The sequence below is a fragment of the Cryobacterium sp. PH31-L1 genome (assembly GCF_030063145.1).
GTDB lineage: Bacteria > Actinomycetota > Actinomycetes > Actinomycetales > Microbacteriaceae > Cryobacterium.
In genome coordinates this window covers 286,149-343,819 of record NZ_JASISM010000004.1, presented here as the reverse complement: position 1 = coordinate 343,819, position 57,671 = coordinate 286,149, and the positions used below count along the sequence as shown (strand labels likewise).

Sequence of the window (57,671 nt, the reverse complement as noted above, 5' to 3'; positions counted from 1 at the left end):
TTCGGTTATCGGCCACCGCCGCGCTCGGTGCTGGTCTGGTCGGGCGTCGGCACCATGGTCGGTTCCGTATTCGGGGCGCACAACATCAACCTGGCCGCCATCACGGCGGCCCTGATGGCGAGCCCGGATGCCCACCGTGACCCGTCCAGACGCTGGATCGCGACGGTCGCGTCGGGGGTCGGGTACCTCGTGCTCGGCCTCGGTGCCGGGCTGGCGACGGCGCTCGTCGCGGCGTCACCGCCGATCCTCATCATCGCCGTCGCCGGCCTCGCCCTGCTCGGCGCCCTCGTCACGAGCATCACCGGTGCGCTGGCGGAACCGGAGCACCGCGTCAGTGCCATTGCAACGTTTTTAGTGACGGCCTCCGGCATCACCATCGTGGGTATCGGGTCGGCCTTTTGGGGCCTCGTAGTCGGGGGAGTGTTCATGCTGTGGCTGGGCTGGCGTCGGCCCCGAAACCCGTAGCTGAGGTCGTCGTCAGGCGTGGACCGGATACGGTCGGGGATGGCCCTATCAGTCGGTGTCCTGGGGCCGGTCGCGCGGCCGGCGCGCAGAGGCGAACCCGGTTCGCAGCACCAGGCCAGCCGTGGAGCGTTCGACGCTCAGGGCGAACAGTGCGGCCGCGAGAGCGAGCAGCGCGCCGGTGACCTCGAGGCCTTCTTCGACACCAACCAGCAGATGATACGACAGGCTCGCCCGCGAGAGATCGTCGAGGTGTCCGCCGACGACGATGCCGCCGAGGGCCTCGAAGCCGACGGCGCCCATCAGATAAGTGACGCCGGCCACGATGAGTCGGCGTCGAAGTCGGCGGTCGATTCCTCGGGCAATCCACAGAACGATCAGGCCAACCACGATTGCCAACGGAACACCGACCGTGAGCCAGGCGAAGGTGAACCGGTTACCCAGATCAAACCGCGCGAGTTTCTCATGCAGCTGGGCGATTTCGTCGGCCGACAGCTCGACGGCGACGGCAGCGAGAACAAAATAGGGCGCACCGCTGGCCCCCTCAGTTCGAGCGGTGAACCCGACTGAGGCCAGGGCCAGCCCGATGCCGGCCAGAAGCAGTCCGGATGCCCACGCCCACAGGTTCGCTTCACCGTCGGCGTAGAGCAGGCTCGCCGCCGAGCTGAGTGCGGGCCAGCCCGGAGTGGTGCTGTCGAGGTTCTCGCGCAGGTAGTGGGAGACGACGCCGGTCAGCAGCATGACGGCACAGACGAGGGCGACGGTCCACAGAAACCGTCGACGAGCAGTGCCCTGAACGGCGACTGTCTGGATGTCCATGGCCAAGTAGCTTAGGACGACCGACCGCCTACCGCATCCTCAATCCTGAGGGTGAAGAACGCTAGTTGAGCCCGCGGCGGTCGAGCAGCGGCTGCAGCTCGGCGTCCCGGCCGCGCCAGTGTCGGTAAGCCTCGAGGGGGTCCTTGGTACCGCCGATTCCGAGCAGGCGGTCGCGAAAACGATCACCATTGTCACGGGTGAGGCCGCCGTTCTCCTTGAACCATTCGACGGTGTCGGCGTCGAGTACTTCACTCCAGATATAGGAGTAGTACCCGGCGTCATACCCACCGGAGAAGGTGTGGGCGAAGTAGGTGCTGGCGTAGCGGGTGGGAACTGCGGGGTTGTCCAGGCCGACGGCAGCGAGGGCATCCGCTTCAAACCGGGCGACGTCCATGACGATCGTGTTCGCGTCGATCCGGTGCCAAGCCTGGTCGAGCAGCGCTGCGGCCAGGTATTCGCTGGTGAGGAAGCCCTCATTGAAAGCCGACGACGCCTGGATGCGGTCTACGAGCTGCTGCGGCATCGCCTCACCGGTCTCATAGTGGCGGGCGTAGTTAGCCAGAACCTCCGGCCAGAGCATCCACATCTCATTGACCTGGCTGGGAAACTCGACGAAGTCGCGGTATACGTTGGTGCCGGAGAACTTGGGGTAGGTCGCGCGGGCCAGCAGGCCGTGCAGCGCATGACCGAATTCGTGGAACAGGGTGGTGACCTGGTCGTAGGTGAGCAGGGTCGGCTGCCCGGCGGCAGGCTTGGAGACGTTGAGATTGTTGCAGACCACGGTCGTCTCGGTGCCGAGCAGGGTGGATTGTGAGACCAGGGGGTTCATCCAGGCTCCGCCGCGCTTGGAATCGCGGGTGTAGAAGTCGCCAATGTACAGCCCGAGCGCGGAGCCGTCCTCGGTCGTGACTTCGAACACCCGTGATTCCGGGTGCCAGCCGACCAGGTCGGGCCGGGCAGTGAAGGTGAGCCCGTAGAGCTGGTTGGCCGCGTAGAAGACCCCATCGGCCAGCACGCTCTCGAGCTCGAAATAGGGGCGCATGGCAGCGGTGTCCACGTCGTACTTCGCTTGGCGTACCTTCTCGGTGTAGAACGCCCAGTCCCAGGCGGCCAGCTGGAAACCGCCGCCCTCGGCGTCGATCACGGCCTGCAGGTCGGCCTGCTCCACGCTGGCGTTCCGCGCAGCGGCGGGCGCGAGACGCCCGAGCAGATCCCAGACGGCGCCGGGGGTCTTGGCGGTTTCGTCGGCGGTCACGTAGGCGGCGTGGCTGTCGAACCCGAGCAGGCGGGCGCGCTGGGCGCGCAGGTGGGTGATCTCGATCACGAGCGGCCGGTTGTCGTTGGCCGCTCCTGAGGCATCCGCGCGGATGCCGCGGGCCCGGCTCGCGGCCAGCAGCCGTTCGCGCACCCCGCGGTTGGTGAGGCTCGCCAGATAGGGGTGCGAGGTGGGCAGCACGAGGCTGATCAGGTACTTGCCGTCGAGCTGACGTTCCCGGGCGGCCTCCGCGGCGGCCGAGATCTCGCCATCGGTGAGCCCGTCGAGCTCGGCCACGTCGTCGATGACCAAGGCGAGGTCGTTGGTGTCGGCCAGCAGGTTCTTCTCAAACCGGGTCGTGAGGGTCGACAGCCGCGAGTTGAAATCACGCAGAGACTGCTTATCGTCGTCGCTGAGGCCCGCCCCGGCCAGTGTGAACTCGGTGAAGTACCGGTCGAGCAGGTAGAGCGACTCGGCATCGAGTTCGAGATCCGAGCGCTGGGCATGCAGGGCGGCGATGCGGGCATACAGGGCGGGGTTGAGCCTCATGGCGTCGGCGTGGGCGGCCAGCAGCGGCGCGAGTTCCTCTTCGAGATCACTGGTGAAGTCGCTGGAGTCGGAGGAGCTCTTGTTGAAGAAGACCTCGGCCACCCGCGAGAGCATCTGCCCGCTGCACTCGAGCGCGACGAGTGTGTTGTCGAAGGTGGCGGCATCCGCTGTGTGGGTGATCGTCCCGACCTCGGCGAGCTGCTCGGTCATTCCCTGCAGAAAAGCCGGCCGGTAGTGCTCGTCGCTGATGGCGGCGAACGGCGGCAGCTGGTAGGGCAGAGCGCTGCGGGCGAAAAAGGGGTTGTTCGCGGTGGAAGCCATGCCTCCACCCTAGCCAAACCAGCCGGACCGGCCCGGTCACCGGCTGCGCGTAGGATCTGACCATGACCCCCCTGACCGGCAGTTCAGAGTCCGCTCCTCGTGACGAATACACCCACGGGCACCATGAGAGCGTGCTGCGCTCGCATACCTGGCGCACGGTCGCGAACTCGGCGGCCTATCTCATTCCAGAATTGCGGGCCGGGAGCGTACTGCTGGATGTGGGCTGCGGCCCCGGCACGATCACGGTCGATCTGGCCCGCCGGCTCGCTCCGGGCCGCGTGGTCGGCATCGACGCGTCGAGCGACATCGTCGCCCGCGCGACCGGCCTGGCCGCCGATGAGCGGGTGCACAACGCGAGTTTCCAGGTCGGGGACGTCTACGCACTTGCGTGGCCAGATGCGACGTTCGATATCGTGCACGCCCACCAGGTGCTGCAGCACCTGGCCGACCCGGTCGCGGCGATGGCGGAGATTCGCCGGGTGATCAAGCCGGGCGGCGTGTTCGCCGCCCGCGACGTCGACTATGGCGGAGTGATGATTGCACCGAACATCGACGGCTTGGTCGACTGGATGCGGGTCTACCGCGAGGTGCACTACTGGAACGGCGGAGACCCCGATACCGGTAGGTCGCTGAAGGCCTGGGCCCGGCGGGCCGGATTCACCGAAGTGACCAGTAGCGCATCCGTCTGGTGCTTCGCGTCGGATGCCGAGCGCGAGTGGTGGGGCGAATCGTGGGCGGTGCGGGTGACCGAATCCAATTTCGCAGCGCACGCCATCGAGTCGGGGGTGGCCGACCTCGCCGATCTCAAACGGATGGCGGTGGCCTGGCGCGAGTGGGTACGCGACCCCAATGGCTGGTTCGGAATGCCGCACGGTGAGATTCTCGCTCGCGCCTGACGTTCGGCAGCGAATCAGGGGAAGCGTGGCCACTCCGCGCGAACCACACTGAGCGCGTCGTCGAGACTGACGCCCCGCCGCTGCAGGGCCTGCACGAAGCGTCGCGCGCTGGCCCGGGATTCGTCGTCGAGACCCTGATCGGCGCGCACCCGGGTGCCGCTGCCACGGCTGGTCGAGATGAGCCCGGCCGCTTCCAAGGCTGCGTAAGCGCGCGCGATGGTGCCGGTGGCTACCCGCAGATCGGCCGCGAGCTGGCGCACGGACGGAAGGCGCTGGTCGGCCGCGAGTGTTCCGGCCCGGATCTGATCCGCCAGCTGCGCGCGGATCTGTTCGAATGGCGGCGTGGGGTGCTCGTCGTCGAGGATGATCATGCGCGGGTGGTCATGACTGCCGCGCGGATGCCGCATCCACCGCCCTGGCATCGGCGGCGGCAACCCGGCCGAGTGGCTGCCTGGTCGCATCCAGAATAGAAAGGATGACCAGAACCCCGCCGAGCAGAGCGACCGTGAACCCGGCGATGACTTCGGCGAGTCCGATGGCGGCGGCCGGCTGCACGGAGGAGAGAGCAATCCCGCCCGGGGCGAAGGCGGTCGCGGCGTTGCCGGTGGCCCAGCCGGCGAACAGCAGAATGCCCCCGAAGTACAGAAAGAGCGCTCCGGAACTGAGTTGCATGACCACCCGTGTGGTTAGAATGCGCGCGGCACGATCGAGGTCGCTATATTGTTCTGAGCGCGCGGCCGAGGCGATACGGCCGAGCGCGAACAGCGTCGCGGCGGCGAGCAGCACGGTCAGGCCGATCAATGGCAGACCGTAGTACCAGCCCGGATACGGGCCCGCGGTGCTGGACCCGATGGTGATCGAACGAAAGGCGCCGTCCGACTGTGTGCTGGAGGCCAGGCCGGCGATGATCGCGAAGGCGACCACGGCGCCGGCAGCAGTAAGCGGCAGGAGAAAGCCCCAGGCCGGGCCGTAGCTCCACACCCGTCGCGGCACCAGGTCGGCCGAGCGGCGGCCGGACTGGTCGGTGACGATCCTGGTGGGGCAGAGCGCGAAGACCAGTAGTCCAAATGTTGCGGCGAGGCCGGGTGCCAGCATCAATGGCAGGCCGTACCAGCCGGGCTGGGCCTGGTTGACCAGGTCCAGCGCCCAGAGCACCACGCCGCCGGTCGCGAGGGCAGCGATGTTGCGCAGCATGATTGACCGGGCGAACCGGCGCGCGGTGACCGCGCCAATCTCCGGAACCGTCACAATCAGGCCCGCCAGCCGCTTGCGGCTGCCTACCCGAACAATCCCGACAACGATGAAGACGAGTAGGAAATAAATGAGAAAGAGCACGCTGGCCACCTTTCGTGTATCACTGAGATAGTACACACGACGGTAACATGTGTATGACTCAGGCGCTACACGGGAGGGCTAAATCCATTCCTCGTCGTCATCGACGGTGGTCGAGGGCTGTGTGATGGTGGCGCTGTCATCCACCGGGTTGTAGCGGATGATGGTGCCATCGTCGAGCTCGATCACCGGCTTGGACTCCAGCCAGGTCAGCGTCCAGCGCCAGGTGCTGGTGTCGACGGCGAGGGCCGTGAGGTCCTCCTCGACGGCGTGCACGGCGATTTCAACGACGTGCGGAAGCCCGGTCGGTAGGGTGCCGCCGAGGGTCCACCGGGTACCCAGTTGCATGGTCTAGACGTCGATTTCGTAGGTGACCCAGTCGGTACGCGTGCCGAGCTGGTCATAGAGCACCTGCGCGGTCGCGTTGTCGGCCGCGGTCAGCAGCTGAACCTGGGCGAGTTTGTGCTGGCGGGCGTAGTCCTTGGTGAACTCCATCAACTGGGTGCCGACGCCCTTGCCGCGAGCGTCCTCGGCGACGTAGAGGTCGTCGAGGAACAGCGCGAGGTCGCCGCTGAGCGTGCGCGGCACCGTGCGGTAGTGCGCGAACCCCACGAAGTCACCGTCGTCGTTGACCGCGACCGCTCCGTCGAGGTCGTTGTTCGCGTCGATGATCCAGCTCCAGACCTGCAGGGCTTTCTGATCGGTCAGTTCGCTCTCGTAGAACTCGCTGTAGCCCTCGAACAGGCCCAGCCAGGCGAAAAAGTCTTTATCGCCCAGCGGGCGCACGGTTACGGACATCTGGTCTCCTAGCTTTCCAACACGGTGGCGAACACGATGTCGGTCACAGCGAGTTCGCTGCCGTCGACAAAGGTTAGTTCTTGAATCCGACCGACCGCTTTGAGATCAGCGGCGGCCAGGGTGAGCAGAGCGATCTCGGCGGGCGCACCGCATATTACTGCGGAATCCACTTCGGACTTCTGCGACGCTTTCGCATCCGTCTTGGCACGACGGATGCCGGTCAGGGCTCGGCTGGCCAAATCAAGCAGGGCGATGTTGCCGGTGGCGACCTCGTCGCTGCCGAGCAGGTCGGCCGCGACCGGCCACGGAGCGGTGTGCACCGAGCCCGCGTTCGACCAGGACCACGCCTCTTCGGTCGCGAACGGAACAAACGGTGCGAACAGGCGCAGCAGGGTGGCTAGCGCGGTGCGCAGCGCAGAGACAGCAGATGCCTGTGCCGGGCCGGGCTCGCCGTAGGCGCGCTCCTTCACCAGTTCGAGGTAGTCATCGCAGAAGGTCCAGAAGAAGCTTTCCGTGGTCTCCAGGGCGCGCGCGTGGTCGTAATTCTCGAACGCGGTCGTGGCCTGGGCGACGACGGCGGTGAGACCGGCCAGCATGCTCTGGTCGACCGGCTCGGTGACCGGGGCGTCGATGCTGCCGGCAGACATGGACACGAACTTGCTCGCGTTGAGAATCTTGATGGCCAGGCGTCGGCCGATCTTGATCTGCGTCGGGTTCTGCGGGTCGAAGGCCGCGTCGGTGCCCAGGCGAGACGATGCCGCCCAGTAGCGCACCGCGTCGGAGCCGTGTTTTTCGAGCATGTCGGCCGGGGTGACCACGTTGCCCTTCGACTTCGACATCTTCTTGCGGTCGGGGTCCACGATGAAGCCGCTGAGCGCGGCGTGCTGCCACGGCGAAGTGCCGTGCTGCTGCTCGGCGCGCAGCAGGGTGGAGAACAGCCAGGTGCGGATGATGTCCTGGCCCTGCGGGCGAAGCGAGTACGGGAAGACCAGCTTGAACAGCTCCGGGTCGCGTTCCCAGCCGCCGGCGAGCTGCGGGGTGAGCGAGGAGGTGGCCCAGGTATCCATGACGTCGACCTCACCGACAAAGCCGCCGGCATGACCGCGCTGGCTTTCGGTGTAGCCGGGTGCGGCATCCGAGGACGGGTCCACCGGCAGCAGGTCGCGGGTGGCCACGATCGGCTGGTCGAAGACGGGGTTGGCGTCGGCGTCGAGCGGGTACCAGACCGGCAGCGGCACGCCAAAGAAGCGCTGGCGGGAGACGAGCCAATCGCCGGTGAGACCGTTGACCCAGTTCTCGTAGCGCACCTTCATGAATTCGGGGTGCCAGGCCAGCTCGGTGCCGTGCTCGAGCAGCCGGCCGCGCAGCTTCTCGTCGCGAGCACCGTTGCGGATATACCACTGCCGGGTGGAGACGATTTCGAGCGGCTTGTCGCCCTTTTCGAAGAACTTGACCGCGTGCACGATCGGCTTCGGTTCGCCGATCAGGTCGCCGCTGGCTCTCAACAGCTCGACCACGGCCGCTTTCGCGCCGAACACCGTCTTGCCGGCGAGCTGCGCGTAGGCGGCCCCGCCGGATTCGGAGGTGATCGCGTCGGGAATCTCGGCAATGATGCGGCCGTCGAAACCCATGATTGCGCGGTTGGGCAGGTCGAGCTCGCGCCACCAGACGACGTCGGTCACATCGCCGAAGGTACAGATCATGGCGATGCCTGACCCCTTGTCCTTCTGGGCGAGGTGGTGGGCGAGCACGGGAACCTCGACACCGAACACGGGGGTCGTCACCGTGGTACCGAACAGGTGTTTGTAGCGTTCGTCATCCGGATGCGCGACCAGGGCCACGCAGGCCGGCATCAGCTCCGGGCGGGTCGTCTCGATCTCGATCGTCGTTCCGTCGGGCTTTGCGAACGACACCCGGTGGTACGCGGCGGGCATGTCTTTGTCTTCGAGTTCGGCCTGGGCCACCGCGGTGCGAAAAGTGACGTCCCAGAGCGTGGGCGCCATGGCCTGGTAGGCCTCGCCACGTTCGACGTTGCCGAGAAAGGCGAGCTGTGAGGTGAACAGGGCCTCCGGGCCGATTGTGCGGTAGGTCTGGGTCCAGTCGACACTCAGACCGAGGGTGCGCCAGAGGGCTTCGAACTGCTTCTCATCTTCTTTGGTGAGGGTTTCGCACAGTTCGATGAAGTTGCGGCGGCTGATCGGCAGCTGGTCGGCGGCCTTGGAGCTCCTGCCGTCGCCACCCTCGAACGGCGGAACGAAGTTCTCGGTGTAGCCGAGCGACGGGTCGCAGCGTACGCCGTAGTAGTTCTGCACGCGCCGTTCGGTGGGGAGGCCGTTGTCGTCCCAGCCCATCGGGTAGAACACGTTCTTGCCGCGCATCCGCTGAAAACGGGCGACGACGTCGGTGTGGGTGTACGAGAACACGTGCCCGATGTGCAGCGAACCGGAGGCGGTCGGCGGGGGAGTGTCGATCGAGTAGATCGATTCGCGGGTGGCGTTCTCGCGGGCGAACCGGTAGGTTCCGTCGGCGTCCCAGCGGGATTCCCATTTGGCTTCGAGCCCTTCGAGGGCTGGCTTTTCCGGGACGTTGGATGCTGGGGCGCGATCGGCGTTGGTCATAGTTCTCCGGTTCGGTATTCGGCACCGTGTAGATGGTGAGGTGCCTCGTGTGCCCATCCAATCTACCTGATCGGTTCTTTTTCCCCGAACGGGGGCTTCCGGTGCGGCTCGTCGGCGTCTGCTCAGACCGACAAACGGGGCACGGCGGCGAGCAGCTGTGCCGAATACGGATGCTGCGGCTCGGCGAACACGCGCGCCGCAGGGCCGAGCTCCACGCTGCGGCCCGCCCGCATGACCGCGATCTGATCACTGACGTGCGCCACGACACCGAGGTCGTGCGAGATGAAGACGAGGCTGAGCCCGCGCTCGCGCTGCAGGTCGTCGAGCAGGTCGAGCACCTGGGCCTGCACGGTCACGTCGAGCGAGGACACCGGTTCGTCGCAAATGAGAATCTGGGGCTTCCCGGCCAGGGCACGGGCGATACCGACCCGCTGTCGCTGCCCGCCGGAGAGCTCGAGCGGACGTCGGGGCAGCACCGTGGCGGCGAGGCCGACCTCGTCGAGCAGGGTCGTCAGCCGCGCCGTCGTCTGCGGCGCGCGGCGCTGTCGGCCGAGGCCCAGGGCGTCACTGAGGATCTCGGCGACGCTCCAGCGCGGATCAAACGAGCCGAGCGCATCCTGATAGATCGCCCCAACGCCGGGGCGCAGAGCGCGCCGCGTCTTCTCGCTGGCCGTGCTCCAAGGCTGGCCGAAGACCCGAACCTCGCCGTGCTCCGGCGTGAGGAGCGCGAGCAGGAGTCGCGCCGTCGTGGTCTTGCCGGAGCCGGATTCGCCCACGATTCCGAGGGTGCTGCCGCGGGGGAGGGCGAACGAGACGGTATCAACGGCAAGCTGCCGGGTGCCGTCGGGGCGTCGAAAACTCTTGGACAGGCCGATGGCCTCGAGCACGACGGTGTTGTTGGGGGGAATCTCCGGGACAGAGTCTATTGCGGTGTCGGGACGGCGCGGTGTGCTGGGAATGCTCGGGGGATCGGGTGTGTCGGCCGCGCTCAGTCTGGTGCCGCGCGGTTTGTCGGCCGGGATCGCGGCGACCATGCGCCGGGTCTGCTGGTGCCCGGGCGACCCCAAAACCCGCTCGGTACGGCCGGTCTCCACGAGCACGCCGTCGTGCATGACGGCCACCCGGTGCGCGATGCGGCTGACCACAGCGAGATCATGACTGATCAGCAGCAAGGCAGTGCCGGCGCCCGTGATCCGCTCGAGCAGTGCCAGGATCTGGGCCTGCACGGTCACGTCGAGGGCCGTCGTCGGTTCGTCGGCAATGAGCAGCGGTGGGTTCAGCGCTATCGCCGCGGCAATCAGGGCGCGTTGGCGTTCTCCGCCGGAGAGCTGCCCGGAGAGCTTCTGCACCTGCATCTCGGGGTCTGGCAGACCGACGGCGTCGAGCAACTCGAGAACCCGCGCTGCCCGCGCGGAGGCACCGAGACCGGTGTGCAGACGGAGGGAGTCGGCGATCTCCCGGCCGATCGGTCGCAGCGGGTCGAGCGAGACCAGGGCATCCTGCAGCACCAGCCCGACGTCCTTGCCGCGGCGGGCCTGCCAGGCAGGCTCGGTCAGGCCGAGCACGCTGTGGCCGACGAGCTCGAGCCGGTCGGCGCTGACCCGTGCGTTCGAACCGGCCAGACCGAGCAGGCTGCGGGCGGTCACGCTCTTGCCCGAGCCGGATTCGCCGACGATGGCGAGGCACTCGCCCGGCGCGATCTCAAAGGACACGCCGCGCACGACCGGGTCGGCCATGCCGAAACCCACGCGCAGGTTGCGCACCCTCAGCGCGACTTCTTCGCCCATGCCGGCCTCGCTCATGCGTGCCGCATTCTGCGGTCGATGCTGCGACCGAGCACAGTGGCGGTCACGGCGGTCACGACGATGAACAGACCGGGAAAGAAACTCATCCACCAGGCCGAGGTGATGTAGGTTCGCCCGGCCGAGAGCATGGCGCCCCACTCAGCGGTCGGTGGCTCGGCGCCGAGGCCGAGGTAGCTGAGAGTGGCAGCCCAGACGATGGCCTGGCCGATGCCGAGGGTCGCGAGCACGAACAGTGGAGCGAGGGTGTTCGGCAGAATGTGGCGCAGCAGAATCTGCCAGCGGGTGCGTCCCAGCACGGTTGCGGCCTCGACGAAGGCCGCAGAGCGTACCGAGATCAGCTGGGCCCGGATGATGCGGGCGTACCCCGGCGCGGTCGACAGCCCGACGGCGATCGTGGCGGTCGCTACGCCGGGGCCGAAGATCACGATGAACAGCAGGGCCAGGAGCAGTCCGGGAAAAGCGAACAGCACCTCGAGGAATCGGTTCACGGTGAAGTCAACGACGCGGCCCAGCATTCCGGCCAGGGTGCCCAGCACGATACCGAGCCCCAATCCGATCGCTGTGGCGGCGGCACCGATCACGAGCGAGTACTGGGTGCCGTGAACGACCCTGGTGTAGATGTCCCGGCCCGATTCATCAGTGCCGAAGCCGTGCGCGCCGGAAGGCGGCTGAAAGGCCGAGAGCGGGTCGATCGCCAGCGGATCGCCGGGGGCGAGCAGCTGCGGCACCACAGCGGATGCCAGCAGGAACAGGGCGAGCACTGCGGCCCCCGTCTCGGCGACGCCGAAGCGTCGTGGTCGACCAGACTTTCCCGACCGGTCGGGCTGGGCGGCCTGCGCGGCGAGTTCTGCCTGCACCTCCAGGTCGCTCATGAGAGGCGCAATCGGGGATCGACCAGGCGACTGACGGCATCCGTCAGCAGGGTCATGAGAATGTAGGCGACCGCGACGATCATCACCACGCCGATCACCACGGGAACGTCACGCAGGGTGACCGCGTTCAGCAGGGTGCGGCCGAGGCCGGGGCGAGCGAAAATGGTTTCGACCACGACAGCGCCGCTGATCAGCGAGCCGAAGGCCCAACCGGAGAGGCTGATCGCGGGCAGCGAGGCGTGGCGCAGTGCGTGGATCCAGCGCACGCCGCGCTCGCTCTCACCGCGGGCGCGGGCCGAGAGCACGAACGGGCTTTCCAGAGCGCGCAGCAGTGATTCGCGCATGATCTGGCCGAGAAATCCGGCCAGCGGTATGGCCAGGGTGAGTACCGGCAGCACCAGGCCGAGGGCGCCGCCGGTGCTGATCGGCGGCAGCACGCCGAGCCAGATGCTGAACACGACGATGAGCGAGGTGGCCAGCCAGAAATGCGGCAGCGCTGCCGCGACGATTTCGAGGGCCGACCCCACCCGGGAGGCGATCCGGCCGCTCTGGGTCGACCAGGTGGCCAGGGCGAGGGCGAGCAGCCAGGCCAAGGCCAGGGCGAGCACGGCCAGCAGCAGGGTGCCGCCGAGCTGGCTCAGCACGAGCGGCCCGACGTTGAGGTTGAGGGAATAGGACCGTCCCAGGTCGCCGGTTGCGAGCCGGCCGAGCTGGGCGAAATACTGCACGATCACGGGCTGGTCAAAGCCGTACTCGGCGTTGACCGATGCGAGGGCCTCAGCGGAAGCCTGCGATCCTGGGCCGCCCAGCACGGCCTGGGCCGGATCACCCGGAATGAGGCGTACCGCGAAAAAGGTGACGGATGCCACGGCCCACAGCACGAAGACCGCTCCGCCCAGGCGGGCGAGCACGCGCCGCAGTGGCCGCAGCACAGGCAGTTGCAGCCTGGCCATGCGCTGCCCGGGAGCGCTTCCCGGCGCCAGACGAACCGACCCCGCCCCGGGCCGATCGGGCGGCGCTACCGGTTCAGCCACGTGTCGTAGAGCGTGGGCACGGCCACGGTCGGCAGGGTGCGCAGACCCACGACGTCACTGCGCAGCAGGTAGTGGTTCTGCTGGTCGTAGAGCGGCAGAATGTAGAAACCCTCCAAAATGCGGTTCTGGGCGTCGGCGTAGAGCGAGGCGCGCTCGGTGGCATCCGTGGTGCGCGCTGCGGTCGTCAGCAGCTCGTCGATAGCGGGGTCATTGACCTGGGCAAGGTTGGCGAAGTACCCGCTGGGTGCCGGCACGATGCTGGCGGAGTGGTACAGAATGCGCAGCACGTCAGGGCCGACCTTGGTATACGGCGCGCTCACCGCGTCGTAGTCGTTGCTGGCGAGGGCGGCGTACCAGCTCGAGAGGTCCATCGGGGCCAGCTTGACCTCGAAGCCGGTTTCCTTCGCCGTGGCCTGAATCTGCTCGAACACGCTCTGCTCGGCCGGGATCGACTGGTTGGTGCTCACCGGAAACTCCACGCTCAGCCGCACGCCGTCTTTGACGCGGTAGCCGTCGGCATCCGTTTCGCCCCAGCCGGCCGCGTCGAGCAGCGTGACGGCGGCGGCCGGGTCGTAGTCGAACAGTGCGGGGTTCGAGACGGCGGTGCTCTCTGCGCTCGACAGGGCCGAATACGACCGGGTGGCGGTGCCCTGGAACAGGCTCGAGACGGCATCGTCGACGTTGGCCGAGCGGATGAACGCCTCACGAACGCGCACATCGTTGAACGGGGCCTGACCCGAGTTCAGCTCGATGCGGTTGGAGGCGCCGGGGCGTGGAGAATCGAGCTGTTCGATGGAATCGCTCTGCTTGGCCTGCACGATCGTGTCCGGCTGGGCGTTGTCGATCACGTCGACCTCCCCGGACTGCAGGGCGGCGTAGCGGGAGGCCGAGTCGGGGATGAACCGCCAGATGACCTTGTCGAGGTAGGCGGGGCCGGTGTGGGCGGCATCCGCCGGCGGCGAGGTGTAATCGTCATTGCGCAGGAGGGTGATCGCGTTCTGCTTCACCCAGCTGTCCACGAGGAACGGGCCGGTTCCCACCGGGCTCGCGCAGTTCTCGTCCTGGCTGCGCTCGAGCGCGGTCGGCGATTCCATGGCGAGCCAGGTCTGCGAGAGCGACTCCAGCAGGGCGCTGTCCGGTTCGCTGAGGGTGAAACGCACCACGGTGGGGGAGACCGCTTCAGTGCCGGTGACCTTGCCGAGAGCGAGATAGCCGGTCGACGACAGGGTTGCCGGGTCTTGCAGGTGGGCGATATTGGCCTGCACGGCCACGGCGTCGAACACGGTGCCGTCGGTGAAGGTCACGTCAGAGCGCAGGGTGAAATCCCAGGTCAGGCCGTCGTCACTCGGGAGCCAGGACTCGGCCAGCCAGGGGATGATCTGGCCGTCGCTGTCGCGGGAGACGAGGGATTCCAGGTACTGGGCGCTGACCAGTGCCTGGGGAAAGTTGCCACCGACGTGCGGGTCGAGGCAGGTCGGTTCGGCATCGCCCGACGCATAGGTCAGGGTGCCCCCGGTCTTCGGTTCGCCGACCGGTTCGTTCGAGTCGGCCGGGGTACAGCCGGCCATGAGCAGGCCCAGGGCCACGATACCGGTGGTGGTTGCGAGCAGGCGACGGGTGCGCCACGGGTGCCGAAGGGGCATGAATAATCTCTTTTCCCGGCGGGTGCGCGCCGAGTTTGCGTTCACAGGTATGCCTTGCGGGGCACCCCTCAACGTTAGGCTACGTCGGGCCAACGGGGGACAGCCATTACGCGCATCCGTTCTTCTGGCGACATATCAGTCTCGAGCATTCATCCGGTACGATTAAAGCGAATGACAGTGACCCGGCCATCACCGGGAAGTCTTCGGAAGAACAGCTGGTAGCCCTCGGGCGGCCAGCTCAGTAGAACCGAACGAGTCGGGCCCGTTACAGCCTGTGAACAAGCGGTCATCCGGCAGTTTCGGTTGGCAAGCGAGGTGGTACCGCGGCGATTTCTCCAGAATCGTTCGTCCTCGTGGAGCAGGGCCCTCGTGACCCGTCCCGGTAGGAGAAGCATTTTGTACCCCAAGAGCCGCAATACCCACAACGGTGCCACGCCAGGCGAAGCCATCGTTCCGTCGCCGAATTTTCCGGCCCTCGAGACCGAGGTGCTGGAATTCTGGAAGAACGACGACACCTTTCGAGCCTCGATCGACCAGCGCGCCGGCGCCGAGGAATGGACCTTCTATGACGGACCGCCGTTCGCCAACGGTCTGCCGCACTACGGCCACCTGCTCACCGGCTACGCCAAGGACCTGTTCCCCCGTTTTCAGACCATGCGCGGCAAGCAGGTGCACCGCCGGTTCGGCTGGGACACCCACGGTCTTCCCGCTGAGCTGGAGGCGGAGCGCAAACTCGGTATCACGGACAAGAGCCAGATCGAAGAAATGGGCCTCGCCGCGTTCAACGCGGTCGCCCGCGAGTCGGTGCTGGAGTACACCAAAGACTGGGAAGAGTATGTCACCCGCCAGGCCCGCTGGGTTGACTTCGACAACGACTACAAGACCCTCGACATCACCTTCATGGAATCGGTGATCTGGGCGTTCAAACAGCTGCATACCAAAGGCCTCGCCTATGAGGGGTACCGGGTGCTGCCGTACTGCTGGCGCGACCAGACCCCGCTGTCCAACCACGAACTACGCATGGACGACGACGTCTACAAGATGCGCCAGGACCAGACCGTCACCGTGACCTTCCCGCTGATCGGTGCCAAGGCCGAGGCGCTCGGCCTCACCGCCGTGCGCGCCCTGGCCTGGACCACGACCCCGTGGACCCTGCCGACGAACTTCGCGCTCGCGGTGGGCCCCGAGATTGTCTACGCCGTCGTGCCGGCCGGCCCGAACGGCACGCCCGACGCTGAGGTGCTGCGCGAAGGCACCGATACCGCAGCGACTGTGCTCGGCGCCGAATATCTCATTGCCATCGATCTGGTCGGTAACTATGCCAAGGACCTGGGCTATGAGTCGGCTGCCGAAGCCGTCGCATCCGTTTCGCGTACCGTGACCGGAACGGAACTCGAGGGGGTCAGCTACGACCGCTTGTTCGATTACTACGCGGACGAGTCGGTCTGGGGCACGCAGAACGCCTGGCGTATCCTCGTGGCCGACTATGTCACCACGAGCGACGGTACCGGCATCGTGCACCAGGCGCCCGCCTACGGCGAGGAGGACCAGAAGATCGGTGAGGCCGCCGGCATCCCGGTCATCCTCTCGCTCGACGATGGCGGAAAATTTCTCAGCGACGTTCCCGATGTGGCCGGCCAACTCTGGAGCGACGCCAACAAGCCGCTCACCGCGCTGCTCAAAGCCAGCGGCCGTCTGCTGCGCCAGGCCAGCTACGAGCACTCCTACCCGCACTGCTGGCGCTGCCGCAACCCGCTCATCTATAAGGCCGTCTCGAGCTGGTTCGTGCGCGTCACCGACTTTCGCCCGCGCATGGTCGAGATCAACCAACAGGTGAACTGGGTTCCCGAGAACGTGAAGGACGGCCAATTCGGCAAGTGGATCGGCAATGCCCGCGACTGGTCGATCAGCCGCAACCGCTACTGGGGCTCGCCGATCCCGGTCTGGAAGAGCGACAACCTTGATTACCCCCGAACGGATGTCTACGGTTCCCTCGACGAGTTGGCCGCCGATTTCGGGGTGCGCCCCACCGACCTGCACCGCCCGTACATCGACGAACTGACCCGTCCGAACCCGGACGACCCCACCGGCCAGTCGACGATGCGACGCATCACCGACGTCCTCGACGTCTGGTTCGACTCCGGCTCGATGCCGTTCGCTCAGGTGCACTACCCGTTCGAGAACCGGGAATGGTTCGAAGCGCACAACCCGGCCGATTTCATCGTGGAGTACATCGGGCAGACCCGCGGCTGGTTCTACCTGCTGCACGTCCTGTCCACCGCCCTGTTCGACCGTCCGGCCTTCAAGAATGTGGTCAGCCACGGTATCGTGCTCGGCAACGACGGCCAGAAGATGTCGAAGTCGCTGCGCAACTATCCCGACGTCAATGAGGTCTTCGACCGCGACGGCGCCGACGCCATGCGTTGGTTCCTGATGAGCTCGCCGGTACTGCGCGGCGGCAACCTGGTCGTGACCGAGGAGGGCATTCGAGAGGGTGCTCGTCAGGTTATGCTGCCGCTCTGGAGCACGTACTACTTCTTCACCCTGTACGCCAACGCGTCCGGCGCGAACCACGATGGCGCGGGGTACGGGGCCACCTGGCGCACCGATTCGACCGACGTGCTCGACCGCTACCTTCTGGCCAAGACCCGGGACCTGATCGTGGGTGTCACGGCCGACCTCGAAGCCCTCGACAGCACGGTCGCCGCGGCGCGCCTGCGCGACTTCGCCGACGTGCTCACCAACTGGTATGTGCGCCGGTCGCGCGACCGGTTCTGGGGCGGAGCCGCTGAGGGGGCCACCGCCCACGAAGCCTTCGACACCCTGTACACCGTGCTCGAAACGGTTTGCCGGGTCACTGCACCGCTACTGCCGCTCGTCACCGAACGCATCTGGCAGGGCCTCACCGGAGGCCGCAGCGTGCACCTCGAAGACTGGCCGGACGCCGCCCTGTTCCCCGCCGACGAGGCGTTGGTCACCGCGATGGACCAGGTGCGCCTGATCAGCAGCACGGTGCTCTCGCTGCGCAAGCAGGCCGGACTGCGGGTGCGCCTGCCGCTGACCAACCTCACCGTCGTCACCGGCAATACCGCCGCCCTCGCGGACTTCGTCGCCATTCTTCGCGACGAACTCAACGTGAAGACGGTCACCCTGATCGAGCTCGAAGATGACAGTGCCGCCGCCTACGGCGTCACGAGCAAGCTCGTCGTCAACGCACGGGCTGCCGGTCCGCGCCTCGGCAAGCAGGTGCAGCAGGTCATTAAGGCCGCCCGAGCCGGCGACTGGAGCGAAACCGACGGCGTCGTCACGGCCGGCGGCATCGCCCTGGAACCGAGCGAGTACGAGCTGACCCTCGAGGCGAACAGTGACGCCGCCGACGGTGGAGCCGCGCTCGCGCTGCTCCCAGGCGGCGGATTCACGCTGCTCGCCACGACCACCACGCCCGAACTCGAGGCCGAGGGGTTCGCCCGCGACCTCATTCGGGGTGTGCAGGACACCCGCAAGTCGGCCGGTTTTCAGGTGAGTGACCGCATCCGTCTCGATCTGATCTTTCAGAGCGAAGCGGATGCCGACTCCTTCGACCTCGCCCTCGGCGTCGACGTCGCAGCGGAAACCCTCGCCACGAGTTTCACCACCCACCGCCCGTCAACCGGCGAATTCTCGGCCGAACTGCCGTCGGAGTGGCTGGAAGCCCGGGTCGGAACGCCCGTCGAGCACTACGTCCGTTTTGAAGCCGACCACTATGTCAATCTGGGCGCCGTCATCGTGGCCGTCGCACGCGTGAACGGAGCAATCCTTGTCTGACAACGACAATCCCACTGACGACACTGCTGACTGGAAGAACATCACCGGTCGGGGCGACGACGAGGAGCCGATGAACCAGCCGGCCCCGCTGGATGCCTTCCGCGAGGCCGGCGACGCCGTCTTTGCCGAACTGCTGCAGCGGGTGGGGGAGGCCCAGCCGCAACCGCGCCTGGCGCCCACCCGCCGTGCCCTCGACTTTCTCGGCGACCCGCAGAGCTCGTACCCGATCATTCATGTGGCCGGCACCAACGGCAAAACCAGCACGAGCCGCCTGGTGGAAAGCATCGTGCGAGCCTACGGCCTGCGCACCGGCCTGCTCACCAGCCCGCACCTGGTGCGACTGAACGAGCGCATCGTCATTGACGGCGAACCGATCAGCGACCAGATCCTCGCCGCGAACTGGGCCGACATCAAGCCCTACCTGCAACTCGTTGACACAGAACTCGAAGCTGCCGGGGACGTCCCGCTGACCTTCTTTGAAGCGCTCACCGTGCTGGCCTTCGCCTGCTTCGCCGACGCGCCGGTCGATGTGGCCGTGATCGAGGTCGGCATGGGCGGTGAGTGGGATTCCACCAACGTCGCCGACGGCCAGGTCGCAGTGTTCACCCCGATCGCGCTCGACCACACGCTTCGCCTCGGTAACACCGTCGCCGAGATCGCCCGCACCAAGAGCGGCATCATCAAGCCGACGGCATCCGTTGTTTCCGCGGCGCAAAGCGCCGACGTGCGGGCCGAGCTGGATCGTGCGGCAGAACTCAATGAATCGACCCTGGCCCACGAGAACGACGGTTTCGAACTGCTCTCCAGCACCGTCGCCGTTGGCGGCCAGGTTATCTCGGTGCGCGGTCTGGCCGGCACCTACACCGAATTGTTCCTGCCCCTCTACGGCACCCATCAGGCGCAGAACGCCGCGGTGGCCATAGCTGCCGTCGAATCGTTCCTCGGCGCCGGCAGCCAGGCCCTGGCCGCTGACCTGCTCGCCGAGGGGCTCGCCACGGCGACCTCGCCCGGCCGCCTGCAGCTCGTCGGTATCGAACCGACGGTGCTCGTGGATGCCGCGCACAACCCGCACGGGGCCACGGCACTCGCCGCCGCCCTCGAGGCCTACTTCGACTTCGACGAGATCGTGGTGGTCGTCGGCATCCTCGCCGACAAGGACGCCGAGGGCATCGTCGCGGCCCTCGCGCCGCAGGTCGACCGCTTCTACGTGACCGAGCCGCACTCGGAGCGTGCGGTACGAATGGACGACCTGGCCGACAACATCGCCGAGTGGACCAGCGATGAGGTCACCTTCCGCTTCGATGATCTGGCCGCAGCGCTGGACAGCGCCCGTGAGTGGGCCGCCGAGGCACCCAAACGTGCCGTGCTGGTCACCGGATCGATCGTGCTCGTCGGCGAAGCGATCACGATCGCCGCCGCCGGTGAGTGGATGGAGAAGTGAGCCTCGCTACCGACGGCGGTGACGAGTCTGGCGCAGGTCGGTCTCGCCGGTCGTCGGGGCCGCGCTCGGTGAAACGGTCGCTCGCCACGATTTTGCTCGGCTTCGAGACGATCGTCGTCTTTCTCGGAGCCGTGGTCACCCTGGGGCTCGTGTCGGTGGCGACGGAGCCGACACCGGTCTCGCCGCTGGCCGTCATCATCGGCGGCGTATTGCTCGTTGCGGCCTTGGTCGGCCTGATCGGACTGCTCCGCTACAGCTGGTCCTACCCGATCGGCTGGGCGCTGCAGGCGACCATCATCGCCACCGGTTTCGTGACCCCGGCCATGTTTTTTGTCGGCGCGCTCTTTGCAGCCATGTGGACCTACTGCATGATCACCGGCTCTCGAATAGATCACACGAATCCAGATCAACCCAAGGAGATTGCATGAACACCCCGATCGAAGAAACCCTCGTCCTGGTCAAGCCCGACGGCGTTGCCCGCAACCTGACCGGCGAAATTCTGCGCCGCATCGAGGCCAAGGGATACTCCCTGGTCGACATGAAGCTGGTGGAACCCGACCGCTCGCTCCTTGCCGCGCACTACGCAGAGCACGAGGGTAAGCCCTTCTACGAACCGCTCGTCGAATTCATGGAAAGCGGCCCCATCGTCGCCTTCCGCATCGCCGGCAACCGCGTTATCGAGGGCTTCCGCGCCCTGGCCGGTACCACCGACCCGACAACCGCAGCTCCCGGCACCATCCGCGGTGACCTCGGTCGTGACTGGGGTTCGAAGGTTCAGCAGAACCTCGTGCACGGCTCCGATTCGCCCGAATCGGCCGCCCGGGAACTCGCTCTCTGGTTCGACTGACCAGAATGCCACGAACGGCCCCGTCTCGATTTCGAGGCGGGGCCGTTCTGATTGTGCGACTAGAGGCGGTTGAGCACGTCCATGTTGACCTGCGCCACGATGAAGAACACGATGTAGCAGACGATCGTGATGACGAAGATCCAGGAATACGCGGCCCCGGCGAACCGGCGAACGGATGCCCCACCCGGCAGGTTGCCGACCTTGAAGTTGTACAGGGTCACTGCCAGGAAAGCCGGAATCGTCACCGCCCAGGTCACCATGCACCACGGGCACAGCACGTCGAGCACAAAAATGCTCTGGCCGATCAGCCAGATCACGAATGTGATCGCGGCGACCATGCCGATGTTGAGTCCCACCCAGAACCAGCGGGCGAACCGGGCCCCGGCCAGAATGGCCATGCCGATCGTGATGACGACACTCCAGGCGGCGAGTCCGATCAGCGGGTTCGGAAAGCCGAGAACGGCACCCTGCGGCGAGGAGAGATTGGTCGCGCAGCCGATGAGAACGCTGAAGCTGCAACTCAGTTGCGCGTTGGGATCCTCGAGCAGGTGGATCTTGTCGAGCGTGAGGGCGAAGGCCGCCGCAAACGCGATGAACCCAGCGATGATCAGGAAAAAAGCTAGGCCGGCTGGACGCTGATAACGCTCTGTGGTTGGCACTCTTGTGATTATGCCACCCACGCGGCGTGGCTTTGTGCGATTACATGCGATAATCGTTCGTAGTCGTTGAGCCGCGCTCAAGCAGACGCCACAGAGCTTAATAAGTCTTTATGAGTACAGAGCTTAATGAGTACAGAGCTTGCCTGGGCAACAGTCGCCCAGAATTAGGGTCCCACGATCCGACGTATTTGCAGCCAGAGCACAGTCCCCGAGCACAGTTTCGACCAACACCGGGGGGCAAAGCCGGTTGCCGCAGTAAAAAATTCGCGGGGTTTTCACGAAGGTGACAACCTCGCACGAGAGAGTAACCGGTGGGTGGCGCGGTCATCCACAGCGGTCAAGGAGCGCACCAGTGATGGTGGAAGACAACGAAAACAAGAAACGCAAGAGCCTGTTTGGCACTCGCAAATCAACCCGGAAGGCGCCGGTCGCCCGGTCGACCGCCGCCCCAGCGGCCGAGGTACCCGCAACGCCGGTCGTCGCCGATCCAGAGCCCGCCAAGATCACCATCGCGGAGTACAACAACGTCACCGGAGCGCAGCAGATGACCGACATCACGCCCGATCCCGCCGCCGATGACAAGCCGTCAGTACCCGTGCGCCCGTCGTTCTCCCTGCTGTTCCAGGCGCCGGAGATCCTGCCGATGCCGGCGCGCACCGGCATCCGCTCGTCACAGCAGTTGCATGAAAGCGATGACGACGACGAAGAAGAGGCGACGACGGTTCGTCGTCGTGCTCGTCGCCGCACCGGCGACGAGAACCGCTCAGGCATGGATGACCCGGCCAACACCGTCGTCAAGGTGCGTGCACCGCGCGAACCCGAACTCATCACGGAACCCCAGCGCATCAAGGGATCCACACGGCTCGAGGCAAAGAAGCAGCGTCGCCGTGACGGTCGCGATGCCGGACGTCGCCGCCCGGTCATTACCGAGGCCGAGTTTCTTGCCCGCCGCGAGTCCGTCGACCGTCTCATGGTCGTGCGCGCCAAGCACAACAAGATCCAGATCGGCGTCCTCGAAGACGGCGTGCTGGTCGAGCACTACGTGGCCAAGAATCAGGACGCCTCGCTCATCGGCAACGTCTACCTCGGCCGGGTGCAGAACGTGCTCCCGAGCATGGAAGCGGCGTTCGTCGACATCGGACGCGGCCGCAATGCCGTGCTCTACTCCGGTGAGGTCGACTGGGACGCCGCCGCCGAGAACTCTGGCAGCAGCAACCAGGCCCGCCGCATCGAGCTGGCCCTCAAGCCCGGCGACAAGGTACTCGTGCAGGTGACCAAGGATCCGATCGGTCACAAGGGCGCCCGCCTCACCAGCCAGGTGTCACTGCCTGGCCGTTACCTCGTCTACGTGCCCAACGGTTCGATGAACGGCATCAGCCGCAAGCTGCCAGACACCGAGCGGGCCCGCCTGAAGAAGATCCTCAAGGAGGTTCTGCCCGACAACGTGGGCGTCATCGTGCGCACCGCCGCCGAGGGCGCCACCGACGAGCAGCTCACCGTCGACGTCAACCGATTGCGCGAACAGTGGGCGCACATCGCCGATCAGGTCGAGTCCGCTCAGGCCCCAGCCGAACTGCACAGCGAGCCCGATCTGCTGGTCAAGATCGTGCGCGACGTGTTCAACGAGGATTTCCAGCGAATGGTCGTGGCCGGTCCCGACGTGCGCGCCACGATTGAGAGCTATCTCAGTCAGGTCGCTCCCGACCTGCTCGAGCGCGTCGAAACCTTCGAGGGCGAGGTCGACGCGTTCGACGAGTTCCGCATCTCGGAGCAGATCGAGAAGGCTCTCGACCGCAAGGTCTGGCTGCCGTCCGGCGGATCCCTCGTGATCGACCGCACCGAGGCCATGACCGTCGTCGACGTCAACACCGGCAAGTTCGTCGGCAGCGGCGGCAATCTCGAGGAGACCGTCACCAAGAACAACCTCGAAGCGGCCGAAGAGATCGTGCGCCAGCTGCGTCTGCGCGATATCGGTGGCATCATCGTGGTCGACTTCATCGATATGGTGCTCGAATCGAACCGCGACCTCGTGTCGCGTCGCCTGATCGAGTGCCTCAGCCGAGACCGCACCAAGCACCAGGTGGCTGAGGTCACCTCGCTCGGACTCGTGCAGATGACCCGCAAGAAGCTCGGCCTCGGCCTGCTGGAGTCGTTCAGCGAAAACTGTGAGGCGTGCGCCGGTCGCGGTATCATCGTGCACCACGACCCGGTGATCAAGCACCGGCAGACCGCGCAGCCGCCGCAGGAGCGCCGACCGCGCGCCAAGGCCGGCAGTTCCGCCACTAATAACAGTGGCGGCAGCAACGCCTCCAGCACTGGCGGCTCCGGCGGCAACCGGGACAACGGGCACAGCTCGGGTCAGCGCGACACTGCTTTTGACGCGCCGAAGAGCGGCCAGGGTACCCACGGCATCACCGAGGACGCCAAGCATGCCCTCGCACTGATCGCCGCCCGAACCATCACCCGCACCGGCTCAATTGCGATCATTCCGGCCGACGCCCCAGCAGCGGATGCTGACGTGGCGACCGCCGCGCCGGTCGCCACGGACCCGGCCAACACGGACCCGGCCAACACGGATTCGGCCAAAGCGGATTCGGCCAGTACCGAGCACGCCAGCACCGAACACGCTGCGATCGAACGGGCCCAGACCGAGCAGACCGCGACCGAACCGGCAGCCGTCGAGCAGACTGAGCCGGCCACTACCGAGCGTCCACGCGGTCGCCAGTCGCGTTCGCGCGGGCAGAACGGGCGCACTCAGCAGTCTCGGTCCGAACAGGCCCGCGCCCGCCAGGCCAGCACGGAACTGGCCAACACGGAGCAGGCGACCACGGAGCCGGCCGTCACCGTGCAGGCCGAGCCAGCGGCATCCGCTGCCCCGGTCAGCGAGCCGGCGGTTGTGACAAAGACAGTGGATGCCGCACCCCGCACCCGCGGCGGCCGCAGCACTCTCGCGGCCGGAGCGCCGGCCGTTTCAGCGCCGGTCGTGCAGACACCTGTGCCCGACGGGTCGGAGTCGGTCGATATTCTCAACATTCCGGTGAAGAAGTCGACGCGCACCACCCGGCGTCCCAGTAAGCAGGTCACCGACCAGCTCCTCGACTCGGTGCTCGACTCGCTGCCCGAACCGAAACTGCCCGGCCAGGGACGCGCGCGGAGCCGTCGTGTGACGACCGCCGGCGGTTCGACCGGCCAGGCCATTTTGACCGCGACCGGTTCGGCCGCCTCCGCGTCGACGCCTAGCCAGCCGCCACACGGCGACTAGGCCCCGGATAGAAGACAGACGGTAACGAAATCGGCGGGCAGCCCTCTCTGCTGCGGCGATGGCCTCTCGGCCTCACCGCAGGGGTGTTGGTGGTGCTCGCCGTTTTCGCTGTGCGCGCCCTGTCGCCCGCCTTCGTCGACGACCAGCTGAGCGGTTTCGAACTGCCCGACCGGGTGCAGGACACCCTGACCCTGGCGATCAGCGTCATCATCGAGTCGGTGCCGTTCGTTTTTCTGGGCATTCTGCTCTCTGCCGTCGTGCAGGTCTGGCTGCCGCACGGCGTTCTCGCCCGGCACCTGCCACGGAACCCGATCCTGCGGCGCGCATCGATCTCGCTGCTGGGCATGTTCTTCCCGGTCTGCGAGTGCGGCAACGTGCCGCTCGCTCGCGGATTCATGGTGGGCGGGTTCACCGTCTCCGAATCGGTCACGTTTCTGCTCGCCGCTCCAATTTTGAACCCGATCACCATCATCACCACGCACCAGGCCTTCGGGTGGGACGGCCACATCCTGGTGGCGCGCCTGGTCGGCGGATTTGTCATCGCCAACGTGGTCGGCTGGCTCTTCAGCAAACACCCCGACCCGCAGAGCCTCCTGACGACCAGATTCGCGGCGGCCTGCGCCGTCGGCTCCACGACCGGGCACGATCACGCGCACGCCCGGGAGAGCCGGTTCAGCCAGACCACCGAGATTTTCATTCGCGAGACCTCTGTCATCATGCCGGCCCTGTTCATCGGTTCCGCTGTGGCCGCCCTCACCCAGGTCTTCGTGCCCCGGTCGGTTCTCCTGGCGCTCGGCAGCAACCCGGTCTGGTCGGTGCTCGCCATGATGGCCCTGGCCTTCATCGTGGCGGTCTGCTCCAACGTCGACGCCTTCTTTGTGCTGTCGTTCGGCAGTACCTTTCTGCCCGGCGGAATCGTGGCGTTCCTGGTGTTCGGCGCCCTGATCGACGTCAAGATGCTCGCCCTGATGCGCACGACCTTCACCAGCCGAACCCTCGTGCAGATCACTGTCGTGGTGGGGCTGATGAGTGCCGCCCTCGGATTGCTGGTGAATTATGTTGCCTGACCGAAAGTTGTCCGGGGCTCTCCGGTATTGGGCCGAGCGCTGGCAGGGCGTGCTGCTCAGCCTCGTGGTCGTCGTCGCGACCCTGTGGCTGGCCTTCAGCGGCCAGCTCGGGCTATATATTCACCCCCGCTATTTCGTCTTCACCATCGCCATGGCCGTCATCGGGCTCGTGCTCGTTGGCGCCGGGTTTGCCCGTCGCCGCGGTTTCGAGGTTGAACGCACCGGCCGGGTCGCCACAACGCTGACCGGGGTCGGAGTCGCGCTGCTGGTGATCATGGGCGTCGCCATGGTCATCATTCCGCCGACCACTCTGACCAGCGCCACCGCGACCCAGCGCGAGGTGAACTCCGGCGGGCTCGGCACCGACGACGACGCCGAGCAGGCCGCTGCACTCATCGGCACCGGCGACTTCGAACAGCTCAGCGTGCGGGAGTGGGTCTCCCTGCTGGCGCAGTCGTCCGATCCAGCGTTCTACGCCGACAAGACCGCGCAGGTGATCGGGTTCGTCACGCCCGATGCCAAGGACCCAGAGAATGTGTTCTACGTGGCCCGATTCGTGGTCACCTGCTGCGCCGTCGACGCCCAGCCGATCGGAGTTCCGGTGTATCTTCCGGGCTGGCAGGCCGAGTACGAGATCGATGACTGGGTGCAGGTGACCGGCCGGTTCGACCCGAGCGTGAGCGCAGCGGCCACCGACCCACTCGCGATCACCCCCGTCGAGATTCTCCCCGTCGACCAGCCGAATGATCCCTATGTCTACTGACCTCCCGACCGATCTGCTCACCGGGCAACCGTTCCGACCGCGGTCGATGCGTCCGTTCCGCCGCACCCTCTGGATACTCGTGGGCGGCCTGGTCGCGGCCTGCCTCGCCCTCGTCGCCGTCAATCTGCTGACCGGCCCCCGGCTGACGAATGTCGACGTCGACCGTGCCGCCGTGGTCGCCTCGTCAAACTCGCGCCTGGTGCTCGAGACAAACCGTCAACTGGTCGAGGTCACGTCCGAGCAGGTCAGTATCGAACCCGCCGCTGCCTCTCAGGTGACCACGAGCACAAATTCTGTCGTCATCTCCTTTCCGCAGCCGCTCGCCTACAACACCGACTACGCCGTTTCCGTGCGGGGGATCACCGGCACGACCGTTGACCGAGAATCGACCGTCAGTGCAGCCTTCAGCACGAGCGAACCCTCGATGTACTATCTCAGTCGCGCGGCGTCGGCCGCCGAAGCGGGCACCCGCGGCACCGACCGCATTCTGCGTACCACGATTGGCAGGGCTGACACCGAGGTCGCTTTCGAGTCGGCGAACATCCAGCAGTTCGTGCCGATGGGTAGCGAACTCGCCGTGGTCACGGTCAATCCCGATCTGGCCAACGCGCTTTTTCGTGTCGACGCCGACGGTACCGCCGAAGCTCTCAACCTGCCCGGTGTCGGCCTTGTACAGGATCTGCAGGCCGCGCCCGGCCAGTCCCTGCTCGGTTTTCGTTTCACCAGCGCAGCGGATGCCGCTGGCCCACACTACGAGAACGTGCTGTTCGTGCTCGACCTGCGCACCAACAATGCCACTGCGGTCCCCGGTCTCGACGGCGACCCGCTCCAGGTCACGACCTGGGGTTTCATGGCCGGTCGCGCGGACATCGTTGCACAGCAATACGATTCGAACCTGGTGCTGATCAATCCGCTGGACCAGTCCGGCGGCAATCCGCTCGAGATTGAACCCCAATTCGACCCACCGGTTCCGCTCGGGCAATTCGCGGACCTCACCGCGTTCGCGCCCGACGGCGTGCGCATCGCCGTCTCTGACCGCGACGGCCAGTACGTGCTCGACCTGTCCCAGGGCACCGAGTCCGCCATCGTGCCGCAGAGCGTGGAAGGCACCACCCAATACACGGCCGAGCTGCGCTTCCTCGCCGGGGGAGCCGGCACGGATTCCGTCAGTTACGTGCAGCGCGTCGCCGAGTTTGACGCCGCCACCGGCTCGGTGAGGCAGCATCTCTCGCTGGTGCAGGGTGGCCAGACGCGCAGGGTATATACGCCGGTATCCGCTAACGAAACTATCGTCGGTTTCGAGCTCTCGCCGAACGACCAGTACTTGGCCGTGCAGATCGTGCCGAACCGGGAGACCGAGCTCTCTGACGGATACCCGGTCAATGCTCAGGCAACGGATGCAACGACCCTGTTCGTGAACGTGGCCACCGGCGCGGTGCGACGCAGCGTGCTCGGCTTCGACGCCACCTGGCAGTAGCCGAGGCTACAGCCCGCGCCGCTCACGGGCGGTCACGCGCAGCCCGCTGGAGCGCAGCCGCACGATCATCTCCCGAAAGCTCACCGGCACGGCCCCGCCGGCCACCAGGTCCGCGTAGCGGGCTTCAGGCACGTCGTAGTGATCGAGGTCGAAACCGCGCCGGGGAATACCGGCGGCGGCGGCGAAAGCGTGTAATTCGTCGAGATTCGAGTCGCTCACGAGGTGTGCCCACACCGTTCCGTGCGCCGGCCAGCTAGGCTCGTCGATAAGTATTGCCATGATCGAAGTCTACGAGCCGCACTGTGTTTCAGATGTGGTTCGGACACGCCGTGCCGTTGGTTTGACCACGGGTAACGGATCAGGTAAAGTCAACCCTTGGTGTGCGTTAGAAAAATAAACGCGAATACCAAGGTTTTCTGAGTGCGCTGGGCCAACCGGTTCGCGTACTGCAGTGAATACAGCAGTCAAGTCAGAGCAGTGAGTTTCCAAAATTGGAGCCTCAGGCTCCCCAGAGATTGGTACGTAAAGTGGTTTACGCAGTTGTGCGCGCCGGAGGGCGGCAGGAGAAGGTAGAGGTCGGTACCATCGTGACGATGGACCGAATCAAGGCTGATAAGGACGGCAACGTCGAGCTGGCCGCCGTGCTCCTCGTCGACGGCGACAAGATCACCTCTGACTCTACGTCGCTGGCCAAGATCAAGGTCACCGCCGAGGTTCTGAACAACCTTCGCGGTCCGAAGATCGTCATCCAGAAGTTCAAGAACAAGACCGGGTACAAGAAGCGTCAGGGGCACCGTCAGGAGCTCACTCGCGTTCAGGTTACCGGCATCGCCTAGGCCTGAGGAGATAGACAGATGGCACACAAAAAAGGTGCGAGTTCCACTCGCAACGGTCGTGACTCGAACGCTCAGCGCCTCGGCGTGAAGCGCTTCGGCGGTCAGGTTGTCGGCGCGGGCGAGATCATCGTTCGTCAGCGCGGCACGCACTTCCACCCCGGCGTCAACGTCGGCCGTGGCGGCGACGACACGCTCTTCGCCCTCGAGGCCGGCTCCGTGCAGTTCGGTGCTAGGGGTGGCCGCAAGGTCATCAATATCGTGGTTGCAGCCGAGTAGGTTTCCACCACACAGTATTTCGAACACAACGTCAGGGCGGGCTTCGGTCCGCCCTGACGTGTTTGTTCAGCAGTTTCTGTAGCACATCGTTCCACGCACGGGTTTCATAGCACCTTCGTTTTGAAGCATTTCTTGCGCCACCTGAAAGGGGCACTCCATGGCCACATTCGTTGACCACGTGACGCTGCATTTACGAGCGGGCAATGGAGGAAACGGATGCGTTTCGGTCAAGCGCGAGAAGTTCAAACCTCTCGCCGGTCCCGACGGCGGTAACGGCGGCAGCGGCGGAGACCTCGTGCTCGTGGCCGATCCCAGCACGACCACCCTGCTCGGCTTCCACCGGTCCCCGCACCGCAGCTCCGACAACGGCGGCCCCGGCATGGGCGACCATCGCAATGGCCACAACGGCGAGATGCGTGAGCTCCTGGTTCCCATCGGCACCGTGGTCAAGGATATCGAGGGCAACCAGCTCCTCGACATGGACGAACCAGGCCTGCGCCTCATCGTCGCGCCCGGCGGTCAGGGTGGGCTCGGCAACGCCGCCCTCGCCTCGACCAAACGCAAGGCCCCCGGCTTTGCCCTGCTCGGCACACTCGGCTGGGAAGGCGACGTCTACCTCGAGCTCAAGACCGTGGCGGATGTCGCGCTCGTCGGGTACCCCTCAGCTGGCAAGTCCAGCCTGATCGCCGCCATGAGTGCGGCTCGGCCCAAGATCGCCGACTACCCCTTCACCACGCTGCACCCCAACCTCGGCGTCGTCGAATCGGGCGAGTCGCGCTACACCATCGCCGACGTACCCGGCCTCATCGAGGGCGCGAGTGAGGGCAAGGGGCTCGGCCTCGAGTTCCTGCGCCACGTTGAACGCTGCACCGCCCTGCTCCACGTGCTGGACTGCGCCACCCTCGAGCCCGGCCGAGACCCGATCAGTGACCTCGACGTCATTCTCGGTGAACTCGACGCCTACCCGGTTCCCGACGGCCAGAAGCCGCTGCTGCAGCGCTCCCAGCTCATCGCCCTGAACAAGGTCGACGTGCCTGAAGGCCGCGAACTGGCCGCCTTTGTCAAGGCCGACCTCGAAGCCCGCGGCTACCGCGTGTTCGAAATCTCCAGCGTCACCCACGAGGGCCTCAAGCAACTCAACTACGCCCTCGCCGAGGTCGTCGAACAGGGCCGCGCCGAGGCTGCCGCAGCCGAAGCGAAGAAGCCGCGCATCATCATTCGCCCCAAGGCCGTTGACGAGGGCGGCTTCGTAATCAAGGTCGAGGGCGGCACTTTCGGCAACATCTACCGCATCCTCGGCACCAAGCCGGAACGCTGGATTCAGCAGACCGACTTCACCAACGACGAGGCCGTCGGATTCCTCGCCGACCGACTCGCCAAACTCGGTATCGAGAATGAGTTGTACAAGTCGGGGGCCATCGCCGGTTCGACGGTCATCATCGGCCCGGGCCACGGTGTCGTCTTTGACTGGGAGCCAACGCTCACCTCCACCGCCGAACTCATCACCGCACCCCGCGGAACCGACGCCCGCCTCGACGAGCCCAAACGTCGCACCAGCAACGAGCGCCGCGAAGAGTACTTCGGCCGAATGGACGCCAAGTCCTCCGCCCGCGCCGAACTCATTCGTGAGCGCGAGGCTGGCATGTGGCAGACCGGCGAAGAGGAACACAATGAAGACGTTCGCCTCGCCGACGTGGAATTGAATTTCTCCACGCCGACCGACGCCGCCGAGCTCGAAACCGAGCCGGACAACGGCATCGAAACGGATGTTGACTCCGACGACACTGAGACAGACCCAACGGAAGAAGTACAGAAGTGAGTGGCTTAGCCAGAGACAACGTAGCGGGCGCGAAACGCGTCGTGGTGAAGGTTGGGTCCTCATCGATCAGCGGTGAGAACTCCGACCAGATCACGCCACTCGTCGACGCCTTGGCCGAGGCCTACGGTCGCGGCACCGAAGTAGTGCTGATCTCTTCGGGCGCAGTCGCCACAGGGATGCCGTTCCTCCACCTCGACGAACGACCCAGCGATGTCGCCACCCAGCAGGCCGCCGCCGCCGTCGGGCAGAACGTGCTCATCTTTCGTTATCAGGAAAGCCTCGACCGTTACGGCATCGCGGCCGGCACCGTCCTGCTAACCGAGGGCGACGCCCTCAAAGAGCCGCACCGCAGCAACACCCGGCGTGCACTGGAACGACTGCTCGACCTGCGCATTCTGCCAGTCGTCAACGAAAACGACACCGTGGCCGTCTACGGCCTGCGGTTCGGCAGCAACGACCGCCTCGCCGCCCTGGTCGCAACGCTCATCCAGGCCGACCTGCTGATCATGCTCAGCGACGTCGACGCGCTCTACACCAAGCCGCCGCACCTGCCCGGCGCTGAGAAGCTCGACTTCATCGCAGCAGACGACCCGCTCGACGAATTTGAGTTCAGCTCGAGCGGAGCCACCGGAGTGGGCACAGGGGGAGCAAGCACCAAGGTCGTCGCCGCCCGCCTCGCCACCAAGGCCGGCACCGCCGTTCTGGTCACCTCGACCGAACTGGCCGCGGCCGCCCTGCGCGGCGAGCACGTCGGCACCTGGTTCGAGCCGGCGGCCAGCGAAGAGCGTCGCGCGCTGCTCTGACCGGGCCGGCGCACCAGCTGCGCTAAGCTGCCGGTGGTCGCACGGCGCGTCCATTCTTCTTGCCGGAGGGCCAGATTCATGTGGGGTTGCACGTCCTATTCGGGGTCAGTATGAATGGCTTCAACGTTAATGTAGCCAACCGAAATATCACCCGATGAGGGCGCACTCGCAGGCGGTTGTTCGTTCGGCCGCACGCATCGTGGTCAAGGTGGGCTCCTCGTCGATCAGTGGCGAAAACTCCGGGCAGATCGCGCCCCTCGTCGATGCCCTGGCCGAAGCGCACGCCCGGGGCACCGAGGTGGTCCTGGTGTCGTCCGGTGCCATTGCCATCGGCATGCCCTACCTCCAGCTGCAGGAACGGCCTACCGACCTGGCCACCCAGCAGGCGGCGGCGTCCGTTGGTCAGAATCTGTTGATCTTCCGGTACCAGGACAGCCTCGACCGTTACGACATCGTGGCCGGTCAGGTGTTGCTCACGGCGAGTGACCTCGACAACTCCACCCATCGCGGCAACGCCCAACGCGCGATGGAACGCCTGATGGCGCTGCGTATTCTTCCGATCGTCAACGAGAATGACACCGTAGCCACCCACGAGATTCGATTCGGCGACAACGATCGGCTGGCGGCGCTCGTTGCCACCCTGATTGGCGCCGATCTGCTCGTGCTCCTCAGCGATGTGGACGCCCTGTACACGTGCCCGCCTGACCTGCCCGGGGCCGAGCGCATCAGCCACGTGGCATCCGGTGACCCGTTGCTCGGGATGGAATTCGGCGCAACGGCGGTCAACGGGGTCGGTACGGGGGGAGCGAGCACCAAGGTGACGGCGGCGCGTATCGCCGCTCAGGCCGGAACCGCCGTGCTGGTCACGGCGACCGGGCTGGTGGCCGAGGCGCTGCGCGGTGAACCGGTGGGAACCTGGTTCGAACCGGCTCCGGCACCGTCAGCACTGCGCATTTCCTGAGAGCGGAGAATAGTCTCTGGGGGCGGCCTCCCGTAAACTGGGGGGTATGTTGCAGTCTCTGAACGACGTAGCCCAGCTCACGCCCACCCTCGAGGCCGCTCGCACCGCCTCCCTGTCGCTTGCTTCAGCGTCGACAGAGCTAAAGAACAAAGCGCTGAAAATGGTCGCGCAGTCCCTGCGCGACCACGCCACACAGATCGTGACGGCCAACCAAGCCGACCTCGCTGCCGGCGCCACCAACGGTCTCAGTGCCGGCTTACTCGATCGGCTCAAGCTCGACGCGCCGCGCATTTTGGCCCTCGCCGACTCCGTCGACCAGATCGCGCTGCTCACCGACCCGGTCGGCCAGGTCGTGCGCGGCAGCAGCCTGCCCAACGGCATCAAGATCAGTCAGGTGCGCGTTCCCTTCGGCGTCATCGGCGTCATCTACGAAGCTCGCCCCAACGTCACCGTCGACTTGGCCGCCCTCGCCCTGAAGAGCGGCAACGCCGTCGTGCTCCGTGGCGGTTCAGCCGCCGAGAACAGCAACCGAATACTCATCGACCTGGTGCAGTCGGCCATCACGGACGCCGGACTCAACCCCGATTCGGTACAGACCATCGATCCCTTCGGCCGGGCCGGCGCCACCGAGCTCATGAAGGCTCGCGGGTACGTCGACGTACTCATTCCCCGTGGCAGCGCCAACCTCATCCAGACCGTGGTTCGTGAGTCCCAGGTGCCGGTCATCGAGACCGGTGCCGGAGTGGTGCACGTCTTCCTCGATGAGACGGCCACCAAGCAGTGGGCGATCGATATCGTGCACAACTCCAAGACGCACCGTCCGAGCGTTTGCAATGCTCTGGAAACCCTGCTTGTGCACCGCAGCGCTGCTGAACGCCTGCTTCCCGATGTGTTGGACAAGCTCACGGCCTCCGGCGTCACCGTCCACGCGGATGCCCGCACCCGCGCGCTCTATCCGTCCGCCGTCCCGGCCACCGACGACGACTGGGGTACCGAGTACATGAGCCTCGACATTTCGGTGGCGATTGTCGACTCCCTCGATGAGGCTATGGACCACATTCGTCGCTATTCCACCGGGCACACCGAGTCGATCATCACCAACGACCTGCAGAACGCTGAGCGCTTTCTGAACGAGGTCGATTCGGCCTCGGTTATGGTCAACACCTCCACCCGGTTCACCGACGGCGGAGAATTCGGATTCGGTGCCGAGGTGGGTATCTCCACCCAGAAGCTGCACGCTCGTGGGCCGATGGGTTTGCCAGAGCTGACCAGCACAAAGTGGATCGTGCGCGGCACCGGCCAGGTACGCGCGTAGGTTCACACTCGGGTGCCGGTCAAGCGCGCCGGTCAAGCTAGAATGAGGCGACGGCGTGAGCCGTCAGGCGCGCGACTCGTCGCAGCCAACTGGGGCCGCGCCCGACTGCGCGGCGCGTGAATGGAGAACCGATGTCTTTTGTGAGTGCCGTGCTGACCGAGGTCGAGCACATCGCCTTGCCGTTGCCGCTTATCGTGTACCCGATGGTAGCCGCAGTGTTGTTCCTGGCCCTCGGCGTCGTGCTGTGGAGCTTTCGTGATGTATCCAACCGCCACAGCGGCAAGGCTGACGCCTACGCCGCCGCGCACGGCGGACATGGTGGTACCACCGGCACCGGTGGCCACTAGAAGCCTGATTTTAACGTGACAGTTCGTCGCCCGCGCATCGGCGTGATGGGCGGAACGTTCGACCCCATCCACCATGGGCACCTCGTCGCCGCCAGTGAGGTCGCGCAGAGTTTTGACCTCGACGAGGTTGTCTTCGTGCCCACCGGGCAGCCGTGGCAGAAAAGCGGCGTCACCCGTGGCGAACATCGCTACCTGATGACCGTGATTGCGACAGCGTCCAATCCGCGGTTCACCGTGAGCAGAGTGGATATCGACCGAGTCGGCCCGACTTACACCATTGACACGCTGCGAGATCTGCACGAAGAACGCCCGGATGCCGAATTGTTCTTCATCACCGGAGCGGATGCGATCACGCAGATTCTCGGCTGGAAAGACGTCCGCGAACTCTGGCAGCTGGCACATTTCGTCGCTGTGAGTCGCCCGGGCCATGAGCTGAGCGTCTCGGGATTACCGAACCAAGACGTAAGCTTGTTGGAAGTTCCGGCACTGGCTATTTCGTCCACTGACTGCCGGGCACGGGTTAATCGGGGATTCCCGGTCTGGTACCTGGTCCCCGACGGGGTTGTCCAGTACATCTCAAAGCATCATCTGTATCGGAGTGTGGCATGACGTCGGGAGACCCTCAGCCGCTCAGCCGACGTCAGGCGCGCGAACGTGCGCGTGAACAGGGTGACGAAGCCGCCACTGCCAACGACGCAATCCCGACCCTCGACATTCCGGTGCTGACCCCGGCCGCGCTTCGCCCGGCATCGTTTGCTTCATCGGCACAGACCCCGACATCACGGCGAACGAGCCGGCACCACACGGCTCCCGATCCGCAGGAGTCTCAGGACACTGTGAATCTGATTCCCACCCCGGGTGCAGCCGAGCCCGACCGATCGGCTCCGGCGGCGCACACCCTGAGTCGTCGGGAATTGCGCGCACTACACGCACGTGAAGACGAGGAACAGGCTCTCAATACTGGCGACTTCGGGGCCGCCGCCGGCGCGCCCACAGACGCCGAGCCGGTGGACGCCGAGCCGGTTGACGCCGAGCCGGTCGACGCCGAGCCGGTCGACGCCGAGCCGGTCGACGCCGAGCTGGTCGAGGCGGAGCTGATCGAGCCCGTGGCGACCACGCCGGTCGCCGTCGACCCGGTCGAACCCGAGCAGATGTACGCCGAGCCGATCGTGGCCGAGCCGATCGAGTCCGCGGATCCGACCATCACTGACAAGACCGGATGGACACCGCCGATCGGACACTGGTCGGTCGATGCGGATGCCCCGCGAGTCGAAGTCTCGCAGCCCGACCAGTCGCTCGACGAACTGATCAATCGCGGTATCGGTGCCGGCGGTATTCCCACGACCACGAACGCTCTCATTCTGCCCTCGATTCCTCACCAGCCCAGCAGCGTGAATCCCATTTCCAATACGGGTGAGATCATGATCACCGGTTCGTTCGACCTGCCGCGCAGTCTCGGCTCGACCGGCGCTCACCCGAATCTGTTCGATTCGTCCGAGATGGACCACATGATGGACCAACTCGACGCCGATCAGCTAGGCGGCGACTCGGCCCCGGTCAGTGCCAGCCGCGCCGTGAGTACGCACGCGTCGACGCGGGGTATGTTGACCCCGCCCCGGAAGCAGCGTGCCTCCCTGCCGATGATTCTGGTCATCGCGACAGCCGCGCTGGCCGTCAGCGTTCTGGCACTCTTCGTGATCGGCTACCTGTCGGGCGCGTACTAGTGGCCGCAGTTTCCCGCCTTACTCCCTCCTCTTTCGCAAGCCCGTTTGGCCTGCCTTCCTTTGTTCCCCCCATCATCGCCACAAGCGCATTCACGCCTTCCGGCACAATCTCAAGGATTCATTCATGACCACGTCACCCCACGCCCTCGAGCTGCTCAGCATCGCCGTCGCCGCCGCCGACTCCAAGGGAGGCGAAGATCTCGTTGCCCTCGACGTTTCCAACCCGCTTCCCCTCGCCGATATCTTTTTCATCGTCACGGGGCGCTCGGAGCGCAACGTTGTAGCCATTGCCGGCGAGATTGAGGACAAGCTCATCGAGGCCGGCCACAAGCCGCTGCGTCGTGAGGGACGTGCTGCCGGCCGCTGGGTGCTCGTAGACTTCGGGGACCTGGTCGTGCACGTCTTTCACGAGGAAGAGCGCCAGTATTATTCCCTGGAGCGCCTGTGGAAGGACTGTCCCGTCATTCCCACCGGGATTCCGGCCAAAGTGACCTCAGATGAAGCTGACGATGAGGCTTCTGACGAGGTCGCGGAGTAGCTTCGGTTTCGCAGATCCCAATCTGTGTTGTAAGCTAACAAAGTTGTTTCGGAGCAATTCGAGACAACAATCTGGGTCCGTGGCGCAGCTGGTAGCGCACCTGCATGGCATGCAGGGGGTCAGGGGTTCGAATCCCCTCGGATCCACCAAATATGAAATAGCCCCGACATCGTCGGGGCTATTTTTTTGTGATCCGCATCGTACAAGTTGTGAATCCAAAAGAAATACCGCGTGGCGGGTATCGGAAAAAGAGATGGGCAGCCATAATTCGTTAGTGGTTATCGCCACAGGCGAATGTATCCATCCCGAATGTATTCGACACCTCATTGGAGAATCTCAGAATGAAGAAGACCACGGTTCAGCTGATGGATGACCTCGACGGCACCGTTATCGAAAATGGCTCAGGAGCAACTGTGTCCTTTGCCTTCGAGGGTGAATCGTACGAGATTGATCTGTCCACCGAAAACCTCGCTGAATTTCGCGCCGCGATCAAGCCATACACGAATGTCTCCCGACGCGTTGGCTATGTGCCCGCCAAGCCACGCGGCACCAGTTCGGCCGGTTCAAACCGGGCCGAGCTTCAGGCCATACGTGCCTGGGCTGCCGCCAACGGCGTCGCCGTCTCCGACCGCGGACGCATCGCCGGCACCGTGCGCGAGGCCTACGCCCAGGCGCAGTCCTAGCAGAGCCCGATCAGACCATCACGCTGGATCCACGGTGTCCCTGCCTCAGTGGGGACACCTATTCCGCCTGCTGTGGCCGCTTTCACAGCGGTACCGCTGTACCGCCAACGGCCGAATGGCTCATGCGGTCCCGGTATAGCGCTTTCTGCCGAGGTGACGCGCAGTATCTCCTGCACACCTGGCATCCGCTGACCCGACCGCAATCAGTCGAACTCGACTCGGCGATATCCTGGCGGCGGCTCGATATCGTGCGCACAGAACGCGGCGGCCTATTTGATAGAGAAGGCGTCGTGGAATTTACAGCGCACTATCGCGAAGACGGCATAGCGGGCCAGCAGAATGAGGTGAGTCGCTTTCTCAAGGTTGACCGCCAATGGTATTACCTCGATGCTGATCCAGACAGCCTGAACTTCACATAGCCACTTCCAGGCGGGCGGCCACCTCCCAGAAATCTGGCTTAGATTTGGAAGATGTCTGAGCATCTCTCCCGCGATATCGCCGGTGGCAGTGACCCGCGGTATCCGGTGCGGCGGGCCCTGCGACGAGCTCGTGCGTGGGTTGACGGGCACCCCTATCTACTCTTCGCCTATCGCCTCGGGGTCGGGCTGTTCGGCACGGTGATTGTTGTTATCGGCATAATTCTGATTCCCCTGCCAGGACCGGGGTGGGTGATCGTTTTCTTGGGACTCGCCGTGCTCGGAACGGAATTCGCTTCAGCGCGTCGGCTCGGCGGATTCCTCAAGCGGATTGTCATGCGGGTCTGGGCTTGGTGGCGTTCGCGTTGCGACCGTCCGGTGGCCGGCTGATCTGACCGCCGGCGCGCTCAGCGAGCGGTCAGAAAGAGCGCGGCCAGCAGCGCGATGTAGACGATGACGAAAATCGCCGGCGTGACGAATCGCACGACATTGACCCAGGGCGCCATGGTCACGATGCTCCGAGTGAGAGCGGTTGGCGTCTCCAGGCCACGCAGGTCGGTAATGACGGCGAGACCTTCATTGGCTGCGGCAATCTGGGCCAAAGCTCCGAAAATGCCCGAGGCCAGCAGGATGCCCGCCGCGGCGATGCGCACGGAGAGCTCTGTCGCTCCGAGGCCCAGGGCGAGAAAGCCCACGATGGCCGTGAGCAGGAAGGTCGGCGCGGCCTGGGACGCGATGATGTGTCCGCGGGCTTTCACCCAGGCAGTGATGAGCTCGGATTCGGTCATGGCTGGCTCCATTCTTCGGGTGCCGCACGGCACCTGGTTCTATTCTGGCCGCTCCGGCAGATCGCACGGTTCTTTCAACCGTGCGAGTCTGGGTGAAACGGAATAACAGCGGCCGGGCCGAGGTTCAACCGGTGTATGCATGTGCATAGAAAAGACTCGTTCTGAGAGGCTGTACCCGCGTGACGAACAAACTTGAACTGGGACTCGATACCTTCGGCGACGTTACCTTCGACGCCGACGGGCGGCCGCTGGCTCAGCCACAGGTGCTGCGCAACGTCGTGGCCGAAGCCGTGCTGGCCGACCAGGTCGGCCTGGATTTCTTCGGCATCGGCGAACACCACCGCGCCGATTTCGCCGTTTCAGCACCCGAAGTGGTGCTCGCCGCGATCGCCGGCCAGACCAGCCGGATTCGACTGGGCTCAGCCGTGACCGTACTCAGCTCCGACGACCCGGTCCGGGTCTACCAGCGCTTCGCCACGCTCGACGCGGTGTCGGGCGGGCGCGCGGAGGTCATCCTCGGGCGCGGTTCGTTCACCGAATCCTTTCCGCTGTTCGGCCTGGACCTCGGTGACTATGAGCACTTGTTCGAGGAGAAGCTCGAATTGTTCACCGAACTACTCAAGGAACAGCCGGTGACCTGGACCGGCCAGACCCGGGCAGCCCTGAACGACCAGACCGTGTTTCCTCCGACCGAGTCCGGATCGATCAAGACCTGGATCGGTGTGGGCGGCAGCCCTGAGTCGGTCATTCGCGCCGCGCACTACGGTCTGCCGCTCATGCTCGCCATCATCGGCGGTGCGCCGCTCGCCTTCGCGCCTCTCGTCGACCTCTACCACCGCGCCCTGGCGCAGTTCGAGAAGCCCACGCTGCCGATCGGTGAGCACTCGCCCGGCTATATCGCCGAGACGGATGCTCAGGCTCGCGACGAAATGTGGCCGCACTACGAGGCGATGCAGAACCGCATCGGTCGGGAACGCGGCTGGGGCCCGGCCACTCGGGAACGCTTCGAGCAGGATGCTGGCCCCAACGGCGCCGTGTTCGTGGGTTCACCCGAGACCGTGGCCACGAAGATCGCCACGGTGGTGCAGGGCCTGGGGCTCAGCCGGTTCGACCTGAAGTACAGCATCGGCACGCTCCCACATGAGAAATTGATGAACAGCATCGAGCTCTTTGGTACCCGGGTCGCACCTCTCGTGCGCGAACAACTCGGCTAAGCCTGCCCGGAGCGGCTCGGATGACCGGATATGTCGGCGGATGCCTGTAGCGTATTCTCCAAGCGTGATTCGGTCATCCGTCGGCGCTGTCTTGTCGCCTCTGTCGCACCTGACCGTGTCCCATCTTCATCCCGAGGAGTCTCATGGAAACCTGGCCCGGAACCGCCTACCCCCTTGGCGCTACGTTCGACGGGAGCGGTACCAACTTTGCCCTGTTCAGCGAAGCCGCTCAACGTGTCGAGCTGTGTCTCATCGACGAAGACGGGGGTGAGACGCGGGTCGACGTGCGGGAATCATCCGCTTTTATCTGGCACTGCTACCTGCCGCTCGTGCAGCCCGGGCAACGCTACGGGTATCGGGTGTACGGCGCCTACAACCCGGCGGCCGGTAGCCGAGCCAATCCGAACAAGCTGCTGCTTGATCCGTACGCCAAGGCCACCACCGGGGCCATCGACTGGGACCCGTCGTTGTTTTCCTACGATTTCGACGATCCGGACTCGCCCAACGACGAGGACTCCGCCTCGCATATGATGCTCGGCGTTGTCGTGAACCCGTTCTTCGACTGGACCGGCGACCGGTCCCTCCGCACGCCGTACAGCGAGTCTTTCATCTACGAAGCACACGTGAAGGGGCTCACCAAACTGCAGGAGTCCGTGCCAGAGACCCAGCGCGGCACCTACGCGGGCCTGGCGCATCCGTCGGTGATCGACCACCTGCAAAAACTCGGTGTGACCGCCATCGAGCTGATGCCGGTGCACCAGTTCGTCAACGACGGCACCCTCGTGGAGCAGGGACTGGGCAACTATTGGGGCTACAACACGATCGGATTCTTCGCGCCGCACAACGCCTATTCCTCCACCGGTGACCTCGGCCAGCAGGTGCAGGAATTCAAGGGAATGGTGCGCAGCCTGCACGCCGCGGGCATCGAGGTCATTCTCGACGTGGTGTACAACCACACCGCCGAGGGCAACCACATGGGTCCGACCCTGTCGTTCAAAGGCATCGACAACGAGGCCTACTACCGCCTGATGGACGACGACAAGCGCTACTACATGGACTACACCGGGACCGGCAACACCCTTAACGTGCGGCACCCGCACGTGCTGCAGCTCATCATGGACTCGCTGCGTTATTGGGTGCTTGAGATGCACGTCGACGGCTTTCGGTTCGACTTGGCCAGCGCGCTGGCCCGGGACCTCTACGAGGTCGACAAGCTCTCCACCTTCTTCGAGCTCGTGCAGCAAGACCCGATCGTCTCCCAGGTCAAGCTCATCGCCGAGCCGTGGGACGTCGGCCCCGGCGGCTACCAGGTCGGCAATTTTCCCTCCCAGTGGTCGGAATGGAACGGCAAGTACCGCGATACCGTGCGTGATTTCTGGCGGGGGGAGCCATCCACTCTCGGCGAATTCGCCTCCCGCGTCGCCGGATCAGCCGACTTGTACGAGCACTCCGGGCGCCGGCCGATGGCGTCGATCAACTTCGTCACCGCGCACGACGGCTTCACCATCGCCGATCTCGTGTCGTACAACGAGAAGCACAACGACGCCAACGGCGAAGACAACAAAGACGGCGAGTCGCACAACCGCTCCTGGAACTCGGGCGTCGAAGGTCCCAGTGATGATCCGAAGATTCGTGGGTTGCGCGCGCGGCAGGCACGCAACTTCATCGCGACGCTGCTTTTGTCGCAGGGGGTTCCGATGCTGTTGCACGGTGATGAGCTGGGCCGAACCCAGCAGGGTAACAACAACACCTACGCGCAGGATTCCGAGCTGACCTGGGTGCACTGGGACGAAGCGGATGTGCCGCTGATCGAATTCACGGCGGCCGTTTCCCGCCTCCGCCGCGAGCACCCCACGTTTCGGCGCAGTCGCTTCTTCGACGGTCGCCCCGGCAAGCGGGTCGCGGGCGAATCGCTGCCCGATATCGTGTGGCTCAACACCGATGGTGAACCGATGGCGTCGGAAGACTGGGACGAAAACCTCGCCCGAACGGTCGCCAAATTTCTCAACGGCAACGGAATCCGTGAGCGAGACGTGCGCGGTCAGGAGGTCACCGACGACAACTTTCTGCTGTTGTTCAACGCCGACGCCGAAGACGTAGAATTCAAGCTGCCGGCCGACGAATATGCCCCGGCCTGGGAAATTGTGGTCGACACCGCCGGTGAGGGGGCCGATTCCATCGCACGTCCGGCCGGAGCCATCCAGACCGTGGCCGGTCGCTCCCTCGTGGTGCTGCGCGCGTATCACGAACCCGAAGTTGCACCGGATCACTCCGTCGCCGCGTCACTGGCCGGTGCCACCGGTTTGATCACCCTGCCGGGCCACAGCTGAGGGCCGTTCGGTGACCCTTGACGCAGATCTTTTCGTGACGGTGCCCGTCGTCGCGCCGTTGTCCACCTACCGCCTGCAGATCACGGCGGGTTTCGACCTTGATGCGGCCGCTGAGATCGTCGATTACCTTCGCGATCTCGGTGCCGACTGGGTCTACCTGTCGCCGCTGTTGAAGGCGGAGGACGGATCGGAACACGGTTACGACGTCGTCGACCACTCCCTGGTCGACCCAGCACGGGGCGGGGCGGATGCCCTGGGTCGTCTGGCCGTTGCTGCGCATCGGGTCGGGCAGGGCGTGCTCGTGGACATCGTGCCCAACCATGTGGGCGTGGCCACGCCGCGGCGAAATTCCTGGTGGTGGAACCTGCTGCAGAACGGCGAACGGTCACGGTACGCCGAAGCCTTCGACGTGGACTGGGAGTTCGGCAACGGCAGAATCCGCATTCCGGTTCTCGGTGATGTTCAGAGCGGTGACGCTGGCCGGGACGAGCTCGACCGGCTCGAGTTGGTCGACGGCGAGCTGCGTTATTTTGACAACCGCTATCCGGTGGCCCCCGGAACGGCCGACGACGGTGCCAGCCCGGCGGAGGTGCACGACCGGCAGCACTATGAGTTGGTGAACTGGCGCCGCGCCGACGCGGAGCTGAACTATCGCCGATTCTTCGCCGTGAACAGTTTGGCCGGCATTCGGGTCGAGGTGCCCTGGGTGTTCGAGGAGTCGCACCGCGAGATCGTGCGCTGGGTCAAGGACGGCCTGGTGCAGGGCATCCGGGTAGACCATCCGGACGGCCTCGCCGACCCAGCCGGCTACCTCGAAGCCCTGCGCCGCGCCACCGACGCGGCGTACGTGCTGGTCGAGAAAATTCTCGAAGGGCCCGAACAACTTCCCACGAGCTGGGCGACGGCCGGGACGACCGGGTACGACGCTCTCGCCGACGTCGACCGGGTGCTCGTCGATCCGGCCGGCCAAGAGGCCCTCGACGCCCTGGAATCACGGCTGCAGGGTCACACCATCGCCTGGACTGATCTGGTCTTTCGCAACAAGCGTGCGGTGGCCGACGGCATCCTGCGCTCGGAAGTGCTGCGCATCGCCCGGTTGGTACCGAACGACGAGGAGACCGACACGACCGCCGACGCCGTGGCGGAACTACTCGCCTGGTTCCCGGTCTACCGCTCCTATCTGCCCCTCGGTCAGGGCGACCTGAAGCTGGCGGCGCAGCGATCGGTCAGTCACCGCCCCGAGCTGAAGGCCGAAATCGACCGGCTGCTGCCCCTGCTGGGCGAGCCCGGGCATCCGGCGGCCGTGCGTTTTCAACAGACCTCCGGCATGGTGATGGCCAAGGGCGTCGAAGATCGGGCCTACTACCGGTTCGGTCGGCTGACCTCGCTCAACGAGGTGGGCGCCGACCCCGACGAGTTTGCCGTGACGGTGGCGGAGTTTCACGGCCGGCAGCAAGCGCGTCAGGCCGGCTTTCCGCGGTCGATGACGACCCTGTCAACCCACGACACCAAACGCGCCGAAGACGTGCGCGCCCGCATTTCGGTGCTCGCCGAGATCCCCGCCGAGTGGGAGGCCGCCCTCGACCAGCTGCGGGCGACGCATCCGCTCGGGGACGCACCGTTTGAGAACCTGCTCTGGCAGTCCATCGTCGGCGCCTGGCCGGCCAGCCGCGAGCGACTCACCGCCTACGCGCTCAAGGCGGCGCGTGAGGCCGGAACCTCCACGACCTGGACCGAGCAGAACGCCGACTTCGAAGCGAACTTGAGCGACCTCGTCAGAGGTGCCACCGATCCGGGGCCGACCCACGATCTGATTGCTGCGCTCGTCGAGCGGATGCGACCGGCCGGGTGGAGTAACTCGCTCTCACTCAAACTGCTGCAGCTGACCATGCCGGGCGTTCCCGACGTCTACCAGGGCAGTGAATTGTGGGAGACATCGCTCGTCGATCCCGACAATCGTCGCCCGGTCGACTACACGCTGCGCCGCGAGTTGCTGACCCGCATCGACAGCGGATGGTTTCCCGAGGTAGAAGAGACAGGTGCCGCCAAGCTGCTGGTCACCGCCCGGGCCCTGCGGCTGCGCCGCGACCGACCAGACCTGTTCGTCCGCTACGCCCCGGTTCCGGTCTTCGGGTCCGGGGCGAGCCACCTCGTGGCGTTTGATCGCGGGGGAGCGATCACCCTGGCCACCCGATTGCCGATCGGGCTGCACCTGAACGGCGGCTGGGGGGACACGACGATTGCCTTGTCCGGGCGCGCTTATATCGATCTGGTCACACAGGAGCGCTTCGAGGGCCCGAACCTCGACGTCGCCCAGGTGCTCGCGCACTACCCGGTGGCTCTCCTGATGGCCGTCGATGACCGAAATCCCGTCACTACCCACACAGGACGACACGCATGAACGATCAGAAATTTGCAGTCTGGGCGCCCAACGCGCACGCCGTGCAGGTGCAACTCGGCCCGGATCGGCTCGAGCTCACAGCGCGCGACGACGGGTGGTGGGAGCTGCCGGCATCCGCTCAACCCACGGTCAGCGGGCCGATCGACTACGGATTCATCGTGGACGGGCGCGGACCGTTCGCCGACCCCCGGTCGCGGCACCAGCCCGACGGCGTGCACGCCCTCTCGCGCACCTTTGACGCCTCGGCCCACGCTTGGCAGGACACCGACTGGACCGGCCGCCAGCTCGCCGGAGCAATCATTTACGAACTGCACGTGGGAACGTTTACGGCCGAGGGTACCTTTGAGGCGGCCGCGAGCCGGCTCGACCACCTGCACTCGATCGGCGTCGATTTCATCGAACTGCTGCCGGTGAACGCGTTCAACGGCACGCACAACTGGGGCTACGACGGCGTGCTCTGGTACGCCGTGCACGAGGGCTACGGCGGCCCGGCCGGGTACCAGAACTTCGTCGACGCCTGCCACCAGCGCGGCATCGGCGTCATCCAGGACGTCGTCTACAACCACCTGGGGCCCAGCGGCAACTATCTGCCTCAGTTCGCCCCGTACCTCAGTGAGGCGGCCGGCAACACCTGGGGCTCGTCCCTCAATCTCGACGGTCCGCACTCCGACCCGGTGCGGCGGTACATTCTCGACAATGCACTGATGTGGCTCGGCGATTACCACGTCGATGGGCTACGCCTCGATGCGGTGCACGCCCTGCGCGATACCAGCGCCACCCACCTGCTCGAGCAGCTCGCCGTCGAGGTCGCAGCGCTCAGCGCCGAAACCGGTCGGCCGCGCACGCTGATCGCCGAATCCGATCTCAACGACCCTCGGCTCGTGACGCCGCGCGAGGCCAACGGCTATGGCCTCGACGCGCAGTGGAGCGACGATTTTCATCACGCCGTGCACGTCGCCCTGACCGGCGAGACGACCGGCTACTACGCCGATTTCGAGCCCCTCAACGCCCTCGCCAAGGTGCTCACCCACGGGTTCTTCCACGATGGCACCTACTCGAGCTTTCGCGAGCGCACGCACGGCCGTCGCATCGACCTCGAGCGCATGCCCACCTGGCGGCTGGTCGTCGCCTCGCAGAATCATGATCAGATCGGCAACCGCGCCGTCGGCGACCGGTTGAGCGAGCAGCTCGATACCGGCCAGTTGGCCATAGCCGCCGCGTTGACCCTGCTCGGGCCGTACACACCGATGCTGTTCATGGGCGAAGAGTGGGGAGCCACGACACCGTGGCAGTTCTTCACCTCGCATCCTGAACCGGAGCTCGGCGCTGCCACGGCCCGAGGTCGCATAAATGAGTTCGCCCGCATGGGCTGGGATCCGGCGCTGGTCCCCGACCCGCAAGACGAGCAGACCTTCGAGCGCTCCAAGCTCAACTGGAACGAAGCCGCCGAACCGGAACATGCTCGACTGCTCGAGTTCTATCGCGACCTGGCCGTTTTGCGCAGCACCCGCCCGGACTTCACCGATCCCCGGTTTGACCAGATCGCCGTGGAATTCGATGCGGCAGCCGGGTGGTTGCGGCTGCACCGCGGCAGCACCAAGATCCTCATCAATTTGGGCACCCGGCCGGTGCGGGTTCCGGCCGGAGGCGGTGACATCGGGCTGTCCTTTGCGGCCGAGGGCGACGCCGTGCAGGGGCGGCTGCCCAACGCCCTGCAGCTGGCACCGCACTCGGTGGTCGTTCTGGCCTGATCGTATCTGGCAAGATGGGGCTGACTGCTGCACGAACAGGCGGCAGAGAGGATCAGGCATGGGATCGTTTCTGTCGCCGATGACAGCCACCGCGCTCGAGCACCTGCTCAACCTGCAACCGGATGCCGCGCCCCTGGACCGGTTGCGCGCCATCCGCTCGCTGCAGGCCGCGCTCGATCAGGACCCGGCAACTCTGTCAGCGGTGCGCGATGCTGTCGCGGCAGATACGTCGTGGGATGAGATCGCCGACGCGACCGGTCTCAAATCGCCAGCGGCCAAATGGCGTTGGGGCGGCACTGACGACGAGATCAGCGCCCGCCTGGCAGCCGGCCGGAAACGATCCGTGCGACCCAGCAGCGTGCCCACCGACCTCCCCGGGCTGTCCGTCGCCGAGGCTGCCGCCGCACGTGGAGTGAGCGCCCAGGCGATTTATCTGCAGGTTCGGCGCGGCACCCTGGTCAGTCGCACGGTGACTCTGCCCGATGGTCGAAGCTACAAACGTGTGTTCCCGACCGGGGCACCCGACTCCGCTCCCGACGCGTAGCTGTTCTGGACACGACCCCCGTCATCCTTCCCAACACCGACCTCAATGGAGACGTCCGCAATGACGAATACCCCGATCACCCTCACGATTGAACGCCGCGCCGACCGGGTGCACGTCGAACTCAACCGACCCGACGTGCGCAACGCTATCGACCAGACCATGATCGACGAGCTGCATGCCGTCTGCGCTGAGCTCGAGCAGCAGCCGCGCATCCTGATCATCACGGGCGCGAACGGCGTCTTCGCGTCGGGCGCCGACATCGCCCAGCTGCGCGAACGCCGCCGGGACGACGCCCTGCTCGGCATCAACTCCGGGCTGTTTTCCCGCATAGCGCAGCTGCCGATGCCGGTCATCGCCGCGATCGACGGCTGGGCGCTCGGCGGCGGAGCCGAATTGGCTTACGCCGCCGACTTTCGCATCGCCTCGACGAGCGCCCGGCTCGGCAACCCCGAGACCGCGCTCGGTATTCTTCCCGCGGCCGGAGCGCTCTGGCGCCTGGCAGAGTTGGTGGGGGAGCCGGTGGCGAAAGAGATCATCCTGGCCGGGCGCATCCTCGGCGCCGCGGAGTGCCTGGCCGTGCACCTGGTTACCGAGGTGCACGACCCCGACGACCTGCTGGCCGCCGCGCACGCGTTGGCCGACCGCATTGCGGCGCAGGACCCTCTGGCGACCCGCCTCGCCAAGGAGGTCTTTCATGCTCCCCGAGCGGCGCATCCGCTCGTCGATAACACGGCCCAGTCCATTCTGTTCGAGTCGGAGGCCAAGTTCAGCCGAATGGATGCCTTCCTCGCCCGTCGCAAACGGTAGCGATCCCGTCGTCCTTCGGCGGGTGTGCATTCACGACGTGGTGTGGGGGCCATGGGGAGGTAGTCGTCGTGCGGGTGACCCCGTGTCGGGTCGTCTCCGTCTCGTTGGTCGAGTCGGTCGAGACCGCGATCCCGGGACGCGCAGCTATCGCCGGTGCCGGCCGCACGGCTGCGGGGAGCTGCGCTGTTCAGTTTTGGCAGTCGTCGTGCGGGTGACCCGGTGTCGGGTCGTTCCCGTTTCGTTGGTCGAGATCGCCATCTCGTGACGGGTGGCTGTCTGCGGGGCCGGCGCTGGGGGCGTCGGTAGAAGCTCGTCGGGCCGGAGGTGTTCGGCCATGAGCGGGTTCTTGCTGGGCAGGGGTATCAGCGTTTGTTTGGGGTCGATTTCGATCGGGGGTTGTAGCCAATATTGGTCGCTCTGGAGGTAGATCGTCCAGTGTCGGTTGTGTAGCAGCATGTGATGGTGTGCACACAGGGAGATGGCGAAATCGATGTTGGAAAGTCCCTGATCAACCCATTTTTTATGTGGTGCGCTTCTGTCCAGGAGGGTGGTTGGTCGCAGTCGGGCCAGCGGCAGCCGCCGTCGCGCGCGGCGAGGGCCCGGCGTTGTTCGCGGTTGAAGAGACGTTCGTCGCGTCCGACGTTGAGGGGTTGGCCGGACTGACTGAACAGGATTCCGAGGTGGCCGGTGTCACAGAGATGCCGTTCGATCGTCTCCGCCGACACCGGAGCGGGGTTGCCCTCGAGGTAACCGAAGGCTGATGTGGCGGTTCGGCTCCCCGACGTGCCGCTGGTCGTAGTGCCGCTCTCCGTGGTTCCAGCCTCGGGGGCCGGGCCTGTGGTGCGGGCCGGGCCAGCCTCGGGGGCGGGGCCAGCGGCGGGGCCGGCCGTCGGGCCGGTTGTTGGGTCGGGGATGGTGGTGGGGCGGTCGGGTTCGGTGACGATGATTTGCACGACCGGGCGGCGCCCGCCGAACATGGTGTTCGGGTCGGCGTCGGTGCCGAGCTTGAGCAGTTGGGTGAAGGAGTCCGCGGCGATCTGGTCCAGGGTGCGCGGGTCGTCCTTCACTCGTTGCGCCCACTCGGCTCGTTCCCGGTCAACGAACCGCACGCCGCCGCGACCTGGACTGGTCAGGGCGTCGTAGGTGGCCATCCACGTTTCTCCCTGCTCGGGAGCCAACAGGGCGTGCAGGGTGACCATGCCGTCGGCGCGCCGCCACAACGACCAGGTCGTGTCATCGCGGGCCTGCTTCTCCCTAGCCTGGATGCCCGCCGCGTCGAGGTCGTCGCGCAGGCGCCGCGCCCGCTTGTAGGCCTGCTCCGTGTTCTTGCCCGGCATCTCGACCAGCAACAGGCGCAGAGCGGCGGCCAGCGTCTCGGCGGTGATGGCCTGATCCAGTGTGCCCAAACCTCGTAGTAGGGCGTCGCCGACGCCGGGCGAGAGTGTACCGGCGGTGACAGCGTGCAGAATTGGTGCCTGCCAGGGCACCACCACCGGCTCCACGGTCACCACGGGACCCTGGGGAACCGGGGGCGGTACCGGGCGGGGCGCAGCCATGGGCAGTGGCGGCAGATCGGGGTGCAGCGTGGCCCACGCCGCCGCGCGCTCCGCCTCTCGAACGGCGTCCCGCTCGGCTGCGCGCTCGGCTTCCGCGAGGGCGTCGGCGGTCGCCTTCGCGACCCGCTCGGCTTCTCGAGCGGCATCCGCTGCCCGCCGTTCGGCGGTATCAGTGCCGTTCATGAGTACGCCGACGGCCAGCAGTCGGCCGGCCTCCATACGGCTGAGTCCGGTAGCGTCTTGCACCATCAGCGTCGGGGTACCGAACCCGTGCCGGACGGCCAGACCGGACTGACCCAGCTCGTGCCTGGAACGCTGCGCGATCGTTCCGGCCAGGAAAGCCGCGACCGTGTTGCTTAGTCGCAGCAGGTCGGCGATCGGACCGCGAGCCGCGAGCACCTGCGCATCGGTCAGGGTGTTGAACGAAGCGCTGGAACAACCGAGCGCGGCGACGGCCTCCGCCGCCCGGGTGAGCTCCATCGCGAGGTTGTTCATGGTTCAACTCAACACCCGACCACCGACATTTCCGAGAAAAAATCACGCATATATGCCCGAAATCGACCGAGTCCGGAAGAGAATACCCAAAGAAATGTTTTGCAAGCGATCAGGTCTCGGGTGACAACCGTGGGAGGCACCGCCGATGCGCGGCGCGGCACTGGTTCGGGCGATTCTGGTCTGTGCTTGGATGGAAGGAGTGCGAAGGCGGACTGGTCTGCCCGCACTCGATCGGGGGGACCTCATGACACTGGTGAACAGTTCGGCACCGACCAGCCCGCGGGATATCGCTGCGGCACTGACTCTGTGGGTGCCATTCGTGGCGGCCGTCGTCACCTGGCTATTGTGGATCGATCGCCTGCCGGGCGTGCTGCCACGGCAGTGGGGGCGTGATGGCGCGGTGAGCTCGACGATGCCCACCTGGGGAATGGCCGTGGTCGCGCTCGTGGTGAGTCTGGGCGCCGCAATTCTGGCCACCTACTGGCTCCGCGAGCGAGGTGCGCCCAATCGCCGCCAGATCTATCTCGGGCTCGGTTCCGCGGCGGGGTTGTCGTCGAGCCTGTGGCTGACCACGGCCGGCATCACCGTCGCTGCCGGCCCTGCGGAACCGAAAATGGGCGCCTGGGTGCTGCTCACCTTCGCCGCCTGCGGGTATGGTCTGCTGCCGTTTCTGATTGCCCAGAAATGGGTGACCCCGGCGACCGTAACGGAACTCCCGGAGACTTCCTCCGCGACAGCGACAGCCGATCCCGACGCAACCTGGAGCAAAGTCGTGACGAGCCCGGTCATGGCTGCGATCGGCGGGCTCATCGTGGTCGGCGGGGCCATCGGAATCGTAGCCCAACTGCGCGATGAGGGGCTGACCGGTGCGACCTCGGCGAGCGCCATGGCGGCGGCGATTGTCGTTCTCATCTTCCTGGTCACGCTGCTCTTCGTGCAGGTTCGGGTGAGCGTTGACCAACGTGGGCTGCGCGTCGTGTCGCGGTTGCTCGGCATCCGTTTGAAGCAGGTGCCGCTCGACCAGATGGAGTCCGCGTTCGCCGATGCCGTGAGTCCGCTGCGATCCGGTGGCTGGGGATACCGCCTGACCGGCGGACGCTCTGCCGTGGTCATGCGTGGCGGGCCGGCCCTCGTGGTGAATCTGCGGCGGGGCAACCAGTTCGCCGTGACCGTCGACGACCCGCAGGGCGCCGCGGCCCTGCTGACCGCCCTCAGGGCCGCGAACCCGACGGCGCACTAGCGCCCGGGCCCAGTCCACGGTGCCGTGGGTCGCGAAGTACAGCGCGGGAAGTGGACGGAAAGGGATCAGGGCGCAGCGGCGTCGCGGCGCGCCACCTCGTAGCCGCCGGCGGCATGGATCGTGGTGAATTCCACTCCGGGGTGCAGCGCCTGGGCAACGACCTGCACTGACGTCCACTCGGCGGGCAGTCCGCCGGCGGCGAGATCGATCACGAGATAGTCCGGCAGCGGATTCTCATTGCCGAGCCAGTAGACATCGGTTCGTTCCACGAGATAGTTCATCAGCCCGATGTCGGATTCGACCAGCGCCCCGTCGGGCACACCTCGCAGGGCGGCGGTCGCAGCGGCGGCGCGATGCGTCGAAAAATGGGCTGGGACATCCGCCAGTTTGAACAGCGGCAGCGTAGTGGCGAGCACGAGCGCTGCGACAATCGAAACGGATGCCGCCAGCCGCCCGTATCGGCGCATCCAGCCCTGCAGGCTGCCAAGAGCGAGCGCGATTCCATCGAGCGCGGCAGCAAACAGAATGGGCATCAGCACGGCGCTGTACTGCCAGGTCGGACCCCAGTAGCCCGAATTGTCCGACAGGAACCGCCAAGCCAGAGTAGGCAGCAACACGAGTGCCAGCGGGGACCGCACGGCGATGAGCCCGCCCGCCACAAGCAGCAGCAGCACGGTCACGCTCTTCTGCGGCTGAAAGAGTGCGGCCGGGTCCTGCAGAATGCGGAGCGGGTCGATACTGCTCGCATAGGCCCAGGCGCCATTCGGGTTGAGCAGCGGCAGAATGACCAGGCTGGCCAGGGCGAACCAGCCCACGCCCCAGACAGCCAGCCACACGCCGAGCGGATGCCGGCTGCGAACGGCCAGCACGATGCCCAGGGCGGCCACGGTGAGCCCCAGGTCTTCCTTGACGAACACCAACGGCATCGCCCAGAGCAGGCAGGCCACCCACTGACGCCCCAGAAAGGCGGTCAGTGACAGCGCCAGCAGTGGTACGGCGAAGGCGATTTCGTGGAACTGTGCTTCGACTGCACCCTGCAAACCCCAACTGAACGCGAAGGCCAACCCGAACAGCGTGCCGGTGAGTCGGCCGAGCAGCCGAACCGCCGCGTAGGTGAGGGCGGCGGCAGCAAGGCCGAACAGCGCGTTCTGCACGACCAGCAGGGTGAAAGCGTGCGGGAAGACCGCGAAAACGGGTGCGAGCAGCACCAGAAGCGGGTGGAAGTGATCACCGAGCAGGTTGAAACCATCGCCCTTGATCGTGACGATGGGCGCCTGAAGTGCCGCGTACTGTCGGGCCAGCTGGGTGAAAATTCCCAGGTCCCAGGACGGTGCGGCAAAACTGCGCCACTGCAGGGCCGAGAACACCGTGTACAGCGCGGTCGTCACGAGTCCGACACCGGCCGGAAGCACGAGCGGAGCCAGCGCGGTCCGGAGCTGGCCGCGGCGGATTCCCCTCATTCGACAACGCTAACGCACCCCCCACCAATTTCTGTAGCAGCGCGGGACCTTTGGCCCTAGGCGACCGGCGAGGCAGGCGACACACTGAGAACGTGCCCCAAACAACGGCACACTCGGAGATCGAATGACACTCACTTGCCCCTTCTGCCGTTCACAAGCCCGACTGAGCCCGAATCCGGCCCACGCCGAGCGTAATTCACTTCCCGTCTACATTCTCAAGTGTTCCGGATGCGACCACACCAGTGTGCGCGTCACCTCGGTGCGCGGCCAGCTGGCAATAAACGCGGTCGGCGTCTGATTCACCGCGTCACCCCGCTCATCCTCCCGGCGTCACCCCGCGCCGTCGATGACAACAAAAGCACCTTCGCATGCCCCATGCGAAGGTGCTTCTTTTGTACCCCTACAGATCGGCGAGCAAACTCACCGGGTTTTCGATGCAGCGGGCCACGTAGGTGAGAAACCCCGCGGCGGTTCCGCCGTCGCAGACACGGTGATCGAATACCATCGACAGCTCAACGACAGAACGCACCGCGAGTGCGTGATCGATGACCCACGGCCGTTCGATCATGCGCCCGATGCCGAGGATCGCCGCCTCCGGATGGTTGATGATCGCCGCCGAACCGTCGACGCCGAGCGACCCGAAGTTGTTCAGGGTGAACGTTCCGCCGGTCAGCGCACTCGGCGCGAAGGTGCCGCCCTGGGATTGGGCCACGAGGGCGGCGATGGCGTCGCGCAACTGCCGGGTGCTCATCGCGTGTGCGCCGTGAATGACCGGGACCATCAGCCCGCGCGAGGTTTGCGCGGCAATGCCGAGGTTCACGGCGCCGTGCTGCAGGATCTCCTGGCTCGCGTTGTCGACCGAGGAGTTCAGCACCGGAAACTGCCGCAGGCCGGCCACGACGAATCGCGCGATGAGCGCCGTCACGCTGAACCGCTCTCCGGTGGCTGAGAGCAGCTGATCTCGCGCTGCGAACAGGGCGGTCGCGTCGACGTCGAGCCAGATGGTGGCCTCGGGAATCTCCCGCCGCGACGTGGTCAGTCGCTCCGCGACGACCTTGCGCAGCCCGGAAATGGGAATGCGAATATCCGCATTCACGTCGGAGGCGGCGGGTGCGGGCGCGCTCGGCTGGGCCGGCACCGCGGGTAGTACCGCGCCCGGCATTGCAGCCGGCATGCTGAGGTGGTGAATGTGATCCTCGACGTCACTGCGCAGCACGAGACCATCCCGTCCGCTTCCGGCCAGCATGCTGGCATCAAACCCGTTCTCGCGCGCCAGTCGGCGTACGATCGGCGACACGACGGGGGATCTGCGGATGGGATCGACCGTGCTGGGCGAAACATCCGCGCTTGAAACGGCGGCGAGAGAAACGGATGCCGCCACCTCGGTCGGGCGCTCGGCGCGCGTCACTGCGACCGGCGGTGTCGGTGCGGACGGAGCTGCCGGTGCGGGGGCATCCGCTGCCCGCGGGGCGCCGAACCGGCCGGCCGCAACTCGCCGCGCTGGTCGGGTGCTCTCGGTGGTTCCGTAGCCAACGAGCACGGCGCCGGACCCCTCGGTCGGGGCGGCGGTCGCCATGGCGGCGGGAACGCCGACGGCGACCGGTGTACCCGGTGCGTCGCCAGCATCTGCAGCCTCGGCATCGGCAACCGTCAACAGCACCTGACCGGCGTGGATGACCTGCCCTGGCTCACCGAACAGGCTCGCCACAACGCCGCCGTAGGGCGACGGCAGTTCCACGATGGACTTGGCCGATTCGACCTCGACCACGGCCTGGTCGATGGCTATCACGTCTCCAGGAGCGACCAGCCAGGCGACGATCTCGGCTTCGGTGAGACCCTCACCGAGGTCGGGCAGCAGAAATTCGCGGCTCATCAGGACCACTCCCAGGTGGAGAGTGCGGCCAGGATGCGGTCGGGGGTGGGCAAGAAGTACTCCTCGAGTTTGGGCGACGGGTACGGAATGTCGAAGCCGGTGATGCGCAGAATGGGCGCGGCCAGGTAAAAAAAGTTGCGCTCGGTCAGGCGGGCGGCAACCTCGGCGCCGTACCCGCCGAACTGGGCGGCCTCGTGCACGATCGCGGCGCGACCGGTCTTACGAACGGATGCCCCCACCGTCTCGTCGTCGAACGGCGACAGCGAGCGCAGGTCGATGACCTCGACCGAGAGCCCCTCGGCCACGGCCTGCTCGGCGGTGGCGAGAGCCGTCTTCACGGTCGGACCGTACGCGATGAGCGTGACGTCGGTGCCCTCCCGCAGCACGACGGCCCGGTTCAGGGGCTCGGTCTGCACGGGCAGCGCGAGGGAGGCCTTGCTCCAATAGCGACTCTTCGGCTCCATGAAGATGACCGGGTCGTCGCTCGCAATTGCCTCGCGCAGCATGGAATAGGCGTCGGCCGGGTTCGACGGGCTCACCACGGTGAGTCCTGGGGTTGCCGTCCAGTAGGCCTCGGACGAGTCGGAGTGGTGCTCGACCCCGCCGATGTCGCCGGCATAGGGGATGCGGATGACGATCGGCAGCGGGATCTTGCCGCGCGTGCGGTTGCGCATCTTCGCCACGTGCGACACGATCTGCTGGAACGCCGGGTAGCTGAACGCGTCGAACTGCATTTCGACGACCGGGCGCAGGCCGTACATGGCCATGCCGATCGCGGTGCCGACGATGCCGGCCTCGGCCAGCGGTGAGTCGCTCACCCGGGTCTCGCCGAATTCGGCGTAGAGCCCGTCGGTAACCCGGAACACGCCGCCGAGCGGTCCGACGTCTTCGCCGAACAGAACGACCGTTGGGTCATCGACCATCGCGTCGCGAATGGCCGCATTGAGCGCCGCGGCCATGGTGAGGCTTTCGGGTGCGCGCACCGCAGTGCCGGTTTCCAGGGTCTGCTGCGGGCTCATCGGGCGCTCTCTTCGTTGGCTATGGCGGATGCCGCGGCATCGCCGTCGAGTTCGGTCGCCAGAAAGGCGCGCTGCTCGGCCAGGGCTGACCGCGGAGTGGAATAGACGTGCTCGAACAGTTCGAGCGGATCGATGACCGCCTGCTCGGTCATGCACTCGCGGGTGGTGGTGGCGAGAGTCTCGGCGTCGGCCAGAATCGACGCCCGTACCTCCTCGGTGAGCGCTCCCTGGGAGACGAGATACTTCTCAAGGCGTTCGATCGGATCGCGGCCGCGCCACAGGTCGACGTCGGCGGTCGTGCGGTAGCGGGTCGGGTCATCCGAGTTGGTGTGGGCTTCGATGCGGTAGGTGAGACCCTCGATCAGCGTGGGCCCTCCGCCGCTGCGGGCGAGGTCCATGGCCGCTGAGATGACGGCGTACATGGCGGCGACGTCGTTGCCGTCCACGTAGTAGCCGGGCATGCCGTAGCCGATCGCCTTGTCGGCGATGGTGCGGCAGGCCATCTGTTTGTCGAGCGGCACGCTGATGGCGAACTGGTTGTTCTGCACGACGAACACGACGGGGGCCTGCCAGACGGCGGCGAAGTTGAATGCTTCGTGGGCGTCGCCCTCGCTCGTGGCACCGTCACCGAGCAGGGTGAGGGCCACGGTGTCGTCGCGCTTGAGCTTCGCGGCGGTGGCGAGGCCGACGGCGTGCAGCGCCTGGGTGGCTAGGGGGGTGGCCTGCGGGGCGATGCGGTGCTGCTGGTAGTCGTAGCCGCTGTGCCAGTCGCCTCGGAAGGAGGCGAGAATATCCTTCGGCTCGACGCCGCGGGTGAGCAGCGCGATGCTGTCGCGGTAGGTGGGAAACAGCCAGTCCTGCGGTGCGAGCGACGCGACCGCGGCGATCTCGCAGGCCTCTTGGCCGAGCGCGGAGGGGTAGGTGGCGAGGCGGCCCTGCCGGGTGAGGGCGGTCACTTGCACGTCGAATCGGCGGGCCACGACCATCTGGCGGTACAGATCGAGAAGGGTCTCCACGGTCGGCAGGCGGAATCCACCGCTCTCGTGCTGCGGCACCGCGCGGCCTTGATCGTCGATCAAACGCAGCGGTGGGGGTGCCAGAACGGCGGTCAAACTCGGGTTCTCGACATTGAGGCTCATGAGGTAATGGTGCGCCCTTTTTATCGGCGCGGTTGCTCTTTTTCGCAGTTGTGAACGATTGGCCGATCCGCTGCCAGACGGCGGCCAAACGGCTGTGAAAACTCGTGAATCAGTGCCAGGCGTCCGGGGTGGCGCCGGGAGCGTGCCCGGTGATCTCGTCGAGAATCAGGTGTGACCGGGTCGAGATCACTCCCGGCATGGTGTGGATATCGCGCAGAATGGCCTGGCTGAGCTGCTCGTGATCGGGCGCGCTGACGGTGAGAATAATGTCGATGTCGCCGCTCACGGCCTGGGCCTTCTCGACGAAGGGCAGTTGCGCAAGCTGCGCGGCAATTTCACCCCAGGCCACGTCGCCGATCTTCACGACGACGAGCGCTGACACGTTGAGACCGAGCGCCTTGCGGTCGGTCTGGGCGCCGAAACCGGTGATCACACCGTGGCTGATCAGTTTCTGTACCCGGGTGTGGGCTGCGGTGCGTGAGATGTGCACCTGCAGGGCCAGCTGACGCATGGAGAGGCGGGCGTCACGGCTGAGCTCGGCGATGATCTGGCGATCAGTGCTGTCGAGTCCGGGGTGGGGAGTCTGCGGCTGCGTCATGAGCTTTCACACTACCGGCGCCAGCGCGGAAGCGTGGAGGGCGCGCAGGTAATGATTCTTCGGCCAGTGGCGCAGCGCTTGAGGCAAGCGCGGATAGATCAAACGGATGCCGCCCAACACCCGCTCGAACCGGCGCTCGCGTCGCCGAGACCAGGGCAGATCGTAGAGTCGTCGTACCTCTGGCGGCAGCAGCCCGGCGGTCATCAGCCGGGCGAGGGGGAGGGCGGCGCGGTACCAGAGTGGGGCGGTGCGGGAGTGCAGCAGCTCGTGTGCGACGGCGCGAGTGGCGGCATCCGTGGTGAGGAGCGCCAGCTGCTCGTTCCAATAGCGACCGAATGCCGCCCGGTCGCTCGGCCAGAGCTGCGGCGGCACCTGCAGCGACGTGCCCAGGCGGGAATACTCCCGGTAGACCGCGTCGGCGGTGTCGTCATCGAGGGGCCCGTAGACCAGGCCGTGCAGGTGGGTGGCCGATTCGTACAGCGTTGCGGCGACCCAGAGCTGCAGTTTGGGGGTGAAGGCGTTGTACTTTGGGGTCGTGCCTTCGGAGTGCACCGGACCATGCGCGTGGTTGACTCGAGCGGTCATCGCTTCGGCCTGTTCGGCATTGCCGAACACGATCGCGTAGACGTAGCTGAGGGTGCCGTTCAGTCTGTCGAGCGGCCGGGCGGCGAAGTCGCTGTGGTCGGCCACACCGTGCCCGATCGGCGGATTGGCCAGCTGCAGCAGGATGGCGCGGCCTCCGGCAGCGATCAGGATGCCCTCGCCGGCGACCCCCTGCATGCTCGGTGAGCGTCGTCTCCTCACCGCTACCTCCCAATGAACACGCAGAACCCCGTGACAGGGTGAGCCTATTCGGTCGGGCTGAGTTTAGGTCTCGTCTGAACGCCCGAATAGGGGGACATGAATATTTGTCTTTTGGGGAATACGACCGTCTTCTATGCACTTGCATGTATCCGAGGGCGACAATTCCTGGGCCCACAAACTTGAGGAGAACTTCTATGAGCGACACCAACG

The 57,671-nt window shown here is 65.9% G+C and carries 52 protein-coding genes and 1 tRNA gene (2 of these 53 cut by a window edge); 32 read left to right on the top strand and 21 right to left on the bottom strand.

Annotated elements, in window-relative coordinates; all coding sequences use genetic code 11:
• Positions 1 to 465: the 3' portion of a benzoate/H(+) symporter BenE family transporter gene (locus tag QMF22_RS10590; protein ID WP_283453311.1), read on the top strand. 741 nt of this gene lie to the left of the window's left edge; only the last 465 of its 1,206 coding nucleotides appear in the window; its start codon lies off the left edge, out of view; the stop codon is at positions 463 to 465.
• Between the two features lie 48 nt (positions 466 to 513).
• Here the strand turns inward: QMF22_RS10590 and QMF22_RS10585 are convergent, their stop codons facing one another.
• Complete coding sequence (locus QMF22_RS10585; protein ID WP_283453309.1) at positions 514 to 1,281, bottom strand: DUF8692 domain-containing protein; 768 nt, start codon at positions 1,279 to 1,281, stop codon at positions 514 to 516.
• A 61-nt stretch (positions 1,282 to 1,342) separates the two neighbouring features.
• Complete coding sequence (locus QMF22_RS10580) at positions 1,343 to 3,406, bottom strand: M3 family metallopeptidase (RefSeq protein ID WP_283453307.1); 2,064 nt, start codon at positions 3,404 to 3,406, stop codon at positions 1,343 to 1,345.
• Positions 3,407 to 3,468: 62 nt separating this feature from the next.
• On the opposite strand from QMF22_RS10580, the gene QMF22_RS10575 reads away from it, so the two are divergent.
• On the top strand, positions 3,469 to 4,302 hold the full coding sequence (locus QMF22_RS10575; protein WP_283453305.1) for a methyltransferase domain-containing protein: 834 nt from the start codon (positions 3,469 to 3,471) through the stop codon (positions 4,300 to 4,302).
• A 14-nt stretch (positions 4,303 to 4,316) separates the two neighbouring features.
• On the opposite strand, the gene QMF22_RS10570 is transcribed toward QMF22_RS10575, so the two are convergent.
• From QMF22_RS10570 to QMF22_RS10530, 9 genes are all read right to left on the bottom strand, one after another.
• A complete protein-coding gene (locus QMF22_RS10570; RefSeq protein ID WP_283453302.1) occupies positions 4,317 to 4,673 on the bottom strand; it encodes a GntR family transcriptional regulator in 357 nt (118 codons plus the stop codon).
• 10 nt (positions 4,674 to 4,683) lie between these two features.
• The gene (locus QMF22_RS10565) at positions 4,684 to 5,637 is read right to left on the bottom strand and encodes a hypothetical protein (RefSeq protein WP_283453300.1); all 954 of its coding nucleotides are present in this window, start codon (positions 5,635 to 5,637) and stop codon (positions 4,684 to 4,686) included.
• Between the two features lie 78 nt (positions 5,638 to 5,715).
• The gene (locus QMF22_RS10560) at positions 5,716 to 5,982 is read right to left on the bottom strand and encodes a hypothetical protein (RefSeq protein WP_283453299.1); all 267 of its coding nucleotides are present in this window, start codon (positions 5,980 to 5,982) and stop codon (positions 5,716 to 5,718) included.
• 3 nt (positions 5,983 to 5,985) lie between these two features.
• Positions 5,986 to 6,432: a GNAT family N-acetyltransferase gene (locus tag QMF22_RS10555; RefSeq protein WP_283453297.1), complete on the bottom strand. Its 447-nt coding sequence runs from the start codon at positions 6,430 to 6,432 to the stop codon at positions 5,986 to 5,988.
• Between the two features lie 8 nt (positions 6,433 to 6,440).
• Positions 6,441 to 9,050: a valine--tRNA ligase gene (valS, locus tag QMF22_RS10550; RefSeq protein ID WP_283453295.1), complete on the bottom strand. Its 2,610-nt coding sequence runs from the start codon at positions 9,048 to 9,050 to the stop codon at positions 6,441 to 6,443.
• A 122-nt stretch (positions 9,051 to 9,172) separates the two neighbouring features.
• Entirely contained in the window at positions 9,173 to 10,852 is a 1,680-nt protein-coding gene (locus QMF22_RS10545) for a dipeptide ABC transporter ATP-binding protein (protein WP_283453293.1), read from the bottom strand.
• Positions 10,849 to 11,727, bottom strand: a complete 879-nt coding sequence (locus tag QMF22_RS10540; protein WP_283453291.1) for an ABC transporter permease — start codon at positions 11,725 to 11,727, stop codon at positions 10,849 to 10,851. Before QMF22_RS10540 ends, QMF22_RS10545 begins: the two co-directional genes overlap by 4 nt.
• Positions 11,724 to 12,680: an ABC transporter permease gene (locus QMF22_RS10535; protein ID WP_283453449.1), complete on the bottom strand. Its 957-nt coding sequence runs from the start codon at positions 12,678 to 12,680 to the stop codon at positions 11,724 to 11,726. The genes QMF22_RS10540 and QMF22_RS10535 overlap by 4 nt, the downstream gene beginning before the upstream one ends.
• 65 nt (positions 12,681 to 12,745) lie before the next feature.
• Positions 12,746 to 14,404, bottom strand: coding sequence for an ABC transporter substrate-binding protein (locus QMF22_RS10530; RefSeq protein WP_502846933.1), 1,659 nt, complete (start codon positions 14,402 to 14,404; stop codon positions 12,746 to 12,748).
• 393 nt (positions 14,405 to 14,797) lie between these two features.
• On the opposite strand from QMF22_RS10530, the gene ileS reads away from it, so the two are divergent.
• From ileS to ndk, 4 genes are all read left to right on the top strand, one after another.
• Entirely contained in the window at positions 14,798 to 18,208 is a 3,411-nt protein-coding gene (ileS, locus tag QMF22_RS10525; RefSeq protein WP_502846937.1) for an isoleucine--tRNA ligase, read from the top strand.
• 70 nt (positions 18,209 to 18,278) lie between these two features.
• Positions 18,279 to 19,649, top strand: a complete 1,371-nt coding sequence (locus QMF22_RS10520; RefSeq protein WP_283453445.1) for a bifunctional folylpolyglutamate synthase/dihydrofolate synthase — start codon at positions 18,279 to 18,281, stop codon at positions 19,647 to 19,649.
• Complete coding sequence (locus tag QMF22_RS10515; protein ID WP_283453286.1) at positions 19,646 to 20,077, top strand: DUF4233 domain-containing protein; 432 nt, start codon at positions 19,646 to 19,648, stop codon at positions 20,075 to 20,077. Before QMF22_RS10520 ends, QMF22_RS10515 begins: the two co-directional genes overlap by 4 nt.
• Positions 20,074 to 20,496: a nucleoside-diphosphate kinase gene (gene ndk, locus QMF22_RS10510; protein ID WP_283453284.1), complete on the top strand. Its 423-nt coding sequence runs from the start codon at positions 20,074 to 20,076 to the stop codon at positions 20,494 to 20,496. The genes QMF22_RS10515 and ndk overlap by 4 nt, the downstream gene beginning before the upstream one ends.
• Positions 20,497 to 20,555: 59 nt before the next feature.
• Here the strand turns inward: ndk and QMF22_RS10505 are convergent, their stop codons facing one another.
• Positions 20,556 to 21,155: a vitamin K epoxide reductase family protein gene (locus QMF22_RS10505; RefSeq protein WP_283453282.1), complete on the bottom strand. Its 600-nt coding sequence runs from the start codon at positions 21,153 to 21,155 to the stop codon at positions 20,556 to 20,558.
• Between the two features lie 355 nt (positions 21,156 to 21,510).
• On the opposite strand from QMF22_RS10505, the gene QMF22_RS10500 reads away from it, so the two are divergent.
• From QMF22_RS10500 to QMF22_RS10485, 4 genes are all read left to right on the top strand, one after another.
• Positions 21,511 to 24,417: an Rne/Rng family ribonuclease gene (locus QMF22_RS10500; protein WP_283453443.1), complete on the top strand. Its 2,907-nt coding sequence runs from the start codon at positions 21,511 to 21,513 to the stop codon at positions 24,415 to 24,417.
• A gap of 89 nt (positions 24,418 to 24,506) precedes the next feature.
• Entirely contained in the window at positions 24,507 to 25,484 is a 978-nt protein-coding gene (locus QMF22_RS10495) for a permease (RefSeq protein ID WP_283453280.1), read from the top strand.
• Positions 25,474 to 26,247, top strand: coding sequence for a TIGR03943 family putative permease subunit (locus QMF22_RS10490; protein WP_283453277.1), 774 nt, complete (start codon positions 25,474 to 25,476; stop codon positions 26,245 to 26,247). The genes QMF22_RS10495 and QMF22_RS10490 overlap by 11 nt, the downstream gene beginning before the upstream one ends.
• Complete coding sequence (locus QMF22_RS10485) at positions 26,237 to 27,724, top strand: hypothetical protein (protein WP_283453275.1); 1,488 nt, start codon at positions 26,237 to 26,239, stop codon at positions 27,722 to 27,724. The genes QMF22_RS10490 and QMF22_RS10485 overlap by 11 nt, the downstream gene beginning before the upstream one ends.
• A gap of 6 nt (positions 27,725 to 27,730) precedes the next feature.
• Here the strand turns inward: QMF22_RS10485 and QMF22_RS10480 are convergent, their stop codons facing one another.
• Complete coding sequence (locus QMF22_RS10480; protein WP_283453273.1) at positions 27,731 to 28,003, bottom strand: DUF4031 domain-containing protein; 273 nt, start codon at positions 28,001 to 28,003, stop codon at positions 27,731 to 27,733.
• Between the two features lie 248 nt (positions 28,004 to 28,251).
• On the opposite strand from QMF22_RS10480, the gene rplU reads away from it, so the two are divergent.
• The 14 genes from rplU (at position 28,252) to QMF22_RS10410 (ending at position 37,832) form a co-directional block, all read left to right on the top strand.
• Positions 28,252 to 28,560: a 50S ribosomal protein L21 gene (rplU, locus tag QMF22_RS10475; protein ID WP_104081810.1), complete on the top strand. Its 309-nt coding sequence runs from the start codon at positions 28,252 to 28,254 to the stop codon at positions 28,558 to 28,560.
• A gap of 18 nt (positions 28,561 to 28,578) precedes the next feature.
• Positions 28,579 to 28,836 carry a 50S ribosomal protein L27 gene (gene rpmA, locus QMF22_RS10470; RefSeq protein WP_283453270.1) on the top strand — a complete coding sequence of 86 codons (258 nt, stop codon included), beginning with the start codon at positions 28,579 to 28,581 and terminating at the stop codon, positions 28,834 to 28,836.
• 157 nt (positions 28,837 to 28,993) lie between these two features.
• Positions 28,994 to 30,655 (top strand): GTPase ObgE, encoded by a 1,662-nt coding sequence (obgE, locus tag QMF22_RS10465; protein WP_283453268.1) that lies wholly within the window; start codon positions 28,994 to 28,996, stop codon positions 30,653 to 30,655.
• Entirely contained in the window at positions 30,652 to 31,458 is an 807-nt protein-coding gene (gene proB / locus QMF22_RS10460; RefSeq protein WP_283453266.1) for a glutamate 5-kinase, read from the top strand. The genes obgE and proB (QMF22_RS10460) overlap by 4 nt, the downstream gene beginning before the upstream one ends.
• 154 nt (positions 31,459 to 31,612) lie before the next feature.
• Entirely contained in the window at positions 31,613 to 32,419 is an 807-nt protein-coding gene (gene proB, locus QMF22_RS10455) for a glutamate 5-kinase (RefSeq protein WP_283453263.1), read from the top strand.
• Positions 32,420 to 32,465: 46 nt separating this feature from the next.
• Positions 32,466 to 33,734, top strand: coding sequence for a glutamate-5-semialdehyde dehydrogenase (locus tag QMF22_RS10450; RefSeq protein WP_283453261.1), 1,269 nt, complete (start codon positions 32,466 to 32,468; stop codon positions 33,732 to 33,734).
• 131 nt (positions 33,735 to 33,865) lie between these two features.
• Positions 33,866 to 34,081: a hypothetical protein gene (locus tag QMF22_RS10445; RefSeq protein WP_283453259.1), complete on the top strand. Its 216-nt coding sequence runs from the start codon at positions 33,866 to 33,868 to the stop codon at positions 34,079 to 34,081.
• Between the two features lie 15 nt (positions 34,082 to 34,096).
• Complete coding sequence (gene nadD, locus QMF22_RS10440) at positions 34,097 to 34,690, top strand: nicotinate-nucleotide adenylyltransferase (protein WP_283453257.1); 594 nt, start codon at positions 34,097 to 34,099, stop codon at positions 34,688 to 34,690.
• Entirely contained in the window at positions 34,687 to 35,805 is a 1,119-nt protein-coding gene (locus QMF22_RS10435) for a hypothetical protein (protein WP_283453255.1), read from the top strand. The genes nadD and QMF22_RS10435 overlap by 4 nt, the downstream gene beginning before the upstream one ends.
• 124 nt (positions 35,806 to 35,929) lie before the next feature.
• Complete coding sequence (rsfS, locus tag QMF22_RS10430; protein WP_283453253.1) at positions 35,930 to 36,343, top strand: ribosome silencing factor; 414 nt, start codon at positions 35,930 to 35,932, stop codon at positions 36,341 to 36,343.
• A 73-nt stretch (positions 36,344 to 36,416) separates the two neighbouring features.
• Positions 36,417 to 36,492 (top strand) — tRNA-Ala (locus QMF22_RS10425).
• A 192-nt stretch (positions 36,493 to 36,684) separates the two neighbouring features.
• Positions 36,685 to 37,026 (top strand): histone-like nucleoid-structuring protein Lsr2, encoded by a 342-nt coding sequence (locus tag QMF22_RS10420; protein WP_283453250.1) that lies wholly within the window; start codon positions 36,685 to 36,687, stop codon positions 37,024 to 37,026.
• Between the two features lie 23 nt (positions 37,027 to 37,049).
• On the top strand, positions 37,050 to 37,445 hold the full coding sequence (locus tag QMF22_RS10415) for a YchJ family protein (RefSeq protein WP_283453441.1): 396 nt from the start codon (positions 37,050 to 37,052) through the stop codon (positions 37,443 to 37,445).
• Positions 37,446 to 37,496: 51 nt separating this feature from the next.
• On the top strand, positions 37,497 to 37,832 hold the full coding sequence (locus QMF22_RS10410) for a TIGR02611 family protein (RefSeq protein ID WP_283453248.1): 336 nt from the start codon (positions 37,497 to 37,499) through the stop codon (positions 37,830 to 37,832).
• A 17-nt stretch (positions 37,833 to 37,849) separates the two neighbouring features.
• Here QMF22_RS10410 and QMF22_RS10405 read toward each other — a convergent pair whose 3' ends face one another.
• Positions 37,850 to 38,230, bottom strand: a complete 381-nt coding sequence (locus QMF22_RS10405) for a hypothetical protein (protein ID WP_283453245.1) — start codon at positions 38,228 to 38,230, stop codon at positions 37,850 to 37,852.
• A 179-nt stretch (positions 38,231 to 38,409) separates the two neighbouring features.
• Between QMF22_RS10405 and QMF22_RS10400 the strand changes: the two genes are divergently transcribed.
• The 6 genes from QMF22_RS10400 (at position 38,410) to QMF22_RS10375 (ending at position 47,277) form a co-directional block, all read left to right on the top strand.
• Positions 38,410 to 39,444, top strand: coding sequence for an LLM class flavin-dependent oxidoreductase (locus QMF22_RS10400; RefSeq protein ID WP_283453243.1), 1,035 nt, complete (start codon positions 38,410 to 38,412; stop codon positions 39,442 to 39,444).
• Between the two features lie 143 nt (positions 39,445 to 39,587).
• A complete protein-coding gene (gene glgX / locus QMF22_RS10395; RefSeq protein ID WP_283453242.1) occupies positions 39,588 to 41,774 on the top strand; it encodes a glycogen debranching protein GlgX in 2,187 nt (728 codons plus the stop codon).
• Between the two features lie 10 nt (positions 41,775 to 41,784).
• Positions 41,785 to 44,175 (top strand): malto-oligosyltrehalose synthase, encoded by a 2,391-nt coding sequence (treY, locus tag QMF22_RS10390; protein ID WP_283453240.1) that lies wholly within the window; start codon positions 41,785 to 41,787, stop codon positions 44,173 to 44,175.
• The gene (gene treZ / locus QMF22_RS10385) at positions 44,172 to 45,926 is read left to right on the top strand and encodes a malto-oligosyltrehalose trehalohydrolase (RefSeq protein ID WP_283453238.1); all 1,755 of its coding nucleotides are present in this window, start codon (positions 44,172 to 44,174) and stop codon (positions 45,924 to 45,926) included. Before treY ends, treZ begins: the two co-directional genes overlap by 4 nt.
• A 58-nt stretch (positions 45,927 to 45,984) precedes the next feature.
• The gene (locus tag QMF22_RS10380) at positions 45,985 to 46,470 is read left to right on the top strand and encodes a hypothetical protein (RefSeq protein WP_283453236.1); all 486 of its coding nucleotides are present in this window, start codon (positions 45,985 to 45,987) and stop codon (positions 46,468 to 46,470) included.
• 60 nt (positions 46,471 to 46,530) lie between these two features.
• Complete coding sequence (locus QMF22_RS10375) at positions 46,531 to 47,277, top strand: enoyl-CoA hydratase/isomerase family protein (protein ID WP_283453234.1); 747 nt, start codon at positions 46,531 to 46,533, stop codon at positions 47,275 to 47,277.
• A 362-nt stretch (positions 47,278 to 47,639) separates the two neighbouring features.
• Here QMF22_RS10375 and QMF22_RS10370 read toward each other — a convergent pair whose 3' ends face one another.
• Positions 47,640 to 49,328 carry a DUF222 domain-containing protein gene (locus tag QMF22_RS10370; protein ID WP_283453232.1) on the bottom strand — a complete coding sequence of 563 codons (1,689 nt, stop codon included), beginning with the start codon at positions 49,326 to 49,328 and terminating at the stop codon, positions 47,640 to 47,642.
• Between the two features lie 244 nt (positions 49,329 to 49,572).
• On the opposite strand from QMF22_RS10370, the gene QMF22_RS10365 reads away from it, so the two are divergent.
• Positions 49,573 to 50,568: a hypothetical protein gene (locus QMF22_RS10365; protein ID WP_283453230.1), complete on the top strand. Its 996-nt coding sequence runs from the start codon at positions 49,573 to 49,575 to the stop codon at positions 50,566 to 50,568.
• Between the two features lie 65 nt (positions 50,569 to 50,633).
• On the opposite strand, the gene QMF22_RS10360 is transcribed toward QMF22_RS10365, so the two are convergent.
• From QMF22_RS10360 to QMF22_RS10335, 6 genes are all read right to left on the bottom strand, one after another.
• Entirely contained in the window at positions 50,634 to 52,028 is a 1,395-nt protein-coding gene (locus tag QMF22_RS10360; protein WP_283453228.1) for a DUF2079 domain-containing protein, read from the bottom strand.
• A gap of 400 nt (positions 52,029 to 52,428) precedes the next feature.
• On the bottom strand, positions 52,429 to 53,901 hold the full coding sequence (locus QMF22_RS10355) for a dihydrolipoamide acetyltransferase family protein (RefSeq protein ID WP_283453226.1): 1,473 nt from the start codon (positions 53,899 to 53,901) through the stop codon (positions 52,429 to 52,431).
• Complete coding sequence (locus tag QMF22_RS10350; protein WP_283453225.1) at positions 53,901 to 54,920, bottom strand: alpha-ketoacid dehydrogenase subunit beta; 1,020 nt, start codon at positions 54,918 to 54,920, stop codon at positions 53,901 to 53,903. Before QMF22_RS10350 ends, QMF22_RS10355 begins: the two co-directional genes overlap by 1 nt.
• On the bottom strand, positions 54,917 to 56,059 hold the full coding sequence (gene pdhA, locus QMF22_RS10345; RefSeq protein WP_283453223.1) for a pyruvate dehydrogenase (acetyl-transferring) E1 component subunit alpha: 1,143 nt from the start codon (positions 56,057 to 56,059) through the stop codon (positions 54,917 to 54,919). Before pdhA ends, QMF22_RS10350 begins: the two co-directional genes overlap by 4 nt.
• Positions 56,060 to 56,168: 109 nt before the next feature.
• Positions 56,169 to 56,657: an Lrp/AsnC family transcriptional regulator gene (locus tag QMF22_RS10340; RefSeq protein ID WP_283453220.1), complete on the bottom strand. Its 489-nt coding sequence runs from the start codon at positions 56,655 to 56,657 to the stop codon at positions 56,169 to 56,171.
• 6 nt (positions 56,658 to 56,663) lie between these two features.
• Positions 56,664 to 57,461: an oxygenase MpaB family protein gene (locus QMF22_RS10335; RefSeq protein WP_283453217.1), complete on the bottom strand. Its 798-nt coding sequence runs from the start codon at positions 57,459 to 57,461 to the stop codon at positions 56,664 to 56,666.
• A gap of 194 nt (positions 57,462 to 57,655) precedes the next feature.
• Here QMF22_RS10335 and QMF22_RS10330 point away from each other — a divergent pair, with 194 nt between their 5' ends.
• A protein-coding gene (locus QMF22_RS10330; RefSeq protein ID WP_283453215.1) for a YceI family protein crosses the window boundary here: on the top strand, positions 57,656 to 57,671 show its 5' end (the start). Its footprint extends 545 nt past the window's final position; 16 of the gene's 561 nt are visible here — the first part of the coding sequence; the start codon lies at positions 57,656 to 57,658; the stop codon falls past the right edge of the window.

Coding starts and splice junctions, on each gene's coding strand:
- valS (WP_283453295.1), bottom strand. CDS start 9,050: ATGACCAACGCCGATCGCGCCCCAGCATCCAACGTCCCGGAAAAGCCA.
- QMF22_RS10435 (WP_283453255.1), top strand. CDS start 34,687: ATGACGTCGGGAGACCCTCAGCCGCTCAGCCGACGTCAGGCGCGCGAA.
- ndk (WP_283453284.1), top strand. CDS start 20,074: ATGAACACCCCGATCGAAGAAACCCTCGTCCTGGTCAAGCCCGACGGC.
- glgX (WP_283453242.1), top strand. CDS start 39,588: ATGGAAACCTGGCCCGGAACCGCCTACCCCCTTGGCGCTACGTTCGAC.
- QMF22_RS10410 (WP_283453248.1), top strand. CDS start 37,497: ATGTCTGAGCATCTCTCCCGCGATATCGCCGGTGGCAGTGACCCGCGG.
- QMF22_RS10380 (WP_283453236.1), top strand. CDS start 45,985: ATGGGATCGTTTCTGTCGCCGATGACAGCCACCGCGCTCGAGCACCTG.
- QMF22_RS10520 (WP_283453445.1), top strand. CDS start 18,279: ATGAACCAGCCGGCCCCGCTGGATGCCTTCCGCGAGGCCGGCGACGCC.
- QMF22_RS10580 (WP_283453307.1), bottom strand. CDS start 3,406: ATGGCTTCCACCGCGAACAACCCCTTTTTCGCCCGCAGCGCTCTGCCC.
- QMF22_RS10485 (WP_283453275.1), top strand. CDS start 26,237: ATGTCTACTGACCTCCCGACCGATCTGCTCACCGGGCAACCGTTCCGA.
- QMF22_RS10585 (WP_283453309.1), bottom strand. CDS start 1,281: ATGGACATCCAGACAGTCGCCGTTCAGGGCACTGCTCGTCGACGGTTT.
- QMF22_RS10555 (WP_283453297.1), bottom strand. CDS start 6,432: ATGTCCGTAACCGTGCGCCCGCTGGGCGATAAAGACTTTTTCGCCTGG.
- QMF22_RS10450 (WP_283453261.1), top strand. CDS start 32,466: ATGTTGCAGTCTCTGAACGACGTAGCCCAGCTCACGCCCACCCTCGAG.
- rsfS (WP_283453253.1), top strand. CDS start 35,930: ATGACCACGTCACCCCACGCCCTCGAGCTGCTCAGCATCGCCGTCGCC.
- QMF22_RS10575 (WP_283453305.1), top strand. CDS start 3,469: ATGACCCCCCTGACCGGCAGTTCAGAGTCCGCTCCTCGTGACGAATAC.
- QMF22_RS10445 (WP_283453259.1), top strand. CDS start 33,866: ATGTCTTTTGTGAGTGCCGTGCTGACCGAGGTCGAGCACATCGCCTTG.
- QMF22_RS10350 (WP_283453225.1), bottom strand. CDS start 54,920: ATGAGCCCGCAGCAGACCCTGGAAACCGGCACTGCGGTGCGCGCACCC.
- QMF22_RS10545 (WP_283453293.1), bottom strand. CDS start 10,852: ATGAGCGAGGCCGGCATGGGCGAAGAAGTCGCGCTGAGGGTGCGCAAC.
- QMF22_RS10365 (WP_283453230.1), top strand. CDS start 49,573: ATGACACTGGTGAACAGTTCGGCACCGACCAGCCCGCGGGATATCGCT.
- pdhA (WP_283453223.1), bottom strand. CDS start 56,059: ATGAGCCTCAATGTCGAGAACCCGAGTTTGACCGCCGTTCTGGCACCC.
- QMF22_RS10530 (WP_502846933.1), bottom strand. CDS start 14,404: ATGCCCCTTCGGCACCCGTGGCGCACCCGTCGCCTGCTCGCAACCACC.
- QMF22_RS10420 (WP_283453250.1), top strand. CDS start 36,685: ATGAAGAAGACCACGGTTCAGCTGATGGATGACCTCGACGGCACCGTT.
- QMF22_RS10570 (WP_283453302.1), bottom strand. CDS start 4,673: ATGATCATCCTCGACGACGAGCACCCCACGCCGCCATTCGAACAGATC.
- QMF22_RS10360 (WP_283453228.1), bottom strand. CDS start 52,028: ATGAGGGGAATCCGCCGCGGCCAGCTCCGGACCGCGCTGGCTCCGCTC.
- obgE (WP_283453268.1), top strand. CDS start 28,994: ATGGCCACATTCGTTGACCACGTGACGCTGCATTTACGAGCGGGCAAT.
- rpmA (WP_283453270.1), top strand. CDS start 28,579: ATGGCACACAAAAAAGGTGCGAGTTCCACTCGCAACGGTCGTGACTCG.
- QMF22_RS10405 (WP_283453245.1), bottom strand. CDS start 38,230: ATGACCGAATCCGAGCTCATCACTGCCTGGGTGAAAGCCCGCGGACAC.
- QMF22_RS10560 (WP_283453299.1), bottom strand. CDS start 5,982: ATGCAACTGGGTACCCGGTGGACCCTCGGCGGCACCCTACCGACCGGG.
- QMF22_RS10535 (WP_283453449.1), bottom strand. CDS start 12,680: ATGGCCAGGCTGCAACTGCCTGTGCTGCGGCCACTGCGGCGCGTGCTC.
- QMF22_RS10500 (WP_283453443.1), top strand. CDS start 21,511: ATGGTGGAAGACAACGAAAACAAGAAACGCAAGAGCCTGTTTGGCACT.
- QMF22_RS10355 (WP_283453226.1), bottom strand. CDS start 53,901: ATGAGCCGCGAATTTCTGCTGCCCGACCTCGGTGAGGGTCTCACCGAA.
- QMF22_RS10340 (WP_283453220.1), bottom strand. CDS start 56,657: ATGACGCAGCCGCAGACTCCCCACCCCGGACTCGACAGCACTGATCGC.
- QMF22_RS10370 (WP_283453232.1), bottom strand. CDS start 49,328: ATGAACAACCTCGCGATGGAGCTCACCCGGGCGGCGGAGGCCGTCGCC.
- QMF22_RS10490 (WP_283453277.1), top strand. CDS start 25,474: ATGTTGCCTGACCGAAAGTTGTCCGGGGCTCTCCGGTATTGGGCCGAG.
- proB (WP_283453263.1), top strand. CDS start 31,613: ATGAGGGCGCACTCGCAGGCGGTTGTTCGTTCGGCCGCACGCATCGTG.
- QMF22_RS10480 (WP_283453273.1), bottom strand. CDS start 28,003: ATGGCAATACTTATCGACGAGCCTAGCTGGCCGGCGCACGGAACGGTG.
- QMF22_RS10540 (WP_283453291.1), bottom strand. CDS start 11,727: ATGAGCGACCTGGAGGTGCAGGCAGAACTCGCCGCGCAGGCCGCCCAG.
- treZ (WP_283453238.1), top strand. CDS start 44,172: ATGAACGATCAGAAATTTGCAGTCTGGGCGCCCAACGCGCACGCCGTG.
- QMF22_RS10375 (WP_283453234.1), top strand. CDS start 46,531: ATGACGAATACCCCGATCACCCTCACGATTGAACGCCGCGCCGACCGG.